The following is a 57,671-nucleotide window of genomic DNA, read 5'->3' as shown; positions in this document are numbered from 1 at the left end:
CTCAACAGTGGACATCAAAATTAGCCTTTTATTGTCAGAAGTTGGCTTAGCGCTCAAACATAGTGTCGAGAATAATTGCTGAGTTAGTGCGTTCAACACCTTCTAGTGAGCAGACACTGTTTAAAATATTACTTAACGTTTCAAGCTGTGCCGCCTCAATAGTTACAAGTAGATCATATTTTCCACTGATTGAGCAAATTCTGCTGATTTGTGGAATTTTCCTTAATGCTATACAGACATGTTGCCTGAGGTTAGGGCTAACGGTCAGCGATACGTCGGCAGTGACTAACTGGTCACTATAGTCATTTCCCAAAACAACGCTATAACCTTTGATCACTTGATTGTTTTCAAGCTTAGTTAAACGATTTTGTACCGCAGTGCGCGAAACGCCTGTAGCCCTTGCAATATCTGAAATACTGGCCCTTGCATTACATCGCAATATAGATAATAACTCTTCGTCTTTAGCTGTGATCATAACTGAAATAACTCATGTAAAAACAAAATGGACATATATGCATGTCAAATTGAACCTTATGGGTGTCATATTGTGATTATTTTATGACGGTTTTAATCGTAGTGTCACTTTATTTCTGAATTGAACTAGGCTGATAATATCGCAAACATAATAATAGCAACTTAAATGTTTAATTGAGTTGGTATAACTAAAACATCTGAGGATTCATTGTGACGACATCAGCATCCACAACTAATTTTTATGGTCATCTTGCAGAGCAACTACAACAAGTAGAGCAAGACGGTTTGTACAAGAAAGAACGTATTATCACAACGGCACAACAAGCAAAAATTGCTGTTAGCACGGGTGACGAGGTCATTAACTTTTGTGCTAACAACTATTTAGGTTTAGCCAATCACCCAAGGTTGATTGACGCCGCTAAACAGGGATTAACCGATCACGGTTTTGGCATGGCATCGGTAAGATTTATCTGTGGTACACAAGATATTCATAAAACCTTGGAGCAAAAACTGTCTTCATTTTTAGGCATGGAAGACACTATTTTGTACTCTTCATGTTTTGATGCTAACGCAGGTTTATTTGAAACTTTACTTGGCCCTGAAGATGCGATTATTTCAGACGCTTTAAACCATGCTTCAATTATCGATGGTGTTCGTTTATGTAAAGCTAAGCGCTTCCGTTATGCCAACAACGACATGGCTGAGCTTGAAGCCCGTTTACAAGAAGCAAATGAAGCTGGAGCTCGCTTTAAGCTGATTGCAACTGATGGTGTATTTTCGATGGACGGTGTAATCGCTAACTTAAAAGCGATTTGCGATCTTGCCGATAAGTACGGTGCTTTAGTGATGGTTGACGACTCTCACGCTGTTGGCTTTGTTGGTGAACAGGGTCGAGGTAGCCATGAGTTTTGTGATGTGATGGGACGTGTTGATATTATCACTGGTACCTTAGGCAAAGCGATGGGTGGTGCTTCAGGTGGTTACACTTCTGGCAAAAAAGAAGTGATTGATTGGTTACGTCAACGTTCTCGTCCTTATTTATTTTCTAACTCATTAGCACCAGCTATTGTTAACGCGTCAATTGAAGTGATTGACTTGTTAGCTGAGAGTGGCGATTTAAGAGCTAAACTAAAAGACAATGCAACCTACTTTAGAACACAAATAGAAGCAGCTGGCTTTACTTGTGCAGGTGCTGACCATGCAATTGTTCCTGTGATGTTATTTGATGCAAAAGTTGCTAGCGCTATGGCTGACCGTCTATTGGCTGAAGGTATTTATGTAATTGGTTTCTCTTTCCCTGTTGTACCTCAAGGTCAAGCTCGAATTAGAACACAAATTTCTGCTGCTCATTCTAAAGAGCAACTAGATAAAGCGATTGATGCCTTTACCCGTATTGGTAAAGAAATGGGAGTGATTTAATCATGAAATCTCTATCAAAATTACACCCTAAAGAAGGGATTTGGATGACCGATACGGCTAAGCCGACATTGGGTCACAATGACTTACTTATCAAGATTAAAAAAACCGCTATTTGTGGTACCGATATTCATATTTATAACTGGGATGAATGGTCACAAAAGACTATTCCTGTGCCAATGGTGGTCGGTCATGAATATGCAGGTGAAGTGGTTGGCATTGGTCAAGAAGTAAAAGGTTTTGAAATTGGAGACCGTGTTTCTGGTGAAGGTCACATTACTTGTGGTCATTGTCGAAACTGCCGAGGTGGTCGCACACACTTGTGTCGTAATACTGTTGGTGTAGGTGTTGATCGCGAAGGCTGCTTTGCTGAATATTTAGTGATTCCTGCATTTAATGCGTTTAAATTACCCGATGAAATTTCTGATGATTTAGCCGCAATTTTTGACCCATTTGGCAATGCCGTACATACCGCTTTATCTTTCGATTTAGTGGGCGAAGACGTTTTGATCACAGGGGCTGGTCCAATTGGTATTATGGCGGCAGCAGTGGCAAAACACGTTGGTGCTCGCCATGTCGTGATCACAGATGTTAACGAATACCGTTTGGAGTTAGCTAAAACCATGGGGGCGACTCGTGTGGTAAATGTTGCCAATGAAAAACTTTCAGATGTTATGCAAGAACTTGGTATGACTGAAGGTTTTGATGTTGGTTTAGAAATGTCAGGGGTGCCTATGGCATTTACTGATATGCTGGAAAACATGAACAATGGCGGAAAAATTGCCATGTTAGGTATTCCTGGTAAAGAAATGGCGATTGATTGGTCGAAAGTGATTTTCAAAGGACTTACCATTAAAGGAATTTATGGTCGCGAAATGTTTGAAACTTGGTATAAAATGGCAAGCTTGATTCAATCAGGATTGGATTTGACGCCAATTATTACACATCAATTTAATATCGATGATTTCCAACAAGGTTTTGATGTGATGCGTTCTGGCCAATCAGGTAAAGTTATTCTTAACTGGGAGTAATACATAGTGAGTGCACTAGGTTTTAAACATATGAAAATTAACGAATTACGTCAACTTCTGGCCGATGAAAGCCATGTGGTTGTTGATATTCGAGACCCTGCTTCTTTTCAGGCGGGTCATATACCTGGTGCATTTCATTTAACCAATGAAAACTTGCCTGACTTTTTAAGAGATGCTGATTTTGACGCGCCAACGGTGGTTTGTTGTTATCACGGTATCTCTAGTCAACAAGCCGCACAGTTTCTTATCGGTCAAGATTTTACTGACGTTTACTCTCTTGATGGTGGTTTTGTTGAATGGCAAGCTCTTCACCCTGACACAGTTGAAGCAGGTTAATTTAACCTGCTATGTCTGATTCACATTTAACGCCGCTAGTTAACATTAATCAGCACAATATTGCGTTGTTGTTTAGTCAATATTTGCGCAGCCAAGGCATTGCGTCGAAGGTTGAAGAACAACAGCAAGAATTTGTTGTTTGGTGTGATGTTGAGCACTTAGAACGAGCTCGACACCTCTTTGCACAATTCATTGAAAACCCTCATGACGACAAGTATCAACAAGCTGCTTGGGATTCGTCGGAGTCTGTTAGTGTTAAACCATTAAAATCGGGAAATATTGCAAGTTTTCGCCAACAGTTTTTAGCACATGCCGGCTGGGTTACCTTATCTATTTTTGCGTTATGTTGGCTAGTATATATTGTCAGTGTGTTCGGTTTTGCAGAGTCGATATTTTTTAAGCTGCGCTTTTTCTCACCATTATCTGTAGAGCAGTTATTTGCAGAACCACTGAGATTAATTGGCCCAGCGTTTTTCCACTTCTCACTACTGCACATTGCATTTAATACGATGTGGTGGTGGCAGTTAGGGGGAGCGATTGAACAACGTATTGGCAAGTGGGAATTAATTCAGCTGTTTTTAATTTCTGCCATTTGTTCTAACTTAGGGCAATATCTGGCTTCTGGTCCAAACTTTGGTGGGCTTTCTGGTGTCGTGTATGCCGTCGTGGGTTATGTTTGGTGGGCAGGATGGCTGGCACCTGAAAAAGGTTTATCTATATCAAAACCCGTGATTGGTTTTCTAATGGTATGGTTGCTTTTGGGTTATGCGCAACTACTACCCATCAATATGGCCAATACTGCGCATTCCGTCGGTTTAATTTCTGGTTGTATACTTGCTTGGATACGTTTTAAGCGTTAGTTATCAAGCCACTGAGTAAATAGCAATTTTTTAATTAGTGGCTTACCTGTTTCTTTGGTCAGCAAATTTTTGACTTTCTCTTCACACAAACGTTGAATTTCTTGTCTGCCATTAATTGATTTAATCTTTGCTTCTGGTTGTTGGCCAATAATGGTAATAATAGCATCACGTAAAAGTGGTGCGTGATGTTCAACCGCTTCATAGTTGGAAGAATCTGAAATCATCAACTCAACAGAGAGCCTAACGTAGCCCATTTTCTTTTTCACAGCGACATAATTGGTCACTATTTGTGGTTCGAATCCATAATAAGCATAGTCTGCTGCTTTACTAGAAGAGAAGGGTAATAAAAACAAGACTATAAGAACGACTTTGTGCATCATCAAACTAAACCTTTGCCACGTGTAATGTTTCCTTATCGGCATCTATTGTAGCGATATTAGCTAAGATTTACATTTTTATTTATCGATTTTGCGCGATCATTTTTGATATCATAGCTGAGGCTGTAGTAACGCGAGAAAGTAGAGGTAATGGTAGATAAGCAACACAAATTGTTTCCGGTAGGCATGCAAGCCAATTGGTGCTCGGAAGGTGCATTGGCCTTAGCTCCGCAACTAAAAGATTGGTTGTTAGATCCGGGGTCGTTAACTGCTCGCTTATCAAATCTCTCCAAGTCGTTTCGTGTCCAAGTGTTAGGGCAGTCTGTTCAACACTGTACTATTGAAGAATCCAATCAAGATATCCCCCCTGGCGAACCAGTTTTAGTTAGAGAAGTATTATTGCTGTGTAATGATGTTCCTCAGGTATTTGCTCGTAGTTTATTACCCTTAGCTTCGTTAACCGGTGAGCAGCAACAACTTGCCACACTAGGTAGTCAGTCTTTAGGGCAAGTATTGTTTAATCATGCAAATTTAAAGCGCAAACGAATTGAAGTAGCAAGTTTTGATAGTCAATCGAGCGTTACGCAGCTGGCGAAAGAATTAAAATTGTCGATTGAACATAATTTGTGGGGCAGGCGCTCGGTTTTTATTATTGATGATAAACCACTGATGGTTGCTGAAGTGTTTTTACCTGATTCATTTGCATATCAAAACATTATGGTGAATGCATGAACCAAGCAACGTTAACCTGGCGTGAAAAATGGGTAGCCGTTAAACAGTTAACTCGCATGGATAAACCCATAGGTACTTATTTGTTGTTATGGCCAACCATGTGGGCATTGTGGATCGCAGCTGATGGCTGGCCGTCATTTCATCTCTTGTTTGTTTTTTGTGTCGGTGTTTTTATTATGCGTAGCGCCGGCTGTGTTATTAATGACTTTGCCGACCGTAAGGTCGATGGTCATGTTAAACGTACTGCACAAAGGCCTCTTGTTGCTGGAACAATTACCGAAGAACAAGCGCTAAGCATATTCGCCTTTCTCATTGGTGGTGCACTGTCTCTTGTCTTAACGTTATCCTGGTTTACGATTCAGCTTTCGGTCGTTGCCTTATTGTTAGCAGCCAGTTACCCCTTTATGAAGCGCTATACCCATTTCCCACAAGTGATCTTAGGTGCCGCGTTTAGCTGGGGTATGATCATGGCCTTTGCTGAGGCCCGTGGTGAGGTACCAGCAGAGGCGTGGTTATTATTTATCGCCAATCTTTTGTGGACTGTTGCCTACGATACTATGTACGCAATGGTTGACCGAGATGACGATATGAAAATAGGTGTTAAATCTACAGCCATATTGTTTGGTCAATATGACAAACGCATCGTTGGTTTTTTACAAATGATGACGCTTGCCACGCTATTCACTGTGGGCGAAATGATGGCATTTGGTTGGCCATTTCAGCTAAGTTTAGTGATTGTAGCGGGCTTTTTCTGCTATCAGCAAATGATCATTGCACAGCGCGATAGACATGCTTGTTTTCGCGCATTTCTCAACAATCATTGGGTTGGTTTAATTGTTTTTCTTGGTATTTATATCGAGCATATGTAATACCAAGCAATTAAATATTGAATTGCTTGGTATAGAGCAAACCTTTGATGACTTGCTCTGACCATTTCTTTTTAACGAACGATGTTTTGTAATACCGATATATCGACTAAATTGGCGACGTTATTTTTAATACAATCTAGTGTTGAACTCGGGACTAAACTGCCTTTGTCATCAACCATTAGATAATCAAGTTCTTTTAAACTGTTTATCAAGGTAAGTTGTGCTTTCTTATCAATAAACTCAGGGGCGTTAATATTGTTAACGACTGATAGGCGTTTCGCTATCGCCACCGATTTTTCACCTAAATCGTTTTTACTGATAGGCGATAAGCGTGATGATAAGGTAGTAACAATTGCCAAACGTTGTAATGTTTCATCGGCAACTTCACCCATAACCTGAACAAAACTTCTGGCTTGCATATCACTGCTTAATGACCAAAACTGCGCTTTACTGGCTTTAGCGATTTCATGCTGCTCTAGATAAGTGAGTACTTGGTCAACTTGTGCTTGTACGTCGTGCTCATCTTGCCATAAAAACAAATCTTGGCGTAAAACTTTTACCAGTTTAATGACTTGGATTTTAAGCTCATCCTCATTAATTTTTGCGGTTTTATCCAGAATACGACAAACCAAGGCAGGTAAAATATAACTGTGCAAGATGTTATTACGGTAATAACGCATTTCTAATGCAGCGAAGTCACTTAAGGAGATAATATCACCTAGGCTGTCGTGATCTATGGTCACCTTTCTAAGTTTAATGACATCTTCTAATAACTCAGCACCTGATTGTTTAGGAATGGTGAGTTGCTCACTGTAAGGAGCACTTCGTTGTATCGCAAGGAAAAAATCCAACTGTTGAATTAAGTCGTGTTTTGATAACGCCTTGTTGTCTGTCGCATGTAAGATAGTTGCTACCAGTGATACGCCATTAATTGCCGCACACTTGTTGATATTCGTCATCACCTGATCCGCTAACACATTAACGCTGGGTGTTAACCAACTTGGTTTTTGTGGATCGATGGGATCAATATCTTGTTTCCAATCGCTAACTTGCTCGGTTAAAAATTGATTAATGTTGATCGGCGTACCAAAGTTTACAAAGCCTTTACCATAGTTACGCAGGTTTTTAATCGCTTTTACTACACCAAGTGCTGATTCTTTTTGTTTTTTACTGCCACTAAGTTCTTTGTAGTAACTGCCAACTTCCATCACATGCTCATAACCTAAATACACAGGTACTAAGGTTAATGGTCTATCTATGCCCCGCAACAAACTTTGAATGGTCATTGCCAGCATGCCGGTTTTAGGCTCCAGTAGTTTACCTGTTCGACTGCGGCCGCCTTCGGAGTAGTATTTAACGGCATAGCCTTTTTCAAATAGTAACCCTAAATACTCTCTAAAAATGGTTGAGTACATGCGGTTACCTTTAAAGCTGCGGCGGATAAAAAATGCGCCTGCTTTTCTGAATATAGGGCCAGCTGGCCAAAAGTTTAAGTTGATCCCGGCAGCAATTCTTGGTGTCACTAACCCTTGTTGATAGATGATATAGGTCAGTAATAAGTAGTCCATATGACTTCGGTGGCAAGGTACATATATTATTTCATGCCCTTCATCGGCCAACTCTCTTAACGCCGCGGCATTATGTACTTCAATACCACTATATAGACGATTCCAAAGCCAATGTAGAACACGTTCACCAACACGGATCATACCTTCGCGATAGTCGCCAGCAATTTCATCCATAATGGCCAGTGCTTGTTTGCTCATTTCAGCTTCACTAACACCTTTTGATTGCGCTTCATCACTAATCAAACGGGCAATGGCTGGATTCTTCAACAAAACCTTGAACATCTGCTGACGGTTCATCAGCCTTGGCCCTGTTGCTGCAATTTTTTGACGATAAAAATGTGCGCGTGCTACTCGCAGTAACTTTCGTGCAGTATTGTCATCTGTGCCGTGTTTGTCAGCCAAATAGCGTACTGACAACGGTTCACTGAAACGCACTAGGGTATTTCTACCTAAAAACATTACGATAAAAAACTTTTTCAACCAACTAGGCGATTCTTGTTCGGCAATAACTTCACGAACGTTGGTAGTAGGCTTTTCTTTTGAAGGTTTGCGTCCCCATACAATATTGGCGGGAATAATTTGTGCTTGAAGCGCGCCGTTTTTTTCATGTGCTTTGAGTATCGAAAGCCCTTGCTGCATTGCCGTTGAAGGCTTGGCTTTGCCGATCAGTGGCTTAGGTGTTTCAATACAAATGGCACGTTCATAAGATTGTCCGTTGATCATCACAGTGGACAGAGGGTCGGGAAAATTCAGCTTTTTACAGGCTTTTTGTAGCGCAATTAAATCACTTGCCGATCTATGTCTGACAATATAAAAAACAGGTTGCTCATCGTCGCTTGATATACGATTAAATACTTCATCGGCAACAATGCGACAATGAACCCATAAATTTACTGGTAGTTTTAATAGACGATAGAAAATACTTCTTAGCGCTAACATCAATTTTACTCGTTTTTATTCGAACGCTTAGTGTAGCATTATTCGTCTAAATTGTCCTACGCCTGAACCGTTAGCGTTAGGCATAGGAACACGAGGTTAAATAAGGCGTAAAATAAGTGGTGAAATTACGATTGCGCTTGCTATAAAACCAATTCTGGTCAGTTTTTTGGGGTATTGCTTTTGTAAAGTTAAACCAAAAAAAGGTCGCAAAAACTCGCTTCGTCTTATAATTTCAAACCCTAAAAAGCATAAACAGATGGTAGACAGTACTAGCAAAAATGACTCAATCGTGCCACCTAATGTCAGCTGTGTAAGGTAATAGCCAGTAACAACAATGATCGTCTGATGCAATATGTAAAAAGGGTAAACAGCGTCGTTAAAATATCGCAAACTAGCGGACGTTTTTTGTGCTAAAAATCGAGTGCAAGACATAATCACCAACAAACCGATAACTCGAGCAATTGCATAGAGAATCATCCCCAATTGGATGATGATTTCCGGCACTTGTTTATCATGTATGACGTCTAGCCAATAAAGGTTGTAAAAGCCAATAAAGCAAAATGACACCATTACATAGCTAAGCCCAAGGGGTTTAAATGCATGATGAAGTTTTTGCCAATGGCCCTGATGCCAACCGAGTAAATAGCCGTAAAGTAAAAATGTGAAACCAAGTGGATATCTAGCGGTGTCCATGGGCCAAAGCAGCTGGATAAGGGCAATTGGTATCGTTAAGCTCAATAATGTAATTGCTCCATGTGTTTGAGCTAGCCAGTCTGTTAGCTGTTTTATAAATTGGCTGTTAAGTACGGGCATTAATATTAATAAATATAAAGAGTAGTACCAAAGTGAGCGCAGGTACCACAGGTGATTGACGTCTATGTGAGGCCATATTCCATATTGATAGTTGCTAAATATCTGGTGATTGTCGCTGAAAAAAGCGTGTAAAAACTGCCAATAATTCATAGTAATTTCGGCTTTGGCGGTCATTTCGATATACAACTGTGGCGGTACAACAACCAAAATGCCAAATAATAATGGCAGTAGTAAACGATAACTGCGTAAAGCAATGTAACGCCAGCAACTAACCTTGGCTAAAATAAAACGAATCGCAATACCCGAAATAAACCAAATAGCTGGCATACGCCAAGGCTCAACAATGAGTAAAATACTTTCTAGCCACTGATAGTTGTATTGGCTTTTTGCGTGCCAGCCCCAGTTTTGTACGTAAAACATACCAATATGATGAATAATCAATAACGCAAACAAAAGAATTCGTAACCAATCTAGATCATGACGCCGTGCCGGCATGTGCACTTTATCCGGTGGCACAAATATATTTGTAAATTTTTTAAGGATCATAACTTACTTCCCTTGATGTTGAATCTTGTTATGATGAAGGTTGCAGCAGAATAAAAAACTCAAATTATCTTAATAAACAATGACTAGGGATAAGCGGTGGCTATGAGGGATAAAATAAAATGAATAGAAGGGTGTCATGAGTAAGTTAACACATTTTCAGCAATATAAATTGCGTTACGAGATCTTGTTTCTCAGCTGTTATTTACTGATCAATAACACTTTAAATGCCACATCAGTCATCATGGAAGCAAAGCGCAGCGACGCACAGATTAATTTCATGTTATGGGAGCCTTTTATTTGGGAATACACCAGTGCGATCAGTACACTGCTTTTAATACCCGCTATTGTATGGTTTATTAATACTTTTCCGATCAACTGGCAGCAAATCAAACGAACGATATTGATATATTTTTGCGCTTCGGTTGTTTACTCATTTGCACACGTTGGCGTTATGGTTGGACTTCGTGAAGTTATTTACGCCCTGACTGGCGGTGACTATAACTTTGGGCAGTTTTGGTTTGAAATGTTTTATGAATATAGAAAAGATGCTTGGGGTTTTATCTTTTTTATCGGCATTATTCACGCGTATCGTTTCATTTTAAGCCGAATTCACGGAGAGGCTAACCCAATAACAGAAGGTGAAGATAATAGTGAACCATCAACAAATGCAAAAAGTTTGGATCGCTTGTTAGTTAAAAAACTAGGTAAAGAGTTTATTATTAAAGTGGCTGATGTTGAGTGGTTAGAATCTTCTGGCAACTACGTCAATCTGCATATTGGTGGCAGAGTTTATCCGTTTCGCACAACAATGAATGTCATTACTCAACAACTGATTGATAAAGGCTTTTGCCGCATTCATCGTTCCCATGCAATTCGCCTTGATGCCATTGAGTCGATAACACCGTTAAGTAGTGGTGATAGTGAGGTGAAACTTCTTTCTGGAAAAGTATTAAATCTATCAAGACGCTATAAAGAGCAATTTAAAGCGCAATTAGAAGGTTAGTCGGCCTATATGCATGATGTTCTTATAAATATTGTTCTAGGGTAATTTGCCATTGTTGGTTAAGTGTCATATTGAGCATTATCTTTTCAACATGCTGATATAAAGCGTGATCCGATTTTGGGATAAGTACTCTTCTGTCATAAATGTCGTGCGGCTTCTTTGATAAATGAAATAAGGTAAACCAATCATTTTTTTTAACCACGTAGTTAAATGTTGAGCGACTAACAACAGCTGCGTCTATTCGTTGGTGCCTTAACATGGAAAACAACGATATTTCATCTGCGGTATCAACACGCTTTATAAGATTTTTATTTACGGCTTCGTCAATGCCAAAATAATAAAATCCTCTCACGCCTCCAAATATTTTTCCATGCAGTGACACGGGAGACATAAAAGTTAACGGTGTACGATTTAATGAAATTACTTCGTCTCGATCGGTAAATAGCCTCGATGTCCAAAAATACTTAGTTTCATTTTTATCTTTAAACCAAATAGGGTTTACGCCAACAACCAATCCGCCTAAGGCATCATTTTCTAACATGATATCGAGTCGCTTGCGTGGCATATAAACCAGCTCGAATTGATAAATATCACTGTGCTTATTGAGGTAGTTTATAAAATCAAAGTACAAGCCTTGCTTATCGATTTGGTTGATCAGTAAAGGGGGCTTTGCGTGATAAAAATAAGCAACTACAGGTGTTTTTTCCTTAGCAGATAAACTAAAGCAAATAATTAAGCTAAGTAATAATATGATACTGCGCACAAAATGGTCTCAGTTAATGAGTACTATTTTAATTATTAGCAGGAAAACGGTTTTTATACAGTTCATTTTATTTACGGCGTGGTCAAAACAGAATAGAAAGAATCAGTAAAAGTAACGAGTTACATCAAATTAAAAATATAATTGTCAGACTTGCTTATATTTACAGCCTGTATATACTGACAGGTAGACTGTCCAAATATACAGGGAACTACTGTGACCGAACTAAAGCCACTAACTAATAGACAAGAACAGATTTTTGATCTGATCCGAGAAAAAATAGCAGACACAGGAATGCCACCAACACGAGCTGAAATTGCTGATTTTTTTGGCTTTAAATCAGCTAATGCGGCGGAAGAGCACTTAAAAGCACTGGCAAAAAAAGGCTATATCGAAATGCTGCCAGGGACTTCTAGAGGGATTCGCTTAGCTGAAGAAGTACAACAAGAGGTGGGTTTACCGTTAATTGGTCGGGTTGCTGCCGGTGAACCTATTTTAGCCCAAGAACACGTTGAAGAACGATATCAGATTGACGGTAATCTATTTCATCCAGCGGCAGATTATTTATTACGAGTAAACGGTGAAAGTATGAAAGACATCGGCATACTCGATGGTGATTTGTTAGCCGTGCACCAAACAACAGATGTTCAAAATGGCCAAGTAATAGTAGCTCGTGTTGAAGATGAAGTGACAGTCAAACGTCTGAAACGTGAAGGAAACGTGGTATATCTGCATGCAGAAAACGAAGCGTTTGAACCAATTAAAGTAGATTTAACCAGCCAACATTTTAATATAGAAGGCTTGGCTGTTGGTGTAATTCGTTCTGCGGATTGGATGTAAACTTTGCTACTCTTTTAACAGGCTCTATTGGCAATTCTTGGTAATAAAGCCTGTTTTTAAAAACCTTGCCCCAAAATTCCTGTAAGCGTCATATATTCATATCTATTGTCCAGAGATTGAACATAATTTAACCAGTGTTAATTTTCATTGTTCGTTTTGTGAGCATTGTATTTCTGAAATGTAAAAATTATTTTAGAGCAAATGCTTAAAAATTATACATTGCTTGCAGCTCAAACCCAATAAGGCTTTAGCGTGTTTAGAGTTTATACTCGGTTGTAATTGTTATATTTTTTCAGAAGTTTTTGAACAATTAAAAATTGACCTAGATCAATTATTGAGTAATTCTAGATTAGAAAGTGTACAAATTATAACAATAAGGCGAATTGACACTTGCACAAAATATCGCCACACAACATTTAAAAAATAACAACAAAAACTCCTGCAAGAAGGGTCGAGCATTACTGTGTTGCACGGTTTTTGATTTGAGGGTAAGGAGATGTCTAGTGAAAAGACGTAACCTAGGTTGGCTGTTATTAGGGATCTTAGCTCCCAATATGGCTTGGGCAGAATCAAAACTAAACCTGACTAAAGGTGTGACAGAAATTAGTAATGACGTCTATGGCATGCACATGCTGGCGTTATATATCTGTACCGCTATTGGCATAGTCGTATTTGGTGCCATGATTTGGTCAATGATTTTCCACCGTAAATCGCGCGGTGTTACACCAGCAACTTTCCACGAAAGTACCAAAGTAGAAATACTTTGGACCGTTATTCCTATCGTTATATTAATTGCAATGGCTTGGCCAGCAACTAACACGTTAATTGCGATGGAAAATAACGACAATTCGGATATAACTATTCAAGTTACTGGCTCCCAATGGAAATGGCATTACAAGTACTTTGATCAAGATATAGAGTTTTATTCGGTGTTAGCAACGCCACGTACTCAATTTGATAATCGCGAAGGTAATGCTGAAAACAAAGGGCAACACTATTTGTTGGAAGTAGATAAGCCTTTGGTGATCCCTACCAATAAAAAAGTCCGTTTTCTGATAACTTCAGATGACGTTATCCACTCTTGGTGGGTTCCTGCTTTTGCTGTAAAACAAGATGCTAACCCTGGCTTTATTAATGAGGCTTGGACCAATGTCTCTGAACCTGGGATCTACCGAGGCCAGTGTGCAGAGCTTTGTGGAAAGGACCATGGATACATGCCAATTGTAGTAGAGGTAAAGTCAGAGCAAGACTATGCCGCGTGGCTTGATGAACAGCATCGTATAAAAGAAGAAGCGGCTGCTGCAGAAGCGGCTTCACTGAATGCTTCTTTATCCTTAGATGAGTTGATGAAAGAAGGTGAAAAAACCTACTTGGCACATTGTGCTGCTTGTCACCAACCAGGAGGTACAGGGTTACCACCTGCGTTCCCAGCACTAAAAGGCAGCAAGATCGCATTAGGTGAGGTTAACGCGCACATTGATATCGTTTTCAACGGTAAAGCGGGAACAGGTATGCAAGGCTATGGTAAACAACTTAGCTTAAAAGAAATTGCTGCCGTTGTTACTTATGAGCGTAATGCTTGGGGTAATAATACCGGTGATGCCGTTCAAGCAGCCGATGTACAAACTGCCACCAGTGGTTCTGCTTCAGCTCCTGCAGTAATGGATACTAGCGCTGAACAAACAAATAATACTCAGCTGGAAGCTCAAGAAGAAGACTTAAGTAAAACCTATACATTAGATGAGCTTATGACCAAAGGTGAGCAAGTTTACACTCGAGCATGTGCTGCTTGTCATCAGCCAACAGGCGCTGGTTTGGCACCTGCTTTTCCGTCATTAATTGGCAGTCCAATTATCACTGGTGATGTTGCTGCGCATATCGACATTGTTGTTAATGGCAGTAAAAAGAACCCTGCGATGGCTGCGTTTGGCACGCAATTATCAAAAACGGATATCGCGGCAGTTATTACATACGAGCGTAATGCTTGGGGAAATAACAGCGGTGATTTGGTTCAACCAGCCGATGTTGATGCGGCAAGTGCTAAGTAGGGAGAAAAGAATATGACTACCGAAGCAATTCACGACTCGCATGAACATGATCATCATGATCACAAAATGACGGGGATAAAACGTTGGCTATTTACCACCAACCATAAAGACATTGGTACATTATATCTTTGGTTTGCATTCATCATGTTGTTGTTTGGTGGTGCATTGGCTATGTTGATCCGCGCTGAACTTTTTCAGCCGGGATTACAATTTGTTGAACCTGACTTCTTTAATCAGTTAACGACAGTACACGGCTTAATTATGGTGTTTGGTGCCATAATGCCTGCCTTTACGGGTTTTGCTAACTGGATGATCCCTATGATGATTGGGGCGCCAGATATGGCTTTACCGCGCATGAATAACTGGAGCTTTTGGATCTTACCTTTTGCATTTGCCATTTTAATTTCGTCGTTTTTTATGGACTCAGGTGCACCAAATTTCGGTTGGACCTTCTATGCACCACTTTCAACAACTTATTCTAATGGCAGTACCGCCTTCTTTGTGTTTGCGGTACACATTATGGGTATTTCATCCATTATGGGTGCAATCAACGTTATTGTGACCATTATGAATATGCGTGCACCAGGTATGACATATATGAAAATGCCACTATTTGTGTGGACCTTTTTCATTACGGCTTATTTGTTGATTGCCGTTATGCCGGTATTGGCGGGTGTTGTAACCATGGTATTAACGGATACCTATTTTGGTACAAGTTTCTTTGATGCCGCAGGTGGTGGTGATCCTGTGATGTTCCAGCACATATTCTGGTTCTTTGGGCATCCTGAAGTGTACATCATGATATTGCCTGCATTTGGTATTGTATCCACCATTATTCCTACGTTTGCTCGCAAGAAGTTATTTGGTTACAGCTCAATGGTATACGCGACAGCGTCAATAGCATTTTTGTCTTTTATTGTTTGGGCGCATCATATGTTTACCACAGGGATGCCATTAGCGGGTGAATTGTTCTTTATGTACTGTACCATGCTAATTGCTGTGCCGACGGGTGTAAAAGTATTTAACTGGGTAGCGACGATGTGGCGTGGGGCAATGACATTTGAATTGCCGATGTTATTCTCCATAGCATTTGTCATTTTATTCACTATCGGCGGATTTTCAGGACTGATGCTAGCTTTGACTCCTGTTGATTTTCAATACCATGATACATACTTCGTCGTAGCGCATTTCCATTACGTTCTTGTAACGGGGTCGCTATTTTCTATCTATGCAGGAGCCTATTATTGGTTACCTAAGTGGACGGGTCATATGTTTAGTGAACGTTTAGGTAAAGCACACTTTTGGTGTTCATTAATCTCGGTAAATATCTTGTTCTTCCCTATGCACTTTTTAGGACTGGCAGGTATGCCTCGCCGTATTCCTGATTATGCTTTGCAGTTTGCCGACTTTAATAAGTGGGTAAGTATAGGGGGCTTTGCCTTTGGTTTATCTCAGCTTATTTTCTTGGCCGTTGTGATCCAATGTATCCGTGGCGGTAAAAAAGCTGAAGCTAATCCGTGGGAAGCAGAAGAAGGGTTGGAGTGGAGTGTTCCTAGTCCTGCACCTTATCATACATTTGAAACACCACCGAAAATTGATTAACTGCTACGGCACTAGTTATCTCTAGTGCCATATCGCTAGATTAAACTTAGGTTTGAGCTATAGGTGAAAATATGACAGAGCAACATCAGCAAAATATTAATAAGTCAGTGAAGAAACTGACCTTGATCGTGTGTGCGATGTTTGGATTTGGCTTTGCTTTGGTGCCTTTATATGACGTTTTTTGCGACATTACCGGCTTAAACGGCAAAACATCAAATCAAGCTGCTAGTGTCAATGAAAATGGCGTTGATGAAAGCCGACTAATAACAGTGCAGTTTATTAGTCACTTATCAAAAGGCATTCCTTGGCAATTTGAACCTATGGTAAAGGAAATAAAAGTTCATCCTGGCGAAACTAAGTTGGTGAAGTTTTATGCAAAAAATGATGCGGCAAGAGACATTGTTGGGCAAGCAGTACCTTCTGTTTCACCTGGCCAAGCCGCGGTATATTTTCAAAAAATAGAGTGTTTTTGTTTTAATCAGCAGCCATTAAAAGCCAGCGAAGATGTGGAAATGGCGCTGCAGTTTTATGTAGATACTGAGTTACCTGAAGAGGTAAACACAATCACTTTGTCGTACACCTTATACGATATAACCGGCAAAGTTGAATCTTAAATTCTGAGGCGAAAGCACAGGGGAAAGATGATGACAACAAAAGAATATGAAACTTATTACGTACCGGCACAGAGCCATTGGCCAATTGTCGGAGCTATGGCGCTGTTTTTAATTGCCATTGGCGCTGCTAACTACGTAACTGATTTAAAAAATGAAGAATCGGGTTTTGGTGGCTATATATTGATAGCTGGTCTAGCCATGGTGATTTACATGGTATGGGGCTGGTTTAGCAACGTTATCAATGAGTCGATGGCTGGTAAATATAGCCATCAAATGGATACCTCTTTTAGACAGGGTATGAGTTGGTTTATTTTTTCAGAAGTGATGTTTTTTGCCGCGTTTTTTGGGGCTTTGTTTTACGCGCGTATGTTTTCTGTACCTTGGTTAGGTGGTGATGGCAATAATGCCATGACCTTTGAAGTATTATGGCCGCAATTTGTCGCTGAATGGCCTTTAATCAAAACACCAGATGGCACCTCAACAACGGCGATGGGGTGGTATGGATTACCGTTAATTAACACTATTATCCTTTTAACCTCTTCTGTTACTGCCCACTTTGCTCATGTGGCCTTAGAGCAGGAAAAACGCTCACAGCTTAAACTTTGGTTGGGGTTAACTGTGTTACTTGGCTTAGTGTTCTTGTTTTTACAAGGCGTAGAGTATGCTCACGGTTATTCGGAAGAAATGAAACTTTATTTAACTAGTGGCATTTATGGCAATACTTTCTACATGCTAACTGGGTTTCATGGCATGCATGTTACCTTAGGTACAATCATGCTGATTGTCATGTTTGTTCGTGTTATGAAAGGTCATTTTACGCCCCAAAATCATTTTGCATTCCAAGCAGCGAGTTGGTACTGGCATTTTGTCGATGTTGTCTGGGTACTATTGTTCTTTTTTGTCTACATCTTATAGTGAGAGGCATAGCAAAGGCGCAGTATTGCCTTTGCTAGTAAGGACGGGGGTTAGGAGTGATAACACCCGTCAAAATACCTAATAATAAAATCAATACAATAATTACCGATGTTAAGACGCGTCGGCCAATGAACTTAGACATTTTTGGTTGATTAGGATCGTTTTTGTTCATGATTCGCAGCGCACAAAACAAGTTGTAAACCATAAAGATAAGTAATCCTACAATGATAATTTTAATGATCATTTAGCCCTCAAAACTCAATACTAATTGGTGTGGTATGAAGGTAGCGACAATAAAAGACTACGTTTTACAATTAAATTGGCTACTGGTGCTATTTACTTTGCTTGTCTTTGTTGGATTAATCAAGCTCGGATTGTGGCAATCAGCTAGGGCCACTGAAAAATATGAACGCCTGATAAGAATTACTGAATTGTCTGCGCTTAGCGCTTTTTCAATAAACCAGGTTATGCATTTGAAAATGCAGGATGAAAACATCAATGACCTACCTATTGAAATAACAGGATATTTGAATCCAGATAAGGTGTTCCTATTGGACAATCAAACCCACCAAGGCAAGATTGGTTATCGAGTGCTGCAAGTCATGGAACTGGGAGCGAGTAGCGTATTAATTAATTTAGGTTGGGTGGCTGGCAGCAAAATAAGAACAGAGTTACCAACATTTAAACAGTTTTCAGGCAATTTAACGATATTGGGGCATGTCAGAGTACCTGAAAGCGGTATTCAGTTAGCTGAAGATGTTTATCAACAAAATGAATGGCCTAAGCGAGTACAACAAATTGAATTGGCGAAAATTTCACAGATAATTGGTCAAAAAATGTTGCCCTTTGTGATTTACTTAGATAAAAAAGAATCTATCGGGTACATAAAAAATTGGCAACCAATCGTGATGCCACCAGAAAAACACCAAGCTTATGCGTTTCAGTGGTTTTCGTTAGCAGCGGCGTGGTTAGTTTTAATGTGCAGTGCCAGTATCTGGCACTTCCGACAAGGGTCTAACAATAATAAAAGGGAAAGCTATGGTCACAACGAAGAACGATAAATCAAAACGGTTATTGATAATCGTATTGGCAGTATTTTTTCTTCCTGTCGTTTTGGCCAAGTTAGCACTTACGTTTCAATGGTTTGATTATGGGGTGACAAACCATGGGCAACTGCTTGAAGAACAGCAAACTATTGTCGATTTAGGGCTGGATCAAAATACATTTTCTGAACAATGGCTGTTAATCTATCACCCGCCAGCGCAATGCCTTACAAATTGCCAACAAGCACTACATATTCTTAATAGCACTTATATCTTACTTGGAAAAGAAACACCTCGAGTAACGCCGATTGTTTTGAGTCAACGTCAATTAACACAACAACAAAAACAAGTGTTTCACCATCAAAAATGGCAATTTTTAAAACCTTCATCTGCCATGAATCAAGCGATGGAAGATAATCAAATCATAATTGCCGATCCCATGGGAAACCTAGTAATGACACATAAGGTGCCAATTGGTGAAGAAAATATACAAGTAATGGCCAAAGCAATTTTAGCCGACATGAAAAAACTTCTTAAATATTCAAAAATTGGTTAGCAGTATGCAAGATAAAAAAATAATAACACTTAGAAAACTTGTACTGATCAGTATCTTACTTACCATAGTGGTAGTGAGTTTGGGAGCGTATACTCGATTAACTCACGCCGGTCTAGGATGTCCAGATTGGCCTGGATGTTATGGACATTTAGATGTACCAAAAACAGCTGAGGAAATTTCTAGAGCCGAGGCAAAATTTCCGGAAAGACCGGTAGAGGCACACAAAGCATGGAATGAAATGATCCATCGCTATTTTGCTGGGAGTTTAGGGCTCTTTGTTTTAGCTATCTCAATTCTTGCCTTTAGGGCGAGACAACATGGCGCCCCCGTTTTGTTACCTTTAGCAATTTTAGCTGTGATTGTCTTCCAAGCAGCGCTAGGTATGTGGACAGTAACAATGATGTTGATGCCCGTTGTTGTGATGGGGCATTTACTCGGTGGTTTTACCACACTGTGTTTATTGTTTTTGCTCTATTTAAGATTAACACCCTATCGAGTGCCAGGTGGTGATAGTAACGTAAGGCGCTACGCAAAATTTGGCATGATTGGCATCGTTTTATTGACTGCACAAATTGCTTTAGGTGGCTGGACATCGTCTAACTATGCCGCACTTGTCTGTACCGAATTGCCAATTTGTCAGGGCAATTGGAGCAGCGAACTTACCTTCGAAAACTCATTTGATTTAGTGCCGCCTGAACGAGAAAGTTATGAATTTGGTCATCTTCAGCATGATGAGCGTGTCACTATTCATGTAATGCACCGCATCGGAGCTATAATCGTAACGCTATATTTAATGTGGTTGTCGATTAAAGTGCTGACTAGAGCAAACAGCCAATTTTTTAAAACAGGTGCATTAGCGTTAATGACAGTGCTTGGCATACAGGTGGGGTTAGGAGTAAGTAATATCGTGTTTTCACTGCCTCTTTCTGTTGCTGTCAGCCACAATGTTGTGGCCGCATGTTTGATGTTAGTGTTGATTTCTCTCACCTATAGCCTGAAACGTAAAGCCTAGGAGGCAAATATGTCATCTGTGCAGTCAATATCGGAAAAAGTCCATGTGGCGTCATGGCGGGATTATTACGAAATCACCAAACCAAGGGTAGTGGCTTTATTAGTATTAACCGCATTGGTCGGTATGTGTTTATCAACGCCTGGTGCGATTGCATGGCAGGTTTTAATTCCTGCCATCTTGGGTATTGGCTTTTTGTCATCATCGGCGGCGGCAATTAATCATATCGTTGATGAAAGAATAGACAGTGAAATGGCGAGAACACATAACAGGCCGGTCGCTACTGGCAGGATGAGTGCGTTACAAGCAAGTGTTTTCTCGGCGTTACTCGCCATTGTTGGTTTTGCCATGTTGTATGCCCTAGTGAACCCTCTTACGGCGTATCTTACGTTATCAGGATTAGTTGGTTATAGCTGTGTTTACACTATGTATTTAAAGAGGGCTACACCACAAAATATCACTATTGGAGGCTTGGCGGGTGCAATACCACCGCTCTTGGGTTGGACAGCGGTAACTAATGAAATTCACCCCAACGCATTGCTATTGGTTTTACTGATATTTACTTGGACACCACCGCACTTTTGGGCACTGGCCATTCATCGCAAAGACGATTACGCCAAGGTGAATATCCCTATGTTGCCGGTCACTCACGGAGTAGCATTCACCAAAACACAAATTTTGTTGTACACAATTCTACTTTTTGTCGTTGGTTTGTTGCCGTACCTAGTTGGTATGAGTAATTGGTTGTATTTAGTTGGAGCCGTGGCGCTTAATCTGATATTTTTTGCATATGCATGGAAGTTGAAGTTTAATGCCGATGAAACTACGGCAATGGATACCTTTAAGTTTTCTATTGTTCACTTAATGTTGCTGTTTATCGTATTATTGCTCGATCACTATTTATTACCCATTTCATAAGGAATCTTTGTGAATAAAGTTGTTGTTTTTATTTTAGCTTTGGCTGCCATGGCGACAGGTATTTTTGTTTTTCAAACGATGAATACTAAGGCTCAGCCAGAATTTGCACTTTATTATCAAGAGCCTAGAGAAATAAAACCATTCAGCTTAGTAGATCAACATGGAAGTGCCTTTACCAACCAACAGCTCGACGGCAAATGGTCATGGGTATTTTTTGGTTACACCTCATGTCCTGATGTATGCCCCACGACTCTTCAAGAGCTGAACTTTAATTATGAAGAGCTGAAAGCGGTTGCAGCCAACACCCAAGTTTTACTTGTGTCAGTTGACCCGCAGCGAGATTCGGTTGAAAAGTTGTCGCAATACATTAGTTACTTCAATGACGAGTTCAAAGCGTTAACCGCAGGGCACGAAAAATTGTTCCCCTTTGCTCGAAACCTAGGTTTAATGTATGCCATTAATGACCAGCAAACAGATGAAAATTATTTAGTCGATCACAGTGCATCGATTGTATTAATTAACCCCCAAGGCAAAATAGCCGCAATATTTAAACCCGTTCAAGAAGTTGGTCAACTCCCCATTGTTTCAGGGGAGCAGTTAGTCAGTGACTTTAGCAAAATTGTTAACTTGGAAAGTTAAAATTTCTAGCTGGCTTTAAAGTGGATACCAAGTGTTATCTTTGTTAAGAATAAACCATTGTTGAGAGTACCAATAATAGCGCCCTGGTTTGCTTAGGCTGGGGGCTGTACAGTTACTTCTGACCCTACCTGTAGGTAATGGTTTATCAAAAGTTAAACTGAACTCTTTATCATTAATCCATTGAACTTGTTGTTTTCCGATACCAGTAACATAACAGTTAAGTTGTTGCTGTTTAATGTCGTTATTGTTGACTTGAAACTTTGCCGACGTTAACTCTCCCTGTAAAAATATCGTTTTGTCTTTATCTGTTAGTAACTTAATGTCAAAAGGTAAAGAGCTTAACTTGTACTTTAAACTAGCGATCTTATCGTACGGCATAGATGCTGGAAAACGAGGAATGATGGTTAAATCGGTATGGCTTCCAACGGCGCCACTTTGTTGTGAAAAGCCAACATAGTTTAGTTCTTTTAACCAAGCCTGTATTTCTGGGGTGTACTCGCCATAAGGGTAAGCAAAATAGCGCCAAGATTGGCCAGTTTCTTCTTTGATTATAGCTTCTGATTTTTCAACCAGTGTCGCTTGCAGACCTAGCCATTGTTCTAATGTTTGACTTTGTGGAACACGAGCTAAAGAGTCGTGTTCAAAGCCGTGATTAGCTAATAAAACACCATCATCCGACATGGCTTTTAGCTGTTGCCAATTTAAATAGCTCTTTGAGCCTTTTTTTATGATGCCGGGGTTAATGAAAATGGTAAAAGGAAACTGATGTTTATCTAAAATAGGTTTTGCGTTCGTTAAAATATTTAAATAAGCGTCGTCAAAAGTAATAGCCACCGTTTTATCTGCTAAAGGTTTGTTATGTTTTATCGCTTCTACTAACTCGTTTAAGGGGATAATAGTAAAGTCATTGTCTGCTAAATATTGCATATGAATGGCAAATTGAGCCGGTGTGATACTGGTACTAGCTGGCGTGGTTTCACTCACATGGTGATATTGCAATATTACCGCAGCATGGCTAGCAATACTAAATAGCGAAATGGCGCAAAAGATAAAAAAGCGTTTCATCATAAAATAAAGTTTCTATAAGACCTTGTGGCTTTAGTGTAACATGAAGCCAACAAAGGCAAACTATTCAATAGTCTGCGTGATATTCAAAAAAACCAATGTAACCTCATGAGTCAGATTTCTCACCGACAGCTTTTCTCGCTAGCGATACCAATGATTTTATCAAATATCACAGCTCCTCTGCTGGGTTTGGTTGATACGGCGGTAATTGGTCATTTGGAACACGCTTATTATTTGGGCGGCAGTACTATAGGTGTCATGGTGGTGACACTTATCTCTTGGTTATGTGGCTTTTTACGAATGTCTACCACGGGATTGGCGGCACAGGCTTATGGTCAACAAGCTGATCAAGAATCCTTGTTAGTACTAACAAGAGGTTTGTTAGTTGCTATGGTCATTGGGCTAGCGGCTATCTTATTGCAAACGCCATATCTAAACATTTCAATAACACTTGCTGGCGGCAGTGAAGAGGTCGCATTGTATGCTCGCCAATATGCAGATATTCGAATTTGGGCGTTACCTGCGGCGCTGATAAATATGGTGTTAACAGGATGGTTATTAGGACATCACAGAGCAAAAGCCGTTATGTGGTTGTTAATCGTAACTAACGTCATCAATTTAGTGTTAGATGTTGTATTTGTTTGGTACTTGGATTGGCAGGTCAAAGGTTTGGCTTGGGCAACCTTAATAGCAGAATACTCTAGCTGTTTGCTTGGCTTAACCTTGGTGATAAAACATTATAAAAATGACCTTAAATACCGGTTACAAAATCTGTGGCAATTGACCGTTAATGCAATCGCATTAAAAGCTTATTTTAAACTTAATCGAGACATATTAATCAGAACCTTAGCGTTGCAATGTTGCTTTGTTTTTATGACAGCACAAGGGGCTAGACTTGGTGATAATATCGTAGCGGCTAATGCAATTTTAATGAATTTTTTACTTTTCATTTCATTTGGCTTAGATGGTATCGCTAATGCAGCTGAAGTGATGGCTGGAAAGGCGAAAGGTGCAAAACGTCAATTAGAACTTCAGCAAGTTTTTAAGTTAAGCCTAATATGGACGGGGTTGTTTGCCTTAGTTTATTGTTTGGTTTTTGCAGCCTTAGGTGAATACTTGATAAGGCTGATTTCCGATATAGAGTCAGTAGTTAACGTCGCTGATAGCTATTTACCTTGGCTGGTGGTGCTGCCGCTGATTGCCTGTTGGAGTTATTTATACGATGGGTTATACATAGGACTTACGCAAGGAAGAGCGATGCGAAATACTATGTTGTGTGCCACTTTCTTAGTGTTTTTTCCCGTATGGTGGATAATGCAAATTTTTGGTAATCATGGACTTTGGGCGGCATTTACGGCCTTTATGGGGGCTAGAGGTATATTGTTGGCGATAGATTACCAACACAGACACAAAACCTTTATTTAGCCCCAACAAAAAAGGGGCTGATGTGAGCCCCTTTAAAAAGTGTTTTTAGTTTAAAACTAGTAATAAGAATGTTCACCACGCTTATGTTCTGTAGCGTCTTTCACACCTTTAATCTCATCACCCATTAATTCGATTAATTGTCTTTCGATACCGTCTTTTACCGTAACGTCAATTTGACTACAGCCATTACAACCACCACCAAATTGCAATACAGCGTAGCCATCTTCAGTAATTTCCATCAAGGTACATTCGCCGCCATGCCCAGCAAGCTGTGGGTTAACTTCGGCTTTAATGAAATAATCGATACGTTCAAATAAGGGGGCATCGTCAGCTACTTTACGTAACTTGGCATTTGGTGCTTTTAGCGTTAACTGTGAACCCATTTGATCAGTGACAAAATCGATTTCAGCTTCTTCAAGAAATGGCTTACTTTCCGCATCAATGTATGCAGAAAAATGCTCAAACTTTATTTCGATATCTTCAGGCTCTACAGCATCTGCAGGGCAGTATGAAACGCCACATTCCGCACTCGCTGTGCCAGGATTTACCACAAATACGCGAATACTTGTGCCTTCTGCTTGCTGCTCTAGCAATTTAACAAAATGACTCTGAGCACTTTCAGATATGGTGATCATAATTTCACTACTCTTAATTATCGATTACAAAATACGGGCTAATATACCTGAGTAATTTAGTCAGGTATGTGTATTTTACTCTTGATGAGGGCAATGTGCTAGTTTTCAATACGAACAAGCAAACTTATTGCATTTACCGATAAAAAATAGAGAAAAAATAGAGCTGAAATACCCTGATTATGCGGGGGAATGACTAGCCGCTCTTTATTGAGTTTGTTATGTTGATGTCATTAAAAACAGGAAATAATAACTATGCGCTTTTTAACGACTTTTATCTGCGCTGTTGGTATCTCGTTCACTTTTATGGCACATGCCGCCAAAGTAGAGTCTTATTTACCACAGCATGATTATCAATCAAATATTATCAAACCAGAACAACTTCTTGGCTTTGGTTTGGGTGAACGCCACGTACGTCATGACCAATTGGTTCGATACATGGAACTTGTCGCTGAACAATCTGACCGAGTTCTATTAACTGACATTGGTTATACCCAAGAAATGCGTCGCCAAATATTAGTGACCATTACCCATCCTGATAACCAGCAGCGTTTACCAGAGCTATTAGCAAAAAAAGATAAAGGTCAGGATAAAAATGACCCTCTAGTCGTTTGGTTGGGATATTCAGTGCATGGCGATGAAATTACTGGTAGTAATGCCTCGTTAGCGATCGCTTATTATTTAGCTGCAAGCAAGGATGCAGACGTTCAACAGTTATTAAAAGACACTGTAATTGTTTTAGAGCCAAGTTTAAATCCCGATGGAATGGATAGATTTACCACTTGGGTGAACACTCACCGAGGTAGCACTCCAAATCCAGATCCGAACCACATCGAACACCATCAAGATTGGCGTACTGGGCGTACCAACCATTTTGGTTTTGACATGAATCGTGATTGGTTGTTGTTATCGCAACGAGAAACACAAAACCGTATGCGTTATTATCATCAGTACCAACCACACGTATTGGGTGATTATCATGAAATGGGTGCCAATAGTACGTACTTCTTTCAACCGGGTATTCCAACACGCACTCATCCTTTAACGCCAAAAAGAAATACCGAATTAACGCAGCTTATTGCGACCTTCCATGCGGCAGCATTAAACAAGGAAGATAGACTGTATTACAGCCAAGAAAGTTTTGATGATTTTTATTATGGCAAAGGTTCAACTTATCCAGACATAAACGGTGGTATTGGTATTTTATTCGAACAGGCCAGTAGCCGTGGGTTTCAGCAAGATAGCATTAATGGGTTATTAACGTTCGAATATGGTATTAAAAACCATGTGCTTACTTCGATTTCTACCATTGAAGGCGCCTGGAAAAACCAAGAGCAATTTAAAGACTATCGTAAAAAGTTTTACCAAGATGCCGTTAAAGCGGCGGAAAATGCAAAGTTTAGCGGATATTTGATCAGCGAAGCTAATGATACTCAGCGATTACATTACTTTTTAGATAAATTGCAACAGCACCAGATAGAGGTCTACCCATTAAAAAAAGACTTTAAAGATGACGGAAAAGTCTTTGCCAAAGAAAGTAGCTTTTATGTGCCGCTTGCACAAAAACAATATCGTGTAATTGAAGCGCTATTTGGTCAGGGGACAAACTTCCAGGACAATACATTTTATGATGTATCAGGCTGGACCATGCCGTTAGCGATGGATTTAAACTTCCATAAAGTAACACGCTCACGTGGTTTGTCAGTAGCTGAACAAACATGGCAAGCTCAACCACAAAAGCTACAGCCAATTTCTAATAATGCCTACGCCTACGCTTTTGAATGGCATCATTTGAAATCACCAAAGTTGATGAATCAGCTGCTCGCAAACGGATTTAAAGCGCGCGTCGCAACTAAATCTTTTTCAAGTAATATCAATGGCAAATCAAAGGCTTTTAAGGCTGGTACTATTGTATTACCCGCTGAATTACAAACACAAGGCACTGGCTGGCGTAAACTATTAGCGCAACATAGCCAACAACTGGGCATAGAAATATTTAGCTTAGATACTGGTTTAACCATTGATGGTATCGACTTAGGCTCAAGCTCTATGATACCTGTTAACCCGGTAAAAGTGTTAATGGTTGGTGGTAAAGGCAGTTCTCAGTATGAAGTTGCAGATATTTTATTTTATCTAGACGATATGATGGGTATTCCTGTTACCGTAGTTGAGCAAGCACGCCTATCTCGTATTGATTTTGATGACTATACACATGTCTTATTGGTAGATGGCGGCTATAGCTCTTTAAGTAAAAATGTAGTTTCAAACCTAAAAACTTGGGTTAGATCCGGCGGCGTTATTTTTGGTCAAAAAAGAGCAACTCGATGGTTAGCCAAAAATGAAATTTTAAAAGCAGAATTTGTTTCTGCAGAAAAGCTGAGCGATCTATTTGATACCGAAGGTTTAACATACAAAGATAAAGAAAAGCTCTCTGCTAGAAAGCGTATTGCTGGTGCTATTTATGAATCAAAGCTAGATGTTAGTCATCCATTGGCTTATGGCTTCGGAGATAGTCAGTTACCATTATTTAGAAATAGTACGGTGATCTTAGAGCAGGCGAAAGTGCCGTTTATTTCCGTGGCAAACTATACTGAAAAACCTTTAATGAGCGGTTATTCAGACACAAACTTAGTGAATCAAATTGCCAATAATCCAGCGGTTATCGCACATAACGTTGGCGGTGGCCGTGTCGTTGCAACGACAGACGTTCTGTCGTTCAGAGGTTATTGGATTGGTAGTGCAAGGTTATTGTCTAACACCCTGTTTTTCTCAAAAGCATTTAGTGCATCGGCTAACTAATTTATTTGGGCAATGCAATGGCAAGGGTTAACACTGTCACGTGTTGAACTCCTTGCTTTTTTAACAGGCGGCTAATTTCGTTTACTGTGCTGCCTGTTGTTATCACATCGTCAAACAAAACTATATGTTTGGCAGAGCAATCAACGTCAGTGACTTCAAAAGCGTTTTTTAGATCTTTTCTCCTTTGTGCTCCTGTTTTACCTACTTGGCTGTCACTAGTGTTGATCCGACGCAGCAAATTAGGTTGGTAATGAATTTGAGACATTTTAGCTAGGTGTTGAGCAATTAAATGTGCTGGATTAAAACCTCTTTGTTGCCAACGGCTGACATCGGTAGGTACACAAGTCAGTGCTGATTTTTGGTATTTATTCTGTTGAAAGTAACTTTTAAGTTGTAAGGCGATAATCTCTGCCAACCCTAGTGATAATTGAAATTTATGCTGATATTTAAGTTGTTTGAGCCAGTGATCAAATGGCCAAACATATGGTGCTACACATATTAACTGATCAAAGTTTCGCTTTTTAAATAAAAGGTCAATGGCTGGCCAATGCAATAAATTGAAAAAGTTGTCAGGATAGTGAAGAGTAGGTAAGTCGGACAGACAATGACGGCATAACATTAGGCTTGAATGAACTTTTTGATGACAAAGCGAACAGCAACTTACCTTAGTCAAACTGTGTTGAAATAGATGTTTTAATTTTTGGTAAAGCACAAGATGAACTCGACTGAATAATTCCATTTATTGGCAAGTTTCATTAGACTTGCCTCCTTTATTAACAATACAACACACAGTATGGCAAATAATTTAAAGGTTACGAGGTTTGGTCAAGGCATTCCCTTAGTATTAATTCATGGCTGGGGCCTCAATGCCGGGGTTTGGCAACCTTTGGCTAAAAAGCTTGCCAGTGACTTTGAAGTGATCACAATAGACTTACCTGGTTATGGCCTCAATATTGACAATGTTCCGACGTCTTACGAGCTAGTGAGTATTACTGAACAAATTAAGTTGGCGGTAGGTAAGCCGGCTGTGTATTTAGGATGGTCGCTAGGCGGATTAGTTGCTACTGAACTGGCAAAACAATATAAAAACGATGTAATGGCCCTTGTTACTGTGGCAAGTTCACCGTATTTTGTTGCTGGTGAAGATTGGCCAGGTATCGAACCTAATGTATTGGCTATGTTTCATCGTCAACTTGAAAGTGATACAAAAAAAACCATAGAAAACTTTCTAAAAATTCAAGCAATGGGTAGTCCGCATATAAGAGACGATATTCGCACAATAAGAGATCTTATTATGCAGTTTGATATGCCAACGAAGCGGACATTAGAAGAGTCGTTATTATTACTAGAAACGGTCGATCACCGCGCATCGCTGTCTGATATTAGCTGTCCATTTCTCAGAATATATGGGCGACTAGATGGCTTAGTGCCTAAAGCGGTTTTAAACAAAATTGATGATTTGGCGCCAACTAGTGATTCGATCGTTTTAGACAAGGCATCACATGCGCCTTTTATCAGTCACGTTGACGAGTTTGAGCAAGCATTAGTTAATTGGTTGCAACAATGTAAATTAATGGCTTAGCCCTAGTAGGCCAAGCTTTACATTTTAATTGTCATGGTTAATAATTGAACAGTTCAAGTGTCATTAATATCTGTTGTTAATTTGCTCAAAAGAATGGGCGAGTTAGATTATTAAGGAGAGGTACATGGATATTGGTTCTGCCTTTAATGCTGGCATACAAGGTTTTCAAAAAGCAACTGATACTGCTAATCAAGCAGCATCTGACATTGCTCGTGCAGTTGGTTACAACGCTGAAGAGCCGAGTTTAGGACAGCAAGTTAACGATCAAACTGTTGAGCAAAATACCGGGTCTGGTGATTTGTCCGATCTAAATCAATCAATTGTTGAAATGCGCGTTGCTGAGTACCAAGCAAAAGCATCAGCTAAGGTCATCGAGACTGCTGATGAAACCTTGGGCACATTGCTTGATGTAACGGCTTAAATTTATGAACATTATCACGCAACCTGTACAAATACCTATACCGACGGCCTCTAATCCGCCGACGGATGCATTGCGCCGTGATAATGCACAACGTGAGGTTATTGCTCAGCCTGCAGCATCTCAGCAATCAGCAGCAGAGAAAGGCGCTGCATCGGAGCGAGAACGCGTTAGAACACCTGCTCAAAATAGTGAGCAGATTAACTTTGAACAATTACGCCAACAAGCTGAACGCGCAAGCTCTACAATATCTGAAGACAACTCAGGAAACTCAGATCAACCCCCTTCACAGCAACAAGAAAATGCTAGTAACACTGAGCGAAGTGAAGAGGCCAATGAAGAAAAAGATGGCGTTAATCCCAGCAATCAGGACACTTCTGAGCCTGATTTTGCTGACCAACAAATTATCAAAGAATTACAATCTAGGGATAGAGAAGTTCGGGCACATGAACAGGCTCATGCCGCCGCGGGGGGCGCACATACTGGCGCACCAAGTTATACTTTTGAAGTTGGCCCCGATGGTAAAAAGTATGCGGTAGAAGGGGAAGTTGCTGTTGATCTGTCACCAGTTAAAGGTGATCCACAGGCTACCATTACCAAATTACAAAAAGTGTATAATGCAGCACTAGCGCCAGCTAACCCTTCAACTCAAGACACCAGAATTGCTAGCAAAGCAGCACAACTAATTGCTGAAGCACAGTCACAGTTATTATCTGAATCTCTAGAGTTAGAAGGCAGTGCAAAACCTTCACACACACGCGCTAGTGTCAACGACAGTTTTGCAAAAGAACAAGTTGATGATTTAGATAATGACAGTCAAAATTTTGATCAACAAATTAATGCCACTCTCAAAGCGCAAGAAAAAATAGCACCTTCACGGTCATCAGAAATTGAACAGGCTGCTGTAGTGGTTGCTACTTTTTATGCTGATATTAATCAAGCATATACAAAACCCCCTCGTTATCAGTTTGAATTAACTGCCTAACATTAGCCCGTTACCTTGCTATATCAAAGATTGCTTCGTTACCTAAGTTCGTGATAGATTTAACTCAAGTTGTATATACAATTTAGGGCTTTTTCATGTCATCTTCGTTTCAACTCCATTTAGGGACTGTCCCACTGCTGATCAGTATGCCGCACAATGGATCACATATTCCCGCTGATATTGCTGTTAACATGACGGAAAGTGGGCTATCTAGTCGAGATACTGACTGGTTTAAAGATAAACTCTACCAGTTTGCGCTTGAACTAGGAGCTTATGTTTTAAAACCAGAATGTAGTCGATATGTCATTGATTTAAATCGTGACCCTGCAGGCGTTAATCTCTATCCGGGAGCAAACTCAACAGAGTTATGCCCAACAACCGCTTTTGATCTATCTCCTTTGTACTTAGAAAATAAAACACCAGATCAAGAGGAAATTAGTCGCCGGGTACAGTTATATTGGCAACCATATCATGATGCAATCGAAAAAACGCTAAGCCAAATGTTAGACACTTATGGTGTTGCCGTTTTATTAGAGGCACACTCAATAAAATCACAAGTGCCGAGATTTTTTGAGGGTACTTTACCTGACTTTAATTTTGGTACCGCCAATGGAGAAAGCTGTGATTCGAGTTTGCTAGACCATATCGAACAAGTTAATTACTCACCGTATTCACAGGTCAGTAACGGCCGTTTTAAAGGTGGATATATTACGAGACACTATGGAAAGCCAGAGAAAAATATACATGCAGTTCAACTTGAATTATCTCAACGAACATACATGGATGAAGAAAAGCTAACTTATTGTGAACAACGCGCAGAACAAGTTATTCCTAAATTAAAAGAGTTAGTACAAACCCTAATTTCATTTGCACAAGAAAACCGTTAATTATGAAAATCTCAGCTAAAAATATATTGCTTAACACTGGCTGGCAGCACGACATTACACTGACTATTGAAGATGGTGTAATCAGTGATATTAAGCCAGGAATTGATACCGATGCGGAACAATATGGCACAGTGATCCCCGGCATGATTAACTGCCATTCGCATGCGTTTCAACGGGCATTTGCAGGGTTTAGCGAACAAGGAAGTGAAGGCAAAGATAGCTTTTGGACTTGGCGCAAAATTATGTATCAATTTTTAGCGCAATTAACGGATAAAGATGCACAAGCTATCGCTAAGCAGTTATACATTGAAATGGTGAAATCGGGTTACACTCGAGTTGCTGAATTTCATTATTTACACCACGATCAAAATGGCGCGAACTATCCTGAACTTGCCACAATGGCTAAAGCAATATTCAATGCCGCCAAGGAAGCAGGAATAGGGTTAACCTTGTTACCCGTGTTATATCAATACAGTGGCTTTGGTGCTCAAGCGCCAAATGAAGGTCAAAAAAGGTTTATTAATTCAACGGAACAATTTAATCAGCTAGTGTCAGACTGTTTTGAATTAAGTAAAGAATATGAAAATAGCAATGTAGGTATCGCCCCTCATTCCTTAAGAGCTGTCGATAAAGAGGCCCTAAGTGCAGCCGTAGCACATTTAACTTTACTGGATAAAAATGCGCCGATACATATTCATATTGCCGAACAGCAGCAAGAAGTTAATGATTGTATTGCACATTATGGTAAACGACCTGTTCAATGGTTATTAGACAATATGGCAGTTGATAAGCGTTGGTGTTTAATCCATGCGACCCATATAGATCAGCAAGAGCGTCAGGGGTTAGCCTCATCTGGTGCGGTTGCTGGTATCTGTCCAACAACAGAAGCCAATCTTGGCGATGGCATTTATCCAACCACAGAATATATGCTAGAAGGTGGCTACTTGGCGATTGGTTCTGATAGTCATATATCGGTAAATCCGATAGAAGAGCTACGATGGTTAGAATATGCACAGCGTTTAGATCGTCAAAAACGTGCATTATTGGCGACCAATAAAACACCTTCCGTTGGTCAATATTTATGGCAAAGCGCTGCCCTAGGTGGTGCCATATCGACAAATACTAATGCTGGCGAGTTAGCGCTGGGTAAACAGGCTGATTTACTTGTGTTAGACGAACAGGCGATGTCGTTGTTTGCTCAAAAACCACAACACTTACTTGATAGCTTAGTATTTGCGACACAAAATAACGCCATTAAACATGTGATGATTAATGGCCAGTGGGTAGTAAAAGATAAACACCACCCTCATGAAGCTGAAAGCCGTGAAGCTTTTAGCAAATTATTAGGGCGTGTTGATCTTTCGAGCTGAATTTTGCAGCAGTTTGTGGGTTCTTTATACAAGGCAGAGGCTTTGATATGTAGTTATTCTACCTGATAAGCCGATAACGCAGTAAAAAGTGCCAACAAACGCTGCCCAAAGGGTTCGGCTAAAAGCGTTTTACTCATTGTTGAGCGGTGTTTTGCTTAGAATGACTAGGCGACAAACCTCTCGCCGCGATTAAAACGCTTTTATCTCGAACAAATTTTAACCGCGAATGATCAACACGCCCTAGCTAGAGTGTCTGAATAACTTAAAACAGAGACTGATACGGTTTTATGACGTTACACACAGTTTCTTGATTTTTTTGATGTAACCTAGGCGTGCGTTTAGGTTTATCACAATATTCAAAATAAAAGGATTTCACATTACTTCGCGTTTCTGTGATTTCCTTTAAATACTCCTGTTCTTGTTCATTAAACGAAGACAGGTCTTTAGATAAGTTCCGATATATTTTGTTGGGGTTGAGCCTCACTTTGGTATCTGTCGCCGTATTAAACATTTCAAGCACAGTCTCTTTTTGCTCGTGATACCATTGTGTTAGTTTTGGTTGCGGAAAAAAGTGTAAAAAAAGTGCCGCAACAACGATTAAGATCAATAAATTCTTCATAGCATGTCGTATAATAGTAAGCTGTTAATAAGATAATAAATTTTTCGTTAACAATAAATGGTCTTTTATCATAAAGAGTAGCATCTTTTTATTTTCAACTGACTCGGAAAATTAAATCGCTAATTGTAGGATTGAGTGTGAGTATAGAGCAAGAAAACACCAAAGCGCGAATTGATATACCGGTTAAAAATATAAAAATAGAAAAACCTAACCCGGTAGAGCAATATAAACCGCGTGATCAGATTTACGTTAGAAAAGTAACAGGCTTTTTTCAGCAACTAAGACAAAAGATGAATTTCTTTTTCTTAGCTCTCTTTGCCCTGCTTCCCTGGCTAACATATAACGGAAACCAAGCAATACTATTAGATATTGCAAATCAACGGTTTACCTTGTGGGGCTTAACCTTATGGCCTCAAGATCTCACCTTATTAGCTTGGCTATTCATTCTTAGTGCATTTTTACTGTTTTTTGTCACGACTTTCCTTGGGCGAGTTTGGTGTGGTTACTTGTGTCCACAAACGGTTTGGACATTTATTTTTATCTGGTTTGAAGAAAAAATAGAAGGTAGCGCCAACCAACGTAAAAAACTCGATGCGCAAAAAATGGATTTTAATAAATTTTGGCGCAAAGCACTCAAACACTTCTGCTGGTTGATGTTTGCTTTGTTGACATCGTTAACTTTTGTTGGCTATTTCGCTCCAGTTGAACACGTATTCTTAGATTTTTTCACCTTTAACAGTTCGTTTGCCATGGCGGCAGTGATTTGGTTTTTTGCCTTTTGTACCTATGGTAACGCTGGCTGGATGCGTGAAATCATGTGTTTACATATGTGCCCCTATGCACGATTTCAATCAGCAATGTTTGATAAAGATACGTTAACGGTATCTTATGATTACAAACGTGGTGAAAACCGCGGAGCGAGATCTCGTAAACAAGACCATAAAGCCATGGGTTTAGGTGATTGTATTGATTGTAATTTATGTGTTCAGGTGTGTCCTACGGGCATAGATATAAGAAATGGATTGCAGTACGAGTGTATTAACTGTGGCGCATGTGTAGATGCGTGTGACGGTGTGATGGAGCGTATGAAGTATCCCAAAGGGTTAATTCGCTACACCACAGAACATGAGCTTGAAGGTAAAAAGGTCCACCTTATCCGTTCAAAATTGATTGGTTATGCCGTAGTACTAATCATTATGTCGAGTATGTTGGTTTGGGAAATATCTAATAGAGTGCCTGTGTCACTTGATATCATCCGCGATCGCACAGAATTAGCTAAAGAAAACTTTAACGGGGAAATCGAAAACGTTTATACCCTGAAAATATTAAATAAATCTCAAACTGATAACACTTACCGTCTGTCGGTAAAAGGTTTAGAAAATTATACTTGGCATGGTGATCAAGAAGTCATGGTTAAAGCATCATCTGTTTATACGCTACCCATGAGTATTTCAGTTGATCCTTATGAATTGAAAGGTTATATGACAGACATTGAGTTTATTATTGAGTTAGTTTCTGACGAAGATGAGGTATCATTGACGCATGAATCGCGCTTCTTTAATAAACGTTAATGCCAGTTTTTAATTTTAGTGAATTAACTCCGGATATCATTCTCGATGGTATCGAAAGTTTGGGCCTGCAAGTCGACAGTGGCTTGCTAGCCCTAAACAGTTATGAAAATCGTGTATACCAGTTTCATGACATAGACAATATCAAATATGTGACCAAGTTCTACCGCCCACAGCGTTGGTCACAAGCACAAATTCAAGAAGAACACGACTTCGCCCTAGAACTTACAGAGCATGAACTACCGATAGTAGCGCCTCTTGTCATCAGCGGTAAGTCGCTTTTTGAGTATCAAGGTTATTCCTTTGCATTATACCCCTGCCGAGGTGGTCGCATTTTTGAAGTTGATAATTTAGATCAGCTGGAATGGATGGGACGCTTTGTCGGTCGTATACATGCAATTGCGGCAAAAAAAGAGTTTACACATAGGCCAGCTATTAGTCATACCTCGTTTATCACTGATGCGATAGCAACGATTCGTCAGTCTAATTATGTGCCAAGTAATATAGCAACTGCATTTTTTACTGTTCTTGAACAGGTTGCTGAGTTGGTTGAACAACAGTATCAAGCTGATGACATTATCAGGTTACATGGCGACTGCCATGCTGGTAACATTTTTTGGACTGATAACGGACCGCATTTTGTAGATCTAGACGATTGTCGAATGGGACCTGCTATCCAAGATTTGTGGATGATGTTATCTGGTGACCGACAACAGCGGACTTTACAATTAGATACCTTACTTTCTGGGTACGAAGAGTTTCATGAGTTTAATCCAAAACAGCTTGCCTTAATTGAATCTTTACGTAGTATGCGTGTTATAAATTATATGGCTTGGTTGTGTCAGCGCTGGGAAGATCCGGCATTTCCTTTGAGCTTCCCATGGTTTAATACACAAAGATACTGGGAAGAACAAATACTGTCACTAAAAGAACAATATGCAGCATTGCAGCAACCACCATTATCATTGATACCATAAAAATTATTAGGAGCGACAACATGCGTACAGTTATCAGCTTTTTGATTCTGCTACTGACTTTAGGAACGGCTTCGGCTAATGATTACCAGGAAGGTGAACATTATAAAAAAATAACACCATTACCGGTAAATGGCCCAGAAGTGAGAGAGTTTTTCTCTTTTTATTGTGGTCACTGTTACCGCTTTGAATTTATGGTTAAGTCGATTAAAGAGAATCTACCTGAAGGTGCTGCATTTGTTAAAAACCACGTGAACTTTTTAGGTGGCGCTTCAAAAAAAATGCAAGGTTTAATGACTAAAGCATTAGTTGTAGCTGAAAAAATGGAAGGTACGGATGCAAATATTGCTGCAATTTTCAAGTATATCCATGTGCATAGAGCGGTTCCTACTTCAGAAAAAGATATCCGTAATGTATTTGTTTTAAATGGCGCAGACGGTGCTAAATTTGATGCGTTAATGGCTAGCGAAGAAGTTCAACAGCTTGCTGATACCATGCATGAATATCAAAATACCTTAGCTTCAAAAGGTGAGCTAAAAAGTGTGCCTTCGGTCGTAGTAAATGGCAAATATATGATCGATGTAAAACACCTAGATAAAGATAACTTCCAACAAGATTACAATAATCTAGTGAAATACTTACTCGAACTGAAGTAGGTAAAATAACCTTAAATAAAAAAGGAGCTTAGGCTCCTTTTTTATTATATCCGCTACTCAGTTTATCCCAATAGGTATCATTTATTTTTTGGTTTGAGTCAATTGTAAAACGATTTTAGCTTTGCTGTTTTCGAACTCTGCTTCGGTTAAAAAGCCCTGATTTTTTAACTCCAACAATTTATTGAGCGAATCTATAAGTTCATCATCACTTTTGTTTATCTGTTGATCTTGTGGTCGAGGTTGCGCTGATGTCGGAAGACTCTCACTATTAACAGGCTTGTCGTTCTGCACATGTTGAACTGGCGATGCTGGGGTTGGTACAGGTGTCGAAACAACTTTTTTTACCGAAGGTTTAGGTTTAACAGGTTTTTCTGTGATTAAACGCTTTTCTGTCGACTCAGGTGCAACTACATATGATAGATGCCATAACCAGTCAATTACTTGGGATTGTACATGTTCATATCGCATTTTCGTTAAACGCTGATTTCCTTCACGCAAATACAGACACAAATTATCTGTTTTTTTATCTTGATTGAGCAAGGTCATTGCAACTTTACGCACCTTGTCATCAACCATTTTGTGGCGTTTTTCTTCTTTAAATGCGTTGTTAACAGCTTTTTCTGCACTATTGCTAAAAGGAGTTTGTTCATCAACCGTGGCAATAACGGTGTCGTTTAGTGACACTTCACAACGTAATACTTGATTAAACGACAACGATTTACTCGCCACTTCTTGATGTCGTTTATATAAATGTAGCTGATTCAAATCTTGATCAACGTCGAAGCGTGCATAATGACTGTTTAACAGTTTTTTGGCGTCTTTAAATCTATCTTGCTTACGAAGAAGCATAAAACCAGCGAGAAAAATTAAGCCTAAAATGATTAAAATAATAAATAGGTTGTTGGAGTTTGTTGCTACTGGCGTGGCATTATCTGGCGCAGCATGCTCGATTGTTTTAGCTGCAATGAAGCCGGATAGTGTAAATAAGGACTTGGTTTTTAATTCTAATAATAAAAGTTCTCCTTCACTGCCTTTAAACAGCAATGGCCGACCATTCGCTTTAATGATTTCATTAGGTATTGGCATGATTTCTGTCGGCAATGTCATTGCAGAAAGTGACATTGCGGCTAACTTCCAGCTGTCGCTTTTTTTCATAACAAAAACAAAGGGCAGCATGTCATTGTTTAGCGCACTATTGCGAAAGTACAACATGTTACTGATATTAGCTAATTCAACTGCTTGCTTGTCTTGATGTTCCACTTGTCGCCAATCATCACCTAACTTGACCAAACTGGTTGTTTTACCGTTATTAACTGCAAATTGGTTAACATTTTCTTTTAGCCAATGCACAGTTTGAACTGGGCCTAGCCCTGTAGCTGCCACTTCAGGGTGAATGTCATTATTTAGCGTAAACGGATTGTCGGTAGGTACTGTGTATGCCCGTAGTCCAAATGATGCGGGGTTAATACGCAATACACTGCCTGAGTACAATGGGTGTTGCTCTAAACCTGTGATACTAGGCAATGCGACAAATAACAAACCATAGTGTTTTTGCCAATTTTTAATAAAAGGGTTAAACGCGACTTGATTGATACTTGCTTCTAAATTTGGCGACGGGATTCGAATGAGTTCGCGTTTACTCTCTTCCTCGAGCACAAATCCTGTATCTGTCGACTTGAGTTGCCATTCAGTGACTACATTATCAAAAGGTGCTGTTGTGTCTGACTTTAGCGGGAGACGATTTCGATGTTTTATGTCTTCTGCAAGCTCGGTATGAGCGGTGTAAAAAGTAAAAGCGCCGTGTTGCTCTGAATAGGCAAAACTGGGATGCAAAGCCAATGCACTGAATTTTACCAAACGCTGAATGTGCTGTTTACCGTCCAATAACGTGATCGGGTTACCGTTTGCTTGCGTTAGTTGTAATTTATGAGCTTGGTCGATAATTAAAAATTGGTTTTGGCTATTTGGGATTACCTTTGCCATCTGCCAATGGCTATCTGGTGAAGAACTAAAGACAGCTAGTTGATTAAACTTAGCGTCTGTATTTGCACAAAAAGCAAAAGGCTGTATTAAAAAGCTAATGAAAATTGCGACAATAAGTTGAATTGTTATTATATTTTTATGTGTCATTCCGACTCTTTTCCGTCAATGTTCGGTAATCACCTAGCCGTATTTGTTTAATATAGTGAGCTGTTGGGCATCAATGAGTTGTATATTACTATTATTGTTTAAATAACTTAAACTTCCATCTATAACCACGTCTTTATCTGCTGCGGCATGTTCTGCAATGTACTGAGCTTGTTTTCCCCATACATGTACTGTGCGTTCTAGGCTTAGTTTACGTGTTTGTTGGTAAATAGGTGAATAGGCTTCAAATTGGCTGTTCAACACAAATTCAGCTAAGTTTGATCCTGTTTCAGTTGTTACTAATTTAACCTGATTGACAATTTTGCCACTAATATGCAAGTGGTTCATCGAAGGAGCAAAGCCTTTTTTATATGCACAGGCATAAGTTGCATGAACTATTTGTCGATTAGATTTTTGGCTATCCACTAAATGGCCTTTAATTAATATCAGGTCGCCTTTACCCGCATGAATTAAAGATTTTTCAACTGCATCACCTATCATCTTGACTGTATGAAAGCTTGTCCACTCTCGCATTTGGTTAGTTTTTTTATCTAACCACTTTTTATGAGTAGCAATAACAAATTCTGCAATGGGAACAATGGGGTTAGCCAAATAACGAATGTCGGGCTTAGCAACGACATTACCTAACAAGGTAACGTAACACAGGTGGTGATTGAAGGAGGTTGCTACCATTTTTATATGATTATTTACAAAAGCATAACATTAAAAAATGTTAGCTCAATTAGCAAGTTATAAAGTCACTTAATCAAGCTTATGTGTAGATAACTAACAAAAATTATAAAATTTGGCACGTTACTCTTGTATATAATTCAACTACAAACACTAGGCATTTGTTTGGCAGAGTCAAAGTAAAGCAAGCCAGGCAACAGTAATTAGAGTGTTAATGCTGGAAAGTTACTACCATCTAAAGCAGCATAAGTGCGAGCAAGCATTAATTAGCGGATAAAGTGCCTGACTAGTGTTTTAGTTATTTTCTTGTGCGGCAATGGCGTTATCAATCAAATTTAGTGTGGCAGATTGAGTTTTCATTGCGTAGTCGTAAGCTCTGCTTGCTTCGCCTTGTTTGATTGCTTTATATAAATCTGCATGAGCTTGATATTCAGCTTCTGTTACAGGTTTAATACGATTGGTGTAGCGTAAATTTACCTGTAAGGCGATTTCGATAAAATTTTCTAATTGAATAAAAAATGGATTTTTTGTCGCGTTTAATACTGCTTTATGAAATTTAACATCGGCGTGATGAGTCGCTTCTGCATCATTGCTTTCTTCTGCGGTGTGCATGTGTTCAAGTGCATGCTCAATGTGTGACAAATCTTCTTCATCGGCAAATTGTGCTGCTAGGTATGCCGCTTGTGCTTCAACAGGCTGTCTTAGCTGCATAAAGTGGCGCAACATATACAAGTCAGGTTTACCAACTAAAATCCAACCTAAAACATCAGAATCAAAAAGGTTCCACTTGTTTTGTTCAACAACACGAATACCTTTACGCGGTCGTGAGCTAATCAATCCTTTTGCGGTTAACATTTTTACCGCTTCACGTGTCGCGTTGCGGCTAATGTCGTATTTTTCACCTAACTCTGCTTCAGACGGTAGTTTGTCACCAACTTTGTACTCTCCTCGGAGAATGGCACGTCCCAACTCATGAACAAGTTGTTGTGTCAGATTAAGATGTTTATCTTCCATTTTTTACTTTTTCCTGCAATGCGCCAAGCCCTTTAATAATCGGCAGATGATAATGGACTGTGCTTAATTACACCAGCAGTAACTTTTCTGACATTGATAATATTCTTTGCTTATCTAAAAATAATAAATATTTACAGCCACTTACAAATTGTTGGTGAAATTTATAGCTTTTTGGTCTTGTGTGATATTTTGTATATTGTAGTATAAATAGTACAAAGATTGACAGGTTTAAAACATGTTATTAAAAAAAGTTTCGAGTATTGCCTTATTATCAACTTCAATTTGCGTTAGTGCTGTCGTTGCGGAAGAAAATCGCGAACCATGGCGCGACCATACAGTTTTTGCGATTAATAAACTTGAACCAAGAGCGACCTTATTTCCATACAGAAGTGAAGCAGCAGCGCTAATTGACCAAAAAGAACTGAATAACAATTTTATGTTACTTAATGGTCTTTGGGCTTTTAATTGGCAACGTTCACCTAAAAATGCACCTAAAGGTTTTTATTCGAATGATTTTGATGATAGCCAATGGGGAACCATTCCTGTTCCAGGGAACTGGGAAATTGAAGGCTACGGCTATCCAATATATTTAGATGAAAGGTTTCCTTTTTCAACTAAATGGCCTGATGCTCCAACAGATTACAACCCGATAGGTTCATACCGTAAATCATTTGTGTTGCCAGATACTTGGCAAGGTAAGCAAGTATTTTTGCATGTAGGTGCAGCGAAATCATCATTAGATGTCTGGTTAAATGGTGAAAAAGTTGGATTCAGTCAAGGCTCAAAAACACCGGCAGAGTTTGATTTAACACCATTTCTTAAACAAGGTGATAATGTCTTAGCATTTCAAATTCGACGATGGACAGATGCCAGTTATTTAGAAAGTCAGGATATGTTGCGAATTTCAGGTATTGAGCGCGATGTTTATCTTTATGCAACACAAAAACAGCATATTTTTGATTTTCACGCTAAACCAAGTTTAAGTGCCGACTTTTCTCAAGGGCAATTTGCGCTGGATGTAACTGTTGAAAATTATCATAACAAAAATGCTACTCGTTATGTGCAATACAAGTTATTGGATCCAAGGCAAAATTTAAAAGTAGTTTCAACAGGTAAAGGTAAAATTAAACTAGGATCCCTACAAGCTGCTGAACTGTCGTTAAGTGATACCATCGAAAACCCAGCACTGTGGTCGGCTGAACAGCCAAATTTATATACCTTAGTGGTTAATTTGTTGGACAACAAAGGTAAAGTCATTGAGTCGATAAAAGATGATATTGGCTTTAGGCATATTGAAATCAAAGACGCGCAGCTACTTGTAAATGGTCAGGCTATCTATATTAAAGGTGTTGATAGACATGAAACTGATCCTAAACGTGGTCATGTTGTCGATAAAGCATCAATGGAACGTGATATTCAGTTGATGAAGCAGTTCAATATTAATGCGGTGCGTTCAAGTCACTATCCAAACAATCCTTATTGGTACGACCTTACAGATAAATACGGTCTTTATGTTATTGATGAAGCGAACATCGAATCACACCCACTAGCTACTAACGCTAAAACACAAATCGGCAATGAAGAAAGCTGGATACCTGCGCATATTGATCGTACACGTAGGATGTATGAGCGTGATAAAAACCATCCTTCTATTATTATTTGGTCGTTAGGTAATGAAGCGGGTGAAGGTAAAGTTTTTGAAGCTACCTATAAATGGCTAAAAGAAAATGATGGTACTCGTCCAGTTCAGTATGAACCAGCAGGCACTGAGCACTATACTGACATTTTTGCTCCTATGTATCCGTCAATAGAGCGATTGGTTGAGTATGCAGAGTCAAATCCCTATCGACCAGGCATTATGATTGAATATGCACATGCAATGGGTAATTCAGTGGGTAATTTAAAAGATTACTGGGCGGCGATTGAGAAATATCCATCATTGCAGGGTGGGTTTATCTGGGATTGGGTTGATCAGTCGTTAGAATATACCAACGAACATGGACAGAAATATTATGCTTACGGGAAAGACTTTCATCCTGATTTACCAACAGATGGAAACTTTTTAAATAATGGTTTGATGAACCCTGATCGTGTTCCACATCCACACGCTTATGAAGTGAAAAAGGTATACCAAAATATACGCTTTACTGCGACCGATGCTGTCAAAGGCCTGTTTGTGGTAGAAAACCATTTCTTTTTTACCAATTTAGCCGATTACTTGTTGCGATATACAGTCACTGCTGATGGTAAACAAATAGCGACTGGTAACTTGCCTATGCCGTCAGTTGCCCCAAGAGCTAACACCTTATTAAATTTACCAATTGCTAAACACTTAACGGATTCCACAACAGAATACGTGATCACGTTAAGTGTTGAGGTTAAAAATCAGCAGCCTTTACTGCCGATTGGTCATGAAATTGCGTTTGAACAGTTTGTTGTAACCAATAAAACAAGTAATCCAGTGTTCACTGCAAGCAAAAAAGACCAAATAGCTAAAAGTGAAAACGCGTCGAAAATCTCCTATGTTGGAGATGACTTTAAGATCAGTTTTGATAAAAAATCAGGATATTTAACTGACTATCAGTTGTCAGGGCAATCATTAATTCAACAGGCGCTTAAACCTAATTTTTGGCGCGCGCCAACGGATAATGATTTGGGTAACAACATGCAAAAGTGGGCTAAAGTTTGGCAAACGGCTGAACAGGGCTTGTTGTTAGATTCCTTAATTGCTAAAGATAATCAGGTAACTGCTCGTTATCAGTCTAACGCTTTTAAAGGTGTTTACCAGTTAACATATCTGTTGTCGGCCGATGGTAAAATTCAAATTACGTCCTCATTGGAATTGGCTGAAGGACAATCTCTACCTAATATACCTAGATTTGGGATGCAGCTTGTTATGCCGGGTGAATTTGAGTATTTAACTTGGTATGGTAGAGGACCACATGAATCTTATTGGGATAGAAAAACAGGTGCCAAAATTGGTATTTATAAAGCCCAAGTTGATGATCAAATTGAGCATTATATTCGCCCACAAGAAAATGCGAACAAAACTGACGTTCGTTGGATGAGTGTTACCAATGCTCGTGGATTTGGTTTGAAAGCGATAGGTGAACACGTGTTAAATACCAGCGCTTGGCCTTATCTGCAATCGGATATTGATTTTGCTGAAGGTGATGCGTCAGCATCGGCATCAGGTTTAGTACCAGTGACAACAAAACATGCGATCGACGTACCGCGCAGGGATCTGACTACAGTTAATATTGATCATCTACAGATGGGAGTCGGTGGTGATACGTCATGGGGTAGGTTGGTACATGAGCAATACTCAATTAAAGCAAAAGACCTAAGTTATCGTTTTACACTAGTTCCTGTTAAATCAGAATAAGTCTATTGGTTTTGAGCTCCTTACTTGGAGCTCAAGCAATGAGCAAGGTAAAGAGAATAAAATGACTTCAATAACGCCTTCATTTGACCATGAAATATTGTTATCACTGTTGCAACATCACTATCAGTTGTCCGGTACTTTAAAGCCGTTGGCAAGCTATTGTGATCAAAATTTATTGCTAACGACAGAGCAGCATGAATTTGTTATCAAAGTGTCAAATAGTGCCGAAAAAGAAACTGAACTTGCGATGCAAAATGAGGCAATGCAACATCTGGCGGTTAAAGGTATACCTGTGCCACAAGCGCTTGAAAACAATGTTGGTTTGCAAATTACGCCGATAAAAGACAATCAGCACAATCAATTTTATTTGCGTGTGCTAACATTTTTGCCTGGCAACTTTTATGCGCAAATATCAGCAGAAAATACTTCACCTAAACTCTGGCAAAATTTAGGTGAGTTTATGTCACAGGTAACTGTTGGATTAAGTGATTTTCAGCACCCCGGCGCATTTAGGTTTTTTGATTGGGATTTAGCGCATGGTTATGCCATATGTCAGGAAAAAAAGCCCCTTTTACCAGAAGAACAGCGTGTCATTGTTGAGTACTTCCTTAATTTATATCAGGCTCATGCTGCGCCATTATTGGCTAAACTACCACGTAGTGTTATTCACAATGATGCCAATGATCATAACTTGCTAGTAAATGATATAACTTCCCCTCAGATCATTACCGGATTAATTGACTTTGGGGATATGGTTTATAGCCATACGATCAATGAGCTTGCGATAACTGCAGCTTATGCTTTGATGGCACAGCAAGACCCCATCAATACCTTAAAATGTGTAGTAGCAGGATTTAATAAACGCTACCCATTAAATGATGAGGAATTTGAAGTATTAATTTATCTCATCTGTTTAAGATTATGTACGAGCGTTTGTAACGCTGCAAAGGCGATTAAAGAGCAACCGGATAACAAATATTTATTGGTGTCGGTAGAGCCTGCTTGGCACTTACTTAAATTGTTTAAACAACACAACTTTTTTGCGTTGACCTGTCAGCTTAAAGTAGCGTGCGATATCAACCCGGATACGGGTAAAAGTAAACAAGCAATTAAAAGCTATCGTGAGAAACACTTAGGCAAAACCTTGAGTTTAAGCTTTAAAGAGCCATTGAAAATAGTACGTGGTCAAGGTGCCTATTTATATGATGAGCAAGGCAATGCTTATCTTGATATGGTTAATAACGTCTGTCACGTTGGGCATTGTCATCCTAAAGTGGTTGCAGCGGGTCAAGCGCAAATGGCAAAGTTAAACACCAATACGCGTTTTCTACACGACAACTTGGTCGATTATGCCGAGAAGTTGTTGGCAACTATGCCTGAGCCCCTTTCTGTTTGTATGTTTGTTAACTCTGGCAGTGAAGCTAATGAACTCGCTTTTCGTTTGGCCAAGAATTTTACCGGTTCACAGCAGTTGTTAACTGTTGACGGTGCGTATCATGGCAACACGAATGCTTGTATCAATGCTAGCCCCTACAAGTTTGACGGCCCCGGCGGTGAAGGCGCACCTAAATACGTGCATAAAGTGATGTTACCAGATCCATATCGCGGCTCATTTCAAACGTCAGACAAGCTAGCTGGAAAGGCATACGCACAAGATATATTGCGAGTGATAAATGAGCTGGCTCAGCAAAACAAAAAGCCGGGCATGTTTATTTGTGAATCTCTACAAGGAGTCGCGGGGCAAATTATAATGCCTGACGGGTATCTTGAAGCGGCTTACCAGTATGTTCGTGACGCTGGCGGAGTCTGTATTGCTGACGAAGTTCAGGTTGGGTTTGGTCGTGTTGGTACAAATATGTGGGCATTTGAAACACAAAATGTCGTGCCGGATATTGTGACCCTAGGCAAACCTATTGGTAATGGCCATCCTATGGCGGCTGTCATCACGACGCAAGAAATTGCTGACGCATTTGTTACTGGAATGGAATACTTTAATACTTTTGGTGGCAACCCTGTTTCATGTGCAATAGGTATGGCGGTATTAGAGGTGATTGAGCAGGAGCAACTTAAAGAAAACGCACTCAAAACTGGTCATTACTTAAAACAGCAACTTATCGTGCTGCGGCAAGAATTTGATGTGATTGGTGATGTTAGAGGCTTAGGGTTGTTTATTGGTGTAGAGTTGGTACTAGATCGGGAAAACAAAACACCTGCCACTGAACTAACTGCAAAGCTGGTTGAATTTGTCAAAGCCAAACATATTATCCTAAGCACAGAAGGACCTTATTATAATGTGCTGAAAATTAAGCCGCCTATCGTATTTAATCGCAATGATGCTGATAAATTTGTTGCGGCATTACGAGAGGGGCTGTGCGAGTTAAGTTAATTGAATAGCTTGTACTTACAGTACGTTGCAATACGGCGTCGAACATTTTAATAACGATAGCAGTGTTAGAAGGCATTTCGGGCGTCATTACCCCTAGAAATAGCGCATTTTTTATGCGCTTTTTTCCTTTGTTTTCATTTTTACTTTTGTACTTGTGTGCAAAAATTTCCTGAGCTAAATGCTCTTACTTTCTATTCTTTAAATCATTAAAATTTTTAACCTTTAAAAAACATAGTGTTACATTTTTTGTATGCAATATGTTTGTATATTTTATATTTGGCCGTTTACTTCTGTTAAAAAAATATACTATTATCTGATTTATACTATAAATACGATAGTATACAAGTATGCACGAAGACATATGAACAAATGACATGATAATCAGAGGAACAGACATGAAAAACGGCAAGCCATTTAAGCTCAGTTATCTAACTTCTCTGCTTATGTTAAACCTAGGGATAACAGGCACAGCATTAGCGGATCAGAACTTAGCAGAAGCAGAAACAAAAAAATCAGAAAAAGACCCAGAAGTAATCACCGTTACGGGTATTCGTGGCAGTTTGATTAATTCCGTGGGCATTAAACAAGATGCGGGTAACGTAGTTGATGCAATTTCTGCGGAAGATATCGGTAAATTTCCAGATCAAAACGTTGCTGAATCACTGCAAAGGATCACCGGTGTTTCAATCGATCGTAGTGGTGGTGAAGGGCAACTTATAACAGTACGTGGCATGGGGCCAGAATTTAACTCAGTGTTGCTAAATGGTCGTACTTTAGCAACCACTAGTGGTGGAAGAGCCTTTAGTTTTGACATCTTAGCTTCTGAATTAATTAACGGTGCTGAAGTTCATAAAACGCAATCAGCGGCAATTCAAGAAGGCGCAATTGGTGCGACGGTTGATATTAGTACGGTTAAACCACTAAATTTCCCAGGCTTTAAAGCGGTAGGCAGTGTGAAGGGGCTATACGATGATATGACGGGTAAATTAAGCCCTCAGTTCTCTGGTTTAATAAGCCAAACCTTCAATGACGACACGTTTGGTGTATTGGCATCTTTTTCTCACTACAAACGTGAGAGTCGTTACGATCAGGCCAACACGGCTTATTACTACAAAACAAAAGACTTACTTGAAGGTCAGGACTACGGTGAAGTTTATTTCCCTCGTAACTATGACCAAATTGCACAAACAGAAACACGCGAGCGTAACAGCGGTACGTTAGTACTTCAATACAAGCCAAGTAAAGATGTAACCATTACTGCTGATGCATTGTATTCAGATTTTAATGTGAAATATCGCCAAGATGTTTTTCCAATGTGGTTTGAGACCGGCAAGGTTACAAATCCGGTATTAGATGACAGTAACACATTGGTTAAAGCAGATTTTGTAGACAGCTTTATCGAAACCTTAGTGCGTCAATCAGATGCAGATAATACCCTTAAAGCATTTGGTTTAAACCTGAACTGGCAGTTAACAGACAGTTGGGTGATGTCAGCGGATATCAATACGTCAAAAGCTGAACACGATCCTGGAAAAGGATGGTCTGACGTGGTGGCGGGTCGTCCTGGTGAGTATACCTATGATCGTACATCGGGCGACCTAGTGCCGACCATGACCTTCGAAAACTTCAAAGAAGGTGATGTATTAACAGCAGGTTGGGCATCTTTACAAGGCACACGTGTTGAAGACGAAGTATTAGAAGCCAAAATTGATAACGACTTTATTGTTGAAATGGGGCCATTAGTACAAATAGGCTTTGGTGCGCACTACTCTGATCGTACTTTAGGTTCTACGTATGCTGAAACAGAAAACCCATTACCGTGGATATACGCCGATAACAGCACACGTATCCCTTTACCAGCTGAGCTACTCAATATTTATAATGCTGATGGTTTCTTATCTGGCGGGTCGGGGAACCCAACACAGTCTTGGCCAACGTTTAATTCTGATGATATTTTTGCGTTCCTTTCAACAGAAGACGCCATTGCACAACTAGATGATCCAGATGCAGTACGTGCAATATTTAACCGAGCAGGTTTTGCTATGGTTGATGATCCGACGGCTTATGAAGTGAATGAAAAACTTATGTCGTTGTACACAGACTTCTATTTTGAAGGCGAAGTTAGCGACATGCCATGGTCTATTGTGGCGGGTTTGCGTTACGTACGTACTGAAAGTGAGTCAGTAGGTAACCAAGTCGCCTTGCTTGATTTAGTACCATCAAACGAAAAACCTGGTGAATTCAGAGCGATAACTTCTGATGACTATGTTCCAGTTACCGTTAGCCATGATTACAGCAATCTGCTACCAAGCTTAAATGGTAAATTAGAGCTTACTGACGATATTGTTGCACGTTTAGCGTGGTCAAAGAGTATTACTCGCCCTGAATTAGCAGAAATGTCTCCACTGTCGAGCTATGGTGATGGTCCTGCTGATAAGCTATTTGGTTCAGGCAGTAACCCTAAATTGAATCCATTTGAATCAACAAACATCGACTTTACATTAGAGTGGTATTACCAAGAAGGCAGTTATGCTGCAATTGCTGGATTTACCAAAGATGTTGATGGTTATCTAGGATATGGGGAGTCTGAAGAAATCGTGACCCTGCCTAGTGGTACATATACCTACAAAATGTCTCGCCCAATTAATGAAGACAGCACTGAAATTGAAGGGCTTGAAATTGCGGTTCAGCACATGTTTACCAATTTACCTGCGCCATTTGATGGTCTTGGTTTTATTGCCAACATGACTTTTGTTGACAGTGAGTCAACCGCAGATAAAGGCGCTGAAAAACTTCCATTAATCGGTTTAAGTGATTCACAAAACCTCATTTTATTCTACGAAAAAGACGAGTTCCAGTTCCGTATTGCTTACAACAATCGTGACCGCTTTATGCAGTCGAAGCCACAATCTTGGCGTGATGGTCATTACGTTGATGACTATAAACAAGTAGATATAAGTGGTAGCTACGATATCAATGAAAACCTAACGGTATTTTTTGAAGGTATCAACGTGACCAACGAGTTGTATATCAAAAATGCAGAACATGCGAACCAAACATTAACCGTGACAGAAACAGGCCCTAGATACTCGCTTGGTATCCGTGGCAACTTCTAAACCGCGTTAATAACTAAATAAAGTCAGCGAGCTAATCGAAAAACATTGAAGAGCTCGCTGATTTTTATTCACTTTAAACACAAAAGATTAGACGAGAAGTAAATATTTCTATGAGTCAAACACATCTGTGGTTACGCGCCGAAACTAAACCTCAGGAGCAGCGTACAGCACTTACTCCTAAAGGCGCTAAAACCTTGATTGACGCCGGCTTTAAAGTGTCGGTAGAACATGGGCAGCAAAATATTTTTGATATTGAACAATATCGCAACCTGGGTTGTGAGATTGTCGCGCAAGGGAGTTGGCGCCAAGCACCCGATAATGCTTTTATTTTGGGACTAAAGGAACTGCCAGATGATACGTTTCCCTTGGTTCATAAACATATTTATTTTGCACACGCCTATAAACAGCAATCAGGAGCCAACGCCATTTTATCGCGCTTTAAACAAGGCGATGGACAACTCTATGACTTGGAATTTTTAGTTGATGAAAATCAACGACGCATCGCTGCCTTTGGTTATTGGGCAGGTTTTGCTGGTGCAGCTCTAGCTGTATGGGCGTGGGCAAACAAGCAGCTTGATCAACAAGTGTTACCATCAATTCATTCTTATGCGGAAAAGTCTCAATTGATTGAACAGGTTAGTAAGGTATTGAACCTATGTCCGCAAAAACCCAAAGTGATGATCATTGGTGCTAAAGGTCGCAGCGGTTGTGGTGCCTTGGCGTTGGCTAATGCCTTGCAGTTAACCACGATTGCGTGGGATATGGCGGAAACGGCAAAAGGTGGGCCATTTGAAGAAATTAATCAGGCAGATGTACTGGTAAATTGTGTTTTGGTTAATCAAGACTTACCACCTTTTGTAACCATGTCTTCACTTGATTGTGCAGAGCGTAAGCTCAGCGTTATAGCCGATGTAAGTTGTGATCCATACGGTGACTACAACCCCATTCGCATTTATGACCACTGCACATCTTTTAGTGATCCAACCATCGAAGTGATGGCAGGCAATAATAGTTTGCATTTGATCGCTATAGATCATTTACCGTCTCTTTTGCCAAAAGAGAGTAGTGAAGATTACGGTGAGCAACTCGTCCCCTATTTGTTAAGCCTAAACGAATTATCGCGTCCTGTATGGCAGAAGGCACTCGCGATTTACCAGCAAAACATACAGCATTTATAAGAGAAACGTAAAAATGACTCCTACAATTCATTGGCTAGGTGTTGGCCTTTCTTCAACACCAGGAATCAAGCACTTATCACAATCTACCCATAAACTAGTTGTTTGGAATCGTCGTTTAGATAAGGCGAAAAAAATGCTGGCAGAAGCCAATATAGAGTGCAATTTGCAGCAATTAGATTGGGCTGCTTTAACTGAACAGGTTAACGCAGGTGATATTTTAGTGTCTATGTTGCCTGCCACTAAGCATGTTGAGGTAGCACAGCTATGTTTGCAAAAAGGAGCTCATTTTGCTTCTAGCAGCTATATTTCGCCAGAAATGAGAGCTCTAGACGATTTAGCAAAAGAGCAAGGCCTGAGTTTTATCAATGAGATTGGCTTAGATCCTGGTATCGACCACCTATTTGCCCATTTACTGGTCGATCAATTTAAGCGCAGTGGTATTGATCCCGCTGATGTTAAACTGTTTTTTCGCTCCTATTGTGGCGGTTTTCCTAAAATCGCGAACGACTTTAAATACAAGTTTAGCTGGTCTCCATTAGGCGTTTTAAAAGCGTTAACCTCTCCGGCAAAATGGTTGGAAAATGGCGAGGAAAATACGTCAACAGGTCCATGGCAGGCGTTGAAAGACATTCATATCAGCTCAGCCAATGAAACGTTTCAAGCTTATCCAAATCGCGATTCGATACCTTTTATCAGTCAATATGAATTTGAGCCTAATTGGCAAATTGAAGAATTTGTTCGAGGCACGTTACGTTTAGCTGGTTGGTCTGACGCTTGGCAATATTTATTTGATCAAGTAGAGACGTTGCAAGGTGAGCAAGGTTTGGAAAAACTCACTGAAATAAGTGAAGAACTTGAACAAAAATACAGTTACGAAAAGGGCGAGGCTGATCGCGTTGTGATGTCAGTAGAGCTTGAGGCTCAACAGGACGGTAACACAGTGTGGCATCAGCGTTATTTCATGGATGCAGTAGGCAATAATAACGGCCAAGCAATGGCCAGACTGGTATCGTTACCAGTTGTGTTAGGCATTGAATCAGTACTTAATGGTGAAGTAGCCTCAGGTGTGCATGCGGCTCCAAGCCAAGCATTGATAGCGCAAAAATGGTTAGACAGATTGGCGGCACTTGGACAACCAACAACACTGGAAAAGCTCGTCTAGTTTCTCTTCTCTTGGCACTGTAGTGACATACCATGTTGTTTAATCATTGGTAGGTTTAAGCCACCGCTTAGTTGTAAAGCTAAGCGGTTTTTTTATTACTTTTGCCGAACCAGGTTTTCCCTGTCTATCAACTTAGGGACATGAGAGATTGATGCAATAATCTGGTCTATCAGCTGTTGCTGTTGAGCAGTAAAACAGGCTTTAACATCATGTTGTTGCCACTGTTTTTGATTAACGACATATAAACCTAATACCGCAATATTACTGTTATCGTTTAACGTAATATCAAGCTTTGCAGGTTCAAGTAATGACTCTAGCTTTTCAACTGCGAGTGTTTCTTTATTATGGTATGTAGCAAGTTCATTAGTGAGTATGGCCTTGCTTTTAGGTTTATCCGTCAATGTTTTGTATGTTAGATGTGATAATGCGATAGGAACAAAGCTGTTATTCTTTTGCCGCTTAAAAAACACAGGAAGTTCTTGGCAGATGTGTTCAATTTTCATATTAGTTAACAATTGCCAATGAGAACTTTGATCTGCTGATACGTCTAATGTAAAACTTCGCTCTTGTGTGCAAATTTCATTGAGTATTGCACGATTAGTAGGTAATAACGGCAGAACTTTTTGTTTACGGGCACATACCTTGTTAAGGGCATTTTGAGCAGCACTTTGCTTTTGTTGTGTGCAACTTAAATAGTTAGTTTTAGTTTTAAACCCCATTCCATACAAAATGTATTGGTAGCTAGCGGCAGGAAACAAATCGTATGGGCTTAAGAAACCATTATTTTCAGGTGGTTGGCATTGCCAAAGTTCAAGTAACTCGCTAAGTGAGTCGGGAATGGTCTCTGTTGAACGATTAGCCCGCCAAAACTCATTATCATCTCGTTCACTTAACACATAATGTAGCTTTAAAAAGTCGATAATACGCTGCCATCTAAACGTCATGATAGTGTTATATCGTTTAGCCACTATGTCCATTACGCAGCGCTGTGCAGGCATGTGCAATGCAATAGTTTTAGCGGCAAGCTCAACCATGACTAATGCAGATGCCTCAAGAGGCTCTAAAAAGCCCGATGCCATGCCCACTGCAACACAGTTCTTGTGCCAAAAGGTTTCCCTATAACCTGGGTTAATGTCCAAGTATTTAAAGGTAAGCTGCTCAGGAGACTCAATACTCTGTTCTAAATACGTGATTAGATCGGCTTTTGCTTGTGCTTCACTGGTATATTGGCTCGAGAAAACATGACCAACACCTCGTCGGCTTGGTAAGCCGATATCCCAAATCCACCCAGCTCGTTCCGCTGTTGAAATGGTCGCAGAGGCTACAGGATCGTTCTCTTCTTTATAGGGAACTTGCGTTGCAATGGCTTTATCAATAAAAAGCACATCTTTTTTGCTGATAAAGGGGATTTTGTAATGTTGGCCAATTAAAACAGCAGCTTGCCCTGAGCAATCAATAAATAGATCACCAGCAATTTCACCGTGATTTTGAGTAACTAGCGCTGCAATATCACCATTGTCCAGACTTTGCACTTTAATGACGTCATCAACAATATGTTTGATTCCTAACTTATTGACACCATGCTCAGTGAGTAATTGCGCAAATTTACCGGCATCTAGGTGATAGCCGTAGTTTTCTATTGTTTTGTAGTCGCCAAGTTTAAGTTGTTTTGGCGCACGATTTTCATCACATAATTTGGCTTGAATTGATACGGCATCTGCAAATTTTTCATTTTTTTCTGATTGCTGCCATTGTTCTACTAGGCTAAGTTCTTCAAAAGATTCTGGCGGTGTAAAAGGGTGGTAATAACAGTCATCTTTTTCACCTGTATGCCAATGAACAAACTTAGACGCTTGTTTAAAAGAGGCGTCACAGCGCTGTAAAAAAGTCAGTTCGCTAATACCTAATTGTTGTAATGTATTCACCATAGTTGGCCAAGTGCCTTCACCGACTCCTATAGTGGGAATGTTTGGCGATTCAATTAGTGTAACTTGAAAAGGGGAGTGTTTATCGTGATGTTTCGCCGCAATTAAACTTGCAGTGAGCCATCCAGCACTACCTCCACCGAGTACAACAACAGATTTAATCATTTACTTTCTCACTAAAATATGAAGTAATATACAATATATAGTATAAATGGGATATTTTAAAGCCAGGCAAAAATTGGCCTTGAGTATTCTCTTAATGAGGTTGTAATGAACAAGTTAGTGATATTGCTGAGCGTCGCGCTTTATTCGTTGTTATCGGTAAAAACGTCAGCTGCTGAATATAAGAATGTTATTGACCGTAAGGGTACGCCAAAGGCTCACCAAGACTTCGATCAATATGGCAACCAGCAATACAACCCGCTGTTTGACTTGGGGAGCTGGCACGGCTTTTTACTACCACAAAAGGCTTCAGAGTTTGGTGGTTTTACAGGACCTATGGTCATCGCAGAAGAATACGGGGTGTATATCGCCAAACAGTTAGAGCAGTTAAAGTTAATCGATGGTGTTAATGGACAAGTTTTGGATTGGCGTAATTTTAACTACAGCCATACCGCATCGCCGGGTCACCTTGAACAACGTTATGATAATGACGAATTAACTGTGGTCATTTCCCTATCTTTTGTCACCGACAGAATATCTTTAACAAGTGCTCGCATTCATAATAAAACAAATCAAACAAAGTCATTTACCTTGCAGTGGACAGGTCAATTATTGCAACAATGGACACCTGATACGGCTGTTTTAGCAAAGTTTCCGGATTGGACTAGGCAAATAGAGCAAACAGAATTGGGCCTAACCATTAATTTCTCACGTGTCAGAAGTACATGGAATATGATGATGTCAGGCCAATCTCGTTATCAGATTGCTCGGTCAATGACGACAACAACTGCTATCGATAATGCAGCACTTTCTTATCGCAGCAAAACAAATATCGACATTGCATCACTTGCCAGTAAAACCGTCTATACAACACAAAGTTATACGCATAACAAACAAGAACATAACAAAGTAGAGCGAGACATTCGCGCGGTCATGGCGGCGCCTGAGCAGTATATCACTGCCTCTCAAAAAAGATGGCAAAACTACCTAGCCTCTATTCCCACCGAGAGTGAAAAACGTAAAAACCTAAGTGTAAAAGCCATAGAAACATTAGTAGGTAATTGGCGAAGCCCTGCTGGGGCGCTGCAACATCATGGTGTTACCCCTTCAGTCACGGCGAGGTGGTTTAATGGTGTATGGGCATGGGATACCTGGAAACATGCCTATGCTATGTCGCACTTTGCGCCTGAAGTGGCAAAAGACAATATTCGCGCAATGTTTGATTACCAAGTTACACCACAAGACGCTGTAAGGCCTCAAGATGAAGGCATGGTGATTGATGCGGTTTTTTATAATAAAGATAAACCACGTGGTGGCGACGGTGGCAATTGGAATGAGCGAAATACAAAACCGCCGTTAGCGGCTTGGGCTGTATGGGAAGTGTATTTGGCAACAAAAGATACCGCCTTTGTTGCCGAAATGTTTGAGCCCTTGCTTGCCTATCATCAGTGGTGGTATCGCAATCGAGATCACAATCAAAATGGTTTGGTTGAATATGGTGCTACACGCCATCGTTTTCATAATGATGAACAGGGTCGAATTCACTTTAAATTTAAAACAAAAAATCCAGCAGCTTATACAAAACAATGTCAGCTAGATGGTGAATGGTTAAGCTGTCATGGTATGGAACAATATGAAAAAGTATTAAAAGATAATATTTACAGCGAATTAGATATAGGTGCACAGCATGGCGCTGGTTGGGAGTCGGGCATGGACAATGCGGCACGCTTTGGTTTTATCGCACCTGATCAACTCACGCAATACGCAAATAAACAATACCAAGGCAAGTTAACTAAGGCGCAAAAAGATTGGCAAGTAAGATTTTTTGAAAATAGAGACAATAAAGGCGAATTATTAGGGTTTTCAATAGATCAAGAATCAGTAGAGCTTAATGCCTACCTTGTAAAGGAAAAGAAAATCTTAGCAGACATGGCAAACTTGCTGGGTAAAAAGTCGTTAGGACAATCTCTACGCAAGGATATCGACAGATTAACCAATGTGATTAACACATGCTTTTTTGATCAAACTACCGGCTTTTATTATGACTTACAGATTAATGAAACACCTTTAGCTAAATATGAATGCCAAGGTAAATTATTAACGCAACGAGGTATGGGTCCTGAAGGCTGGAGCCCACTTTGGGCAGGGATTGCTGAAAAGACACAAGCTAAGCAAGTGGTGAAAAATATGCTCGATACAGCACAGTTTAATACCTTAGTACCATTTCCAACAGCAGCCCAAAGCAATCCTGCGTTTCATCAAGACATTTATTGGCGAGGGCGGGTATGGCTAGATCAGTTTTATTTTGCTGTTAAAGCACTTGAAAACTATGGTTACCATGCAGAGGCTAACAATATGGTAGATAAACTTTTGCAAAACGCACAAGGATTGGCTGGTGATTCAGCGATACGAGAAAACTATAACCCGCTGACAGGTGAAATGCAGGGGGCAACTAATTTCAGCTGGAGTGCCGCGCATTTATTTATGCTGAATAAAATAACAACGACAACAAAAAACTAACGTTTTAGGGGAAGTAAATGAAACTTGATACTTTAGACATAGGCATTTTTATAGCCTATGTGCTGGGTTTGTTGATACTGGCACTCTGGATTTCTAGAGAGGACAAACAGGGCGGCAAAAATACCGAAGACTACTTTTTAGCAAGTAAAGCTTTACCGTGGTGGGCAATTGGTGCGTCACTTATTGCATCTAATATATCTGCCGAGCAAATCATAGGTATGTCAGGCTCAGGTTATGCTTTGGGTTTAGCAATTGCATCATATGAATGGATGGCAGCGATAACCCTGATTATTGTTGGTAAATACATGCTGCCAATTTTTTTAAAAAATGGCATTTATACCATGCCTCAGTATTTAGAACAGCGATTCGATACGCGTGTTAAAACAACATTAGCATTGTTTTGGTTGGCGGTTTATATTTTTGTCAATCTAACGGCGGTTCTTTGGTTGGGTGGTTTAGCGATTGAAACCGTGGCCGGAATTGATTGGATGTTTGGCATGATATTCTTAGCCGTATTTTCGATTGCCTACTCTCTTTATGGCGGCTTAAAAGCAGTTGCATATACCGATATTTTACAAGTGGTTTTGTTAGTTTTTGGCGGCTTGTTTTTAAGTTATTTAGCGTTAGATGCTGTGTCAGACGGTCAAGGAGTATTAGCTGGCTTTGGTGTATTAACAGAACAAATGCCAGGGCATTTTGACATGATCTTAAGTCCTGATAATGAACATTATATGAGTTTACCGGGTATCTCAGTGTTAATTGGGGGTATGTGGATCATGAATCTTAGCTATTGGGGCTTTAACCAATACATTATTCAACGTGCGCTAGCAGCAAAAGATATTAAAGAAGCGCAAAAAGGTATTGCCTTTGCTGCTTATCTAAAATTGCTAATGCCTATTATCGTTGTACTGCCAGGGATAGCAGCGGTTGTTTTATATCCTAATCTAAGCGCACCTGATCAAGCTTATCCATCGATGATGTCGTTAATGCCAGTTGGTGTCAAAGGGCTTATCTTTGCAGCATTAGTGGCGGCAATTGTTTCTTCATTGGCCTCTATGACAAACAGTATTTCTACCATTTTTACCATGGACATTTATGCTAAGTTAAAGCCGGGTAAA

At 39.9% G+C, this 57,671-nt stretch carries 49 protein-coding genes (2 of these 49 running past the window's edge); 35 read left to right on the top strand and 14 right to left on the bottom strand.

Annotation, left to right across the window (positions count from 1 at the left end; genetic code table 11):
* Nucleotides 1-24, top strand: the 3' portion of a protein-coding gene (locus IE199_RS15515) for an alpha/beta hydrolase (protein WP_189772323.1). 789 nt of this gene lie to the left of the window's left edge; the window shows 24 of its 813 coding nt (coding positions 790-813); its start codon lies beyond the left edge, outside the window; the stop codon is at nucleotides 22-24.
* Between the two features lie 22 nt (nucleotides 25-46).
* Here the strand turns inward: IE199_RS15515 and IE199_RS15510 are convergent, their stop codons facing one another.
* The gene (locus tag IE199_RS15510; RefSeq protein ID WP_189772321.1) at nucleotides 47-475 is read right to left on the bottom strand and encodes an Lrp/AsnC family transcriptional regulator; all 429 of its coding nucleotides are present in this window, start codon (nucleotides 473-475) and stop codon (nucleotides 47-49) included.
* A gap of 209 nt (nucleotides 476-684) precedes the next feature.
* Here IE199_RS15510 and kbl point away from each other — a divergent pair, with 209 nt between their 5' ends.
* Genes kbl through glpG form a run of 4 tightly spaced genes read left to right on the top strand, consistent with a single transcriptional unit; the run spans nucleotide 685 to nucleotide 4,117 of the window.
* Nucleotides 685-1,893 carry a glycine C-acetyltransferase gene (kbl, locus tag IE199_RS15505; protein WP_189772319.1) on the top strand — a complete coding sequence of 403 codons (1,209 nt, stop codon included), beginning with the start codon at nucleotides 685-687 and terminating at the stop codon, nucleotides 1,891-1,893.
* 2 nt (nucleotides 1,894-1,895) lie between these two features.
* Nucleotides 1,896-2,921: an L-threonine 3-dehydrogenase gene (gene tdh / locus IE199_RS15500; protein WP_189772317.1), complete on the top strand. Its 1,026-nt coding sequence runs from the start codon at nucleotides 1,896-1,898 to the stop codon at nucleotides 2,919-2,921.
* Nucleotides 2,922-2,951: 30 nt separating this feature from the next.
* Nucleotides 2,952-3,257 (top strand): thiosulfate sulfurtransferase GlpE, encoded by a 306-nt coding sequence (glpE, locus tag IE199_RS15495; RefSeq protein WP_189772315.1) that lies wholly within the window; start codon nucleotides 2,952-2,954, stop codon nucleotides 3,255-3,257.
* 11 nt (nucleotides 3,258-3,268) lie between these two features.
* Nucleotides 3,269-4,117, top strand: a complete 849-nt coding sequence (gene glpG, locus IE199_RS15490) for a rhomboid family intramembrane serine protease GlpG (protein WP_189772306.1) — start codon at nucleotides 3,269-3,271, stop codon at nucleotides 4,115-4,117.
* Here the strand turns inward: glpG and IE199_RS15485 are convergent.
* A complete protein-coding gene (locus IE199_RS15485) occupies nucleotides 4,114-4,494 on the bottom strand; it encodes a flagellar basal body-associated protein FliL (protein WP_189772578.1) in 381 nt (126 codons plus the stop codon). The genes glpG and IE199_RS15485 overlap by 4 nt on opposite strands.
* Nucleotides 4,495-4,644: 150 nt before the next feature.
* On the opposite strand from IE199_RS15485, the gene IE199_RS15480 reads away from it, so the two are divergent.
* Together IE199_RS15480 and ubiA are read left to right on the top strand one after the other, a co-directional pair.
* Nucleotides 4,645-5,226: a chorismate--pyruvate lyase family protein gene (locus IE199_RS15480; RefSeq protein ID WP_229854759.1), complete on the top strand. Its 582-nt coding sequence runs from the start codon at nucleotides 4,645-4,647 to the stop codon at nucleotides 5,224-5,226.
* Nucleotides 5,223-6,095, top strand: a complete 873-nt coding sequence (ubiA, locus tag IE199_RS15475; RefSeq protein ID WP_189772304.1) for a 4-hydroxybenzoate octaprenyltransferase — start codon at nucleotides 5,223-5,225, stop codon at nucleotides 6,093-6,095. Before IE199_RS15480 ends, ubiA begins: the two co-directional genes overlap by 4 nt.
* A 71-nt stretch (nucleotides 6,096-6,166) precedes the next feature.
* Here ubiA and plsB read toward each other — a convergent pair whose 3' ends face one another.
* Together plsB and IE199_RS15465 are read right to left on the bottom strand one after the other, a co-directional pair.
* A complete protein-coding gene (gene plsB, locus IE199_RS15470; RefSeq protein WP_189772302.1) occupies nucleotides 6,167-8,602 on the bottom strand; it encodes a glycerol-3-phosphate 1-O-acyltransferase PlsB in 2,436 nt (811 codons plus the stop codon).
* A 96-nt stretch (nucleotides 8,603-8,698) separates the two neighbouring features.
* Complete coding sequence (locus IE199_RS15465) at nucleotides 8,699-9,961, bottom strand: acyltransferase family protein (protein WP_189772300.1); 1,263 nt, start codon at nucleotides 9,959-9,961, stop codon at nucleotides 8,699-8,701.
* Between the two features lie 136 nt (nucleotides 9,962-10,097).
* On the opposite strand from IE199_RS15465, the gene IE199_RS15460 reads away from it, so the two are divergent.
* A complete protein-coding gene (locus IE199_RS15460; protein ID WP_189772298.1) occupies nucleotides 10,098-10,964 on the top strand; it encodes a LytR/AlgR family response regulator transcription factor in 867 nt (288 codons plus the stop codon).
* A gap of 22 nt (nucleotides 10,965-10,986) precedes the next feature.
* On the opposite strand, the gene IE199_RS15455 is transcribed toward IE199_RS15460, so the two are convergent.
* The gene (locus tag IE199_RS15455; RefSeq protein ID WP_189772296.1) at nucleotides 10,987-11,727 is read right to left on the bottom strand and encodes a transporter substrate-binding domain-containing protein; all 741 of its coding nucleotides are present in this window, start codon (nucleotides 11,725-11,727) and stop codon (nucleotides 10,987-10,989) included.
* 213 nt (nucleotides 11,728-11,940) lie between these two features.
* Here IE199_RS15455 and lexA point away from each other — a divergent pair, with 213 nt between their 5' ends.
* From lexA to IE199_RS15430, 5 genes are all read left to right on the top strand, one after another.
* Nucleotides 11,941-12,564, top strand: coding sequence for a transcriptional repressor LexA (gene lexA, locus IE199_RS15450; protein ID WP_189772293.1), 624 nt, complete (start codon nucleotides 11,941-11,943; stop codon nucleotides 12,562-12,564).
* Nucleotides 12,565-13,118: 554 nt separating this feature from the next.
* On the top strand, nucleotides 13,119-14,612 hold the full coding sequence (gene coxB / locus IE199_RS15445; protein ID WP_189772573.1) for a cytochrome c oxidase subunit II: 1,494 nt from the start codon (nucleotides 13,119-13,121) through the stop codon (nucleotides 14,610-14,612).
* Nucleotides 14,613-14,624: 12 nt separating this feature from the next.
* Nucleotides 14,625-16,214, top strand: coding sequence for a cytochrome c oxidase subunit I (ctaD, locus tag IE199_RS15440; protein WP_189772291.1), 1,590 nt, complete (start codon nucleotides 14,625-14,627; stop codon nucleotides 16,212-16,214).
* Nucleotides 16,215-16,285: 71 nt separating this feature from the next.
* On the top strand, nucleotides 16,286-16,828 hold the full coding sequence (locus tag IE199_RS15435) for a cytochrome c oxidase assembly protein (RefSeq protein WP_189772289.1): 543 nt from the start codon (nucleotides 16,286-16,288) through the stop codon (nucleotides 16,826-16,828).
* Nucleotides 16,829-16,858: 30 nt separating this feature from the next.
* Complete coding sequence (locus IE199_RS15430) at nucleotides 16,859-17,743, top strand: cytochrome c oxidase subunit 3 (RefSeq protein WP_189772571.1); 885 nt, start codon at nucleotides 16,859-16,861, stop codon at nucleotides 17,741-17,743.
* A 34-nt stretch (nucleotides 17,744-17,777) separates the two neighbouring features.
* Here IE199_RS15430 and IE199_RS15425 read toward each other — a convergent pair whose 3' ends face one another.
* Nucleotides 17,778-17,987 (bottom strand): DUF2909 domain-containing protein, encoded by a 210-nt coding sequence (locus IE199_RS15425; RefSeq protein WP_189772287.1) that lies wholly within the window; start codon nucleotides 17,985-17,987, stop codon nucleotides 17,778-17,780.
* Nucleotides 17,988-18,021: 34 nt separating this feature from the next.
* On the opposite strand from IE199_RS15425, the gene IE199_RS15420 reads away from it, so the two are divergent.
* From IE199_RS15420 to IE199_RS15400, 5 genes are read left to right on the top strand one after another with little or no spacing between them, the layout of a single operon-like run.
* Entirely contained in the window at nucleotides 18,022-18,804 is a 783-nt protein-coding gene (locus IE199_RS15420) for an SURF1 family protein (protein WP_189772285.1), read from the top strand.
* Nucleotides 18,782-19,342 carry a redox-active disulfide-containing membrane protein gene (locus IE199_RS15415; RefSeq protein ID WP_189772282.1) on the top strand — a complete coding sequence of 187 codons (561 nt, stop codon included), beginning with the start codon at nucleotides 18,782-18,784 and terminating at the stop codon, nucleotides 19,340-19,342. Before IE199_RS15420 ends, IE199_RS15415 begins: the two co-directional genes overlap by 23 nt.
* 4 nt (nucleotides 19,343-19,346) lie before the next feature.
* On the top strand, nucleotides 19,347-20,354 hold the full coding sequence (locus IE199_RS15410) for a COX15/CtaA family protein (protein WP_189772280.1): 1,008 nt from the start codon (nucleotides 19,347-19,349) through the stop codon (nucleotides 20,352-20,354).
* Between the two features lie 9 nt (nucleotides 20,355-20,363).
* Nucleotides 20,364-21,269, top strand: a complete 906-nt coding sequence (gene cyoE / locus IE199_RS15405) for a heme o synthase (protein ID WP_189772278.1) — start codon at nucleotides 20,364-20,366, stop codon at nucleotides 21,267-21,269.
* Nucleotides 21,270-21,278: 9 nt separating this feature from the next.
* Nucleotides 21,279-21,908: an SCO family protein gene (locus tag IE199_RS15400; protein ID WP_229854758.1), complete on the top strand. Its 630-nt coding sequence runs from the start codon at nucleotides 21,279-21,281 to the stop codon at nucleotides 21,906-21,908.
* A gap of 15 nt (nucleotides 21,909-21,923) precedes the next feature.
* Here the strand turns inward: IE199_RS15400 and IE199_RS15395 are convergent, their stop codons facing one another.
* A complete protein-coding gene (locus IE199_RS15395; RefSeq protein WP_189772276.1) occupies nucleotides 21,924-22,976 on the bottom strand; it encodes a polysaccharide deacetylase family protein in 1,053 nt (350 codons plus the stop codon).
* A 105-nt stretch (nucleotides 22,977-23,081) separates the two neighbouring features.
* Between IE199_RS15395 and IE199_RS15390 the strand changes: the two genes are divergently transcribed.
* Nucleotides 23,082-24,398, top strand: a complete 1,317-nt coding sequence (locus IE199_RS15390) for an MATE family efflux transporter (protein WP_189772274.1) — start codon at nucleotides 23,082-23,084, stop codon at nucleotides 24,396-24,398.
* A 56-nt stretch (nucleotides 24,399-24,454) separates the two neighbouring features.
* Here IE199_RS15390 and nfuA read toward each other — a convergent pair whose 3' ends face one another.
* On the bottom strand, nucleotides 24,455-25,033 hold the full coding sequence (gene nfuA / locus IE199_RS15385) for a Fe-S biogenesis protein NfuA (RefSeq protein ID WP_189772272.1): 579 nt from the start codon (nucleotides 25,031-25,033) through the stop codon (nucleotides 24,455-24,457).
* 252 nt (nucleotides 25,034-25,285) lie between these two features.
* On the opposite strand from nfuA, the gene IE199_RS15380 reads away from it, so the two are divergent.
* Nucleotides 25,286-27,829 carry a M14 family zinc carboxypeptidase gene (locus tag IE199_RS15380; RefSeq protein ID WP_189772270.1) on the top strand — a complete coding sequence of 848 codons (2,544 nt, stop codon included), beginning with the start codon at nucleotides 25,286-25,288 and terminating at the stop codon, nucleotides 27,827-27,829.
* 1 nt (nucleotide 27,830) lies between these two features.
* Here the strand turns inward: IE199_RS15380 and IE199_RS15375 are convergent, their stop codons facing one another.
* Complete coding sequence (locus IE199_RS15375) at nucleotides 27,831-28,568, bottom strand: ComF family protein (protein WP_189772268.1); 738 nt, start codon at nucleotides 28,566-28,568, stop codon at nucleotides 27,831-27,833.
* A gap of 54 nt (nucleotides 28,569-28,622) precedes the next feature.
* Here IE199_RS15375 and bioH point away from each other — a divergent pair, with 54 nt between their 5' ends.
* The 5 genes from bioH (at nucleotide 28,623) to IE199_RS15350 (ending at nucleotide 33,071) form a co-directional block, all read left to right on the top strand.
* A complete protein-coding gene (gene bioH / locus IE199_RS15370) occupies nucleotides 28,623-29,411 on the top strand; it encodes a pimeloyl-ACP methyl ester esterase BioH (protein WP_189772266.1) in 789 nt (262 codons plus the stop codon).
* Nucleotides 29,412-29,535: 124 nt separating this feature from the next.
* Nucleotides 29,536-29,832 carry a hypothetical protein gene (locus IE199_RS15365; RefSeq protein WP_189772257.1) on the top strand — a complete coding sequence of 99 codons (297 nt, stop codon included), beginning with the start codon at nucleotides 29,536-29,538 and terminating at the stop codon, nucleotides 29,830-29,832.
* A 4-nt stretch (nucleotides 29,833-29,836) separates the two neighbouring features.
* Complete coding sequence (locus IE199_RS15360) at nucleotides 29,837-30,814, top strand: putative metalloprotease CJM1_0395 family protein (RefSeq protein WP_189772255.1); 978 nt, start codon at nucleotides 29,837-29,839, stop codon at nucleotides 30,812-30,814.
* Between the two features lie 95 nt (nucleotides 30,815-30,909).
* Entirely contained in the window at nucleotides 30,910-31,701 is a 792-nt protein-coding gene (gene hutG, locus IE199_RS15355; RefSeq protein ID WP_189772253.1) for an N-formylglutamate deformylase, read from the top strand.
* Between the two features lie 2 nt (nucleotides 31,702-31,703).
* Nucleotides 31,704-33,071, top strand: coding sequence for a formimidoylglutamate deiminase (locus IE199_RS15350; RefSeq protein ID WP_189772251.1), 1,368 nt, complete (start codon nucleotides 31,704-31,706; stop codon nucleotides 33,069-33,071).
* A 262-nt stretch (nucleotides 33,072-33,333) separates the two neighbouring features.
* Here the strand turns inward: IE199_RS15350 and IE199_RS15345 are convergent, their stop codons facing one another.
* On the bottom strand, nucleotides 33,334-33,690 hold the full coding sequence (locus tag IE199_RS15345; RefSeq protein ID WP_189772249.1) for a hypothetical protein: 357 nt from the start codon (nucleotides 33,688-33,690) through the stop codon (nucleotides 33,334-33,336).
* A 137-nt stretch (nucleotides 33,691-33,827) separates the two neighbouring features.
* Here IE199_RS15345 and ccoG point away from each other — a divergent pair, with 137 nt between their 5' ends.
* Genes ccoG through IE199_RS15330 form a run of 3 tightly spaced genes read left to right on the top strand, consistent with a single transcriptional unit; the run spans nucleotide 33,828 to nucleotide 36,888 of the window.
* Nucleotides 33,828-35,261 (top strand): cytochrome c oxidase accessory protein CcoG, encoded by a 1,434-nt coding sequence (gene ccoG / locus IE199_RS15340; protein WP_229854757.1) that lies wholly within the window; start codon nucleotides 33,828-33,830, stop codon nucleotides 35,259-35,261.
* Nucleotides 35,261-36,235, top strand: coding sequence for a serine/threonine protein kinase (locus tag IE199_RS15335; protein ID WP_189772247.1), 975 nt, complete (start codon nucleotides 35,261-35,263; stop codon nucleotides 36,233-36,235). The genes ccoG and IE199_RS15335 overlap by 1 nt, the downstream gene beginning before the upstream one ends.
* 20 nt (nucleotides 36,236-36,255) lie before the next feature.
* Nucleotides 36,256-36,888: a thiol:disulfide interchange protein DsbA/DsbL gene (locus IE199_RS15330; RefSeq protein ID WP_189772240.1), complete on the top strand. Its 633-nt coding sequence runs from the start codon at nucleotides 36,256-36,258 to the stop codon at nucleotides 36,886-36,888.
* Nucleotides 36,889-36,969: 81 nt separating this feature from the next.
* Here the strand turns inward: IE199_RS15330 and IE199_RS15325 are convergent, their stop codons facing one another.
* The 3 genes from IE199_RS15325 to IE199_RS15315 all read right to left on the bottom strand — a co-directional run bounded on the left by IE199_RS15325 (nucleotide 36,970) and on the right by IE199_RS15315 (nucleotide 40,719).
* Nucleotides 36,970-39,018, bottom strand: coding sequence for an SHOCT domain-containing protein (locus IE199_RS15325; protein WP_189772238.1), 2,049 nt, complete (start codon nucleotides 39,016-39,018; stop codon nucleotides 36,970-36,972).
* A 33-nt stretch (nucleotides 39,019-39,051) separates the two neighbouring features.
* Nucleotides 39,052-39,708 carry a single-stranded DNA-binding protein gene (locus IE199_RS15320; protein WP_189772236.1) on the bottom strand — a complete coding sequence of 219 codons (657 nt, stop codon included), beginning with the start codon at nucleotides 39,706-39,708 and terminating at the stop codon, nucleotides 39,052-39,054.
* A gap of 291 nt (nucleotides 39,709-39,999) precedes the next feature.
* Nucleotides 40,000-40,719: a FadR/GntR family transcriptional regulator gene (locus tag IE199_RS15315; protein WP_189772228.1), complete on the bottom strand. Its 720-nt coding sequence runs from the start codon at nucleotides 40,717-40,719 to the stop codon at nucleotides 40,000-40,002.
* A gap of 235 nt (nucleotides 40,720-40,954) precedes the next feature.
* Here IE199_RS15315 and lacZ point away from each other — a divergent pair, with 235 nt between their 5' ends.
* From lacZ to IE199_RS15290, 5 genes are all read left to right on the top strand, one after another.
* A complete protein-coding gene (lacZ, locus tag IE199_RS15310; RefSeq protein ID WP_189772226.1) occupies nucleotides 40,955-44,104 on the top strand; it encodes a beta-galactosidase, LacZ type in 3,150 nt (1,049 codons plus the stop codon).
* A 61-nt stretch (nucleotides 44,105-44,165) separates the two neighbouring features.
* On the top strand, nucleotides 44,166-46,490 hold the full coding sequence (locus IE199_RS15305) for an aminotransferase class III-fold pyridoxal phosphate-dependent enzyme (protein ID WP_189772224.1): 2,325 nt from the start codon (nucleotides 44,166-44,168) through the stop codon (nucleotides 46,488-46,490).
* 395 nt (nucleotides 46,491-46,885) lie between these two features.
* On the top strand, nucleotides 46,886-49,606 hold the full coding sequence (locus IE199_RS15300) for a TonB-dependent receptor (RefSeq protein ID WP_189772222.1): 2,721 nt from the start codon (nucleotides 46,886-46,888) through the stop codon (nucleotides 49,604-49,606).
* A 110-nt stretch (nucleotides 49,607-49,716) separates the two neighbouring features.
* Nucleotides 49,717-50,784 (top strand): saccharopine dehydrogenase, encoded by a 1,068-nt coding sequence (locus IE199_RS15295; protein ID WP_189772220.1) that lies wholly within the window; start codon nucleotides 49,717-49,719, stop codon nucleotides 50,782-50,784.
* A 13-nt stretch (nucleotides 50,785-50,797) separates the two neighbouring features.
* Nucleotides 50,798-51,946, top strand: a complete 1,149-nt coding sequence (locus IE199_RS15290; protein ID WP_189772218.1) for a saccharopine dehydrogenase family protein — start codon at nucleotides 50,798-50,800, stop codon at nucleotides 51,944-51,946.
* Nucleotides 51,947-52,041: 95 nt separating this feature from the next.
* Here the strand turns inward: IE199_RS15290 and IE199_RS15285 are convergent, their stop codons facing one another.
* Complete coding sequence (locus tag IE199_RS15285) at nucleotides 52,042-54,036, bottom strand: tryptophan halogenase family protein (RefSeq protein ID WP_189772216.1); 1,995 nt, start codon at nucleotides 54,034-54,036, stop codon at nucleotides 52,042-52,044.
* 105 nt (nucleotides 54,037-54,141) lie between these two features.
* Between IE199_RS15285 and ygjK the strand changes: the two genes are divergently transcribed.
* Nucleotides 54,142-56,553 carry an alpha-glucosidase gene (ygjK, locus tag IE199_RS15280; protein WP_189772214.1) on the top strand — a complete coding sequence of 804 codons (2,412 nt, stop codon included), beginning with the start codon at nucleotides 54,142-54,144 and terminating at the stop codon, nucleotides 56,551-56,553.
* Between the two features lie 17 nt (nucleotides 56,554-56,570).
* On the top strand, nucleotides 56,571-57,671 hold the 5' portion of the coding sequence (locus IE199_RS15275; protein WP_189772212.1) for a sodium/sugar symporter. 462 nt of this gene lie beyond the right edge of the window; only the first 1,101 of its 1,563 coding nucleotides appear in the window; the start codon lies at nucleotides 56,571-56,573; its stop codon lies off the right edge, out of view.

The sequence above is a fragment of the Thalassotalea marina genome (genome assembly GCF_014656435.1).
Classification (GTDB): domain Bacteria; phylum Pseudomonadota; class Gammaproteobacteria; order Enterobacterales; family Alteromonadaceae; genus Thalassotalea_C; species Thalassotalea_C marina.
The sequence above is the reverse complement of the archived record's forward strand: the minus strand, read 5'-3'. Positions and strand labels throughout refer to the sequence as shown.

Coding starts and splice junctions, on each gene's coding strand:
- cyoE (WP_189772278.1), top strand. CDS start 20,364: ATGTCATCTGTGCAGTCAATATCGGAAAAAGTCCATGTGGCGTCATGG.
- plsB (WP_189772302.1), bottom strand. CDS start 8,602: ATGTTAGCGCTAAGAAGTATTTTCTATCGTCTATTAAAACTACCAGTA.
- IE199_RS15480 (WP_229854759.1), top strand. CDS start 4,645: ATGGTAGATAAGCAACACAAATTGTTTCCGGTAGGCATGCAAGCCAAT.
- nfuA (WP_189772272.1), bottom strand. CDS start 25,033: ATGATCACCATATCTGAAAGTGCTCAGAGTCATTTTGTTAAATTGCTA.
- IE199_RS15510 (WP_189772321.1), bottom strand. CDS start 475: ATGATCACAGCTAAAGACGAAGAGTTATTATCTATATTGCGATGTAAT.
- IE199_RS15395 (WP_189772276.1), bottom strand. CDS start 22,976: ATGATGAAACGCTTTTTTATCTTTTGCGCCATTTCGCTATTTAGTATT.
- ubiA (WP_189772304.1), top strand. CDS start 5,223: ATGAACCAAGCAACGTTAACCTGGCGTGAAAAATGGGTAGCCGTTAAA.
- IE199_RS15430 (WP_189772571.1), top strand. CDS start 16,859: ATGACAACAAAAGAATATGAAACTTATTACGTACCGGCACAGAGCCAT.
- IE199_RS15375 (WP_189772268.1), bottom strand. CDS start 28,568: ATGGAATTATTCAGTCGAGTTCATCTTGTGCTTTACCAAAAATTAAAA.
- lacZ (WP_189772226.1), top strand. CDS start 40,955: ATGTTATTAAAAAAAGTTTCGAGTATTGCCTTATTATCAACTTCAATT.
- bioH (WP_189772266.1), top strand. CDS start 28,623: ATGGCAAATAATTTAAAGGTTACGAGGTTTGGTCAAGGCATTCCCTTA.
- IE199_RS15360 (WP_189772255.1), top strand. CDS start 29,837: ATGAACATTATCACGCAACCTGTACAAATACCTATACCGACGGCCTCT.
- IE199_RS15345 (WP_189772249.1), bottom strand. CDS start 33,690: ATGAAGAATTTATTGATCTTAATCGTTGTTGCGGCACTTTTTTTACAC.
- IE199_RS15460 (WP_189772298.1), top strand. CDS start 10,098: ATGAGTAAGTTAACACATTTTCAGCAATATAAATTGCGTTACGAGATC.
- IE199_RS15315 (WP_189772228.1), bottom strand. CDS start 40,719: ATGGAAGATAAACATCTTAATCTGACACAACAACTTGTTCATGAGTTG.
- IE199_RS15420 (WP_189772285.1), top strand. CDS start 18,022: ATGAAGGTAGCGACAATAAAAGACTACGTTTTACAATTAAATTGGCTA.
- IE199_RS15285 (WP_189772216.1), bottom strand. CDS start 54,036: ATGATTAAATCTGTTGTTGTACTCGGTGGAGGTAGTGCTGGATGGCTC.
- IE199_RS15415 (WP_189772282.1), top strand. CDS start 18,782: ATGGTCACAACGAAGAACGATAAATCAAAACGGTTATTGATAATCGTA.
- IE199_RS15365 (WP_189772257.1), top strand. CDS start 29,536: ATGGATATTGGTTCTGCCTTTAATGCTGGCATACAAGGTTTTCAAAAA.
- IE199_RS15325 (WP_189772238.1), bottom strand. CDS start 39,018: ATGACACATAAAAATATAATAACAATTCAACTTATTGTCGCAATTTTC.
- IE199_RS15295 (WP_189772220.1), top strand. CDS start 49,717: ATGAGTCAAACACATCTGTGGTTACGCGCCGAAACTAAACCTCAGGAG.
- IE199_RS15305 (WP_189772224.1), top strand. CDS start 44,166: ATGACTTCAATAACGCCTTCATTTGACCATGAAATATTGTTATCACTG.
- ctaD (WP_189772291.1), top strand. CDS start 14,625: ATGACTACCGAAGCAATTCACGACTCGCATGAACATGATCATCATGAT.
- IE199_RS15435 (WP_189772289.1), top strand. CDS start 16,286: ATGACAGAGCAACATCAGCAAAATATTAATAAGTCAGTGAAGAAACTG.
- IE199_RS15485 (WP_189772578.1), bottom strand. CDS start 4,494: ATGCACAAAGTCGTTCTTATAGTCTTGTTTTTATTACCCTTCTCTTCT.
- IE199_RS15410 (WP_189772280.1), top strand. CDS start 19,347: ATGCAAGATAAAAAAATAATAACACTTAGAAAACTTGTACTGATCAGT.
- IE199_RS15380 (WP_189772270.1), top strand. CDS start 25,286: ATGCGCTTTTTAACGACTTTTATCTGCGCTGTTGGTATCTCGTTCACT.
- IE199_RS15390 (WP_189772274.1), top strand. CDS start 23,082: ATGAGTCAGATTTCTCACCGACAGCTTTTCTCGCTAGCGATACCAATG.
- tdh (WP_189772317.1), top strand. CDS start 1,896: ATGAAATCTCTATCAAAATTACACCCTAAAGAAGGGATTTGGATGACC.
- glpE (WP_189772315.1), top strand. CDS start 2,952: ATGAAAATTAACGAATTACGTCAACTTCTGGCCGATGAAAGCCATGTG.
- IE199_RS15465 (WP_189772300.1), bottom strand. CDS start 9,961: ATGATCCTTAAAAAATTTACAAATATATTTGTGCCACCGGATAAAGTG.
- glpG (WP_189772306.1), top strand. CDS start 3,269: ATGTCTGATTCACATTTAACGCCGCTAGTTAACATTAATCAGCACAAT.
- IE199_RS15330 (WP_189772240.1), top strand. CDS start 36,256: ATGCGTACAGTTATCAGCTTTTTGATTCTGCTACTGACTTTAGGAACG.
- IE199_RS15300 (WP_189772222.1), top strand. CDS start 46,886: ATGAAAAACGGCAAGCCATTTAAGCTCAGTTATCTAACTTCTCTGCTT.
- IE199_RS15290 (WP_189772218.1), top strand. CDS start 50,798: ATGACTCCTACAATTCATTGGCTAGGTGTTGGCCTTTCTTCAACACCA.
- IE199_RS15350 (WP_189772251.1), top strand. CDS start 31,704: ATGAAAATCTCAGCTAAAAATATATTGCTTAACACTGGCTGGCAGCAC.
- IE199_RS15320 (WP_189772236.1), bottom strand. CDS start 39,708: ATGGTAGCAACCTCCTTCAATCACCACCTGTGTTACGTTACCTTGTTA.
- coxB (WP_189772573.1), top strand. CDS start 13,119: ATGGCTTGGGCAGAATCAAAACTAAACCTGACTAAAGGTGTGACAGAA.
- hutG (WP_189772253.1), top strand. CDS start 30,910: ATGTCATCTTCGTTTCAACTCCATTTAGGGACTGTCCCACTGCTGATC.
- ygjK (WP_189772214.1), top strand. CDS start 54,142: ATGAACAAGTTAGTGATATTGCTGAGCGTCGCGCTTTATTCGTTGTTA.
- IE199_RS15425 (WP_189772287.1), bottom strand. CDS start 17,987: ATGATCATTAAAATTATCATTGTAGGATTACTTATCTTTATGGTTTAC.
- IE199_RS15335 (WP_189772247.1), top strand. CDS start 35,261: ATGCCAGTTTTTAATTTTAGTGAATTAACTCCGGATATCATTCTCGAT.